This is a genomic window from Aquimarina agarilytica ZC1 (assembly GCF_000255455.1).
Lineage (GTDB): Bacteria > Bacteroidota > Bacteroidia > Flavobacteriales > Flavobacteriaceae > Aquimarina > Aquimarina agarilytica.
In genome coordinates this window covers 1-57,671 of record NZ_JH621261.1, presented here as the reverse complement: position 1 = coordinate 57,671, position 57,671 = coordinate 1, and the positions used below count along the sequence as shown (strand labels likewise).

52 protein-coding genes, 1 tRNA gene and 1 riboswitch (1 of these 54 running past the window's edge) are annotated in these 57,671 nt (G+C 32.0%); of the genes, 33 read left to right on the top strand and 20 right to left on the bottom strand.

Translation table 11 applies throughout. From position 1 onward, the window contains the following. Positions 1–276: the end of a glycoside hydrolase family 2 TIM barrel-domain containing protein gene (locus tag KQA_RS0210335; RefSeq protein ID WP_010180802.1), read on the top strand. Its footprint begins 2,157 nt before the window's first position; only the last 276 of its 2,433 coding nucleotides appear in the window; its start codon lies beyond the left edge, outside the window; the stop codon is at positions 274–276. 27 nt (positions 277–303) lie between these two features. Here KQA_RS0210335 and KQA_RS0210330 read toward each other — a convergent pair whose 3' ends face one another. The 3 genes from KQA_RS0210330 to KQA_RS0210320 all read right to left on the bottom strand — a co-directional run bounded on the left by KQA_RS0210330 (position 304) and on the right by KQA_RS0210320 (position 4,782). After that, positions 304–1,599, bottom strand: coding sequence for a voltage-gated chloride channel family protein (locus KQA_RS0210330; protein ID WP_010180800.1), 1,296 nt, complete (start codon positions 1,597–1,599; stop codon positions 304–306). Between the two features lie 172 nt (positions 1,600–1,771). Next, on the bottom strand, positions 1,772–2,890 hold the full coding sequence (locus tag KQA_RS19575) for a YncE family protein (RefSeq protein WP_010180798.1): 1,119 nt from the start codon (positions 2,888–2,890) through the stop codon (positions 1,772–1,774). A gap of 14 nt (positions 2,891–2,904) precedes the next feature. Further along, positions 2,905–4,782 carry a TonB-dependent receptor plug domain-containing protein gene (locus tag KQA_RS0210320; protein ID WP_081483252.1) on the bottom strand — a complete coding sequence of 626 codons (1,878 nt, stop codon included), beginning with the start codon at positions 4,780–4,782 and terminating at the stop codon, positions 2,905–2,907. A gap of 23 nt (positions 4,783–4,805) precedes the next feature. Continuing rightward, positions 4,806–5,058, bottom strand: a riboswitch (cobalamin riboswitch). A 114-nt stretch (positions 5,059–5,172) separates the two neighbouring features. Here KQA_RS0210320 and KQA_RS0210315 point away from each other — a divergent pair. From KQA_RS0210315 to KQA_RS0210280, 9 genes are all read left to right on the top strand, one after another. Continuing rightward, complete coding sequence (locus tag KQA_RS0210315; RefSeq protein WP_010180794.1) at positions 5,173–5,676, top strand: bifunctional adenosylcobinamide kinase/adenosylcobinamide-phosphate guanylyltransferase; 504 nt, start codon at positions 5,173–5,175, stop codon at positions 5,674–5,676. Between the two features lie 190 nt (positions 5,677–5,866). After that, positions 5,867–6,907, top strand: a complete 1,041-nt coding sequence (gene cobT, locus KQA_RS0210310; RefSeq protein ID WP_010180792.1) for a nicotinate-nucleotide--dimethylbenzimidazole phosphoribosyltransferase — start codon at positions 5,867–5,869, stop codon at positions 6,905–6,907. Between the two features lies 1 nt (position 6,908). Next, positions 6,909–7,583, top strand: coding sequence for a class I SAM-dependent methyltransferase (locus tag KQA_RS0210305; protein ID WP_010180791.1), 675 nt, complete (start codon positions 6,909–6,911; stop codon positions 7,581–7,583). A gap of 68 nt (positions 7,584–7,651) precedes the next feature. Further along, entirely contained in the window at positions 7,652–7,927 is a 276-nt protein-coding gene (locus KQA_RS21010) for a DUF2188 domain-containing protein (protein ID WP_081483253.1), read from the top strand. Positions 7,928–8,068: 141 nt separating this feature from the next. Beyond that, a complete protein-coding gene (locus KQA_RS0210300) occupies positions 8,069–8,830 on the top strand; it encodes an adenosylcobinamide-GDP ribazoletransferase (protein ID WP_010180789.1) in 762 nt (253 codons plus the stop codon). Further along, positions 8,815–9,390: a histidine phosphatase family protein gene (locus tag KQA_RS0210295; protein ID WP_010180787.1), complete on the top strand. Its 576-nt coding sequence runs from the start codon at positions 8,815–8,817 to the stop codon at positions 9,388–9,390. Before KQA_RS0210300 ends, KQA_RS0210295 begins: the two co-directional genes overlap by 16 nt. 12 nt (positions 9,391–9,402) lie before the next feature. Beyond that, positions 9,403–10,545 (top strand): ABC transporter substrate-binding protein, encoded by a 1,143-nt coding sequence (locus tag KQA_RS0210290; RefSeq protein WP_010180786.1) that lies wholly within the window; start codon positions 9,403–9,405, stop codon positions 10,543–10,545. Positions 10,546–10,592: 47 nt separating this feature from the next. After that, positions 10,593–11,579 carry an iron chelate uptake ABC transporter family permease subunit gene (locus KQA_RS0210285; RefSeq protein WP_050858539.1) on the top strand — a complete coding sequence of 329 codons (987 nt, stop codon included), beginning with the start codon at positions 10,593–10,595 and terminating at the stop codon, positions 11,577–11,579. Beyond that, positions 11,579–12,367 (top strand): ABC transporter ATP-binding protein, encoded by a 789-nt coding sequence (locus tag KQA_RS0210280; RefSeq protein WP_010180781.1) that lies wholly within the window; start codon positions 11,579–11,581, stop codon positions 12,365–12,367. Before KQA_RS0210285 ends, KQA_RS0210280 begins: the two co-directional genes overlap by 1 nt. Before the next feature lie 47 nt (positions 12,368–12,414). On the opposite strand, the gene KQA_RS0210275 is transcribed toward KQA_RS0210280, so the two are convergent. After that, the gene (locus KQA_RS0210275) at positions 12,415–12,723 is read right to left on the bottom strand and encodes a hypothetical protein (protein WP_010180779.1); all 309 of its coding nucleotides are present in this window, start codon (positions 12,721–12,723) and stop codon (positions 12,415–12,417) included. Between the two features lie 85 nt (positions 12,724–12,808). Beyond that, positions 12,809–13,258 carry a GNAT family N-acetyltransferase gene (locus tag KQA_RS0210270; protein WP_010180777.1) on the bottom strand — a complete coding sequence of 150 codons (450 nt, stop codon included), beginning with the start codon at positions 13,256–13,258 and terminating at the stop codon, positions 12,809–12,811. A 240-nt stretch (positions 13,259–13,498) separates the two neighbouring features. Between KQA_RS0210270 and KQA_RS19570 the strand changes: the two genes are divergently transcribed. The 5 genes from KQA_RS19570 to KQA_RS0210245 all read left to right on the top strand — a co-directional run bounded on the left by KQA_RS19570 (position 13,499) and on the right by KQA_RS0210245 (position 19,970). Further along, on the top strand, positions 13,499–16,189 hold the full coding sequence (locus KQA_RS19570) for an alpha-amylase family glycosyl hydrolase (RefSeq protein WP_081483251.1): 2,691 nt from the start codon (positions 13,499–13,501) through the stop codon (positions 16,187–16,189). A 153-nt stretch (positions 16,190–16,342) separates the two neighbouring features. Continuing rightward, positions 16,343–17,767, top strand: coding sequence for a DNA recombination protein RmuC (gene rmuC / locus KQA_RS0210260; RefSeq protein WP_010180773.1), 1,425 nt, complete (start codon positions 16,343–16,345; stop codon positions 17,765–17,767). 52 nt (positions 17,768–17,819) lie between these two features. Then, the gene (locus tag KQA_RS0210255) at positions 17,820–18,188 is read left to right on the top strand and encodes a hypothetical protein (RefSeq protein ID WP_010180770.1); all 369 of its coding nucleotides are present in this window, start codon (positions 17,820–17,822) and stop codon (positions 18,186–18,188) included. A gap of 79 nt (positions 18,189–18,267) precedes the next feature. Next, complete coding sequence (locus tag KQA_RS0210250; protein WP_010180769.1) at positions 18,268–18,816, top strand: acyl-CoA thioesterase; 549 nt, start codon at positions 18,268–18,270, stop codon at positions 18,814–18,816. A gap of 179 nt (positions 18,817–18,995) precedes the next feature. After that, positions 18,996–19,970 (top strand): hypothetical protein, encoded by a 975-nt coding sequence (locus KQA_RS0210245; protein WP_010180767.1) that lies wholly within the window; start codon positions 18,996–18,998, stop codon positions 19,968–19,970. Here the strand turns inward: KQA_RS0210245 and KQA_RS0210240 are convergent. Further along, positions 19,967–20,518 (bottom strand): Smr/MutS family protein, encoded by a 552-nt coding sequence (locus tag KQA_RS0210240; protein WP_010180764.1) that lies wholly within the window; start codon positions 20,516–20,518, stop codon positions 19,967–19,969. The two genes, KQA_RS0210245 and KQA_RS0210240, sit on opposite strands and share 4 nt — an antisense overlap. Before the next feature lie 262 nt (positions 20,519–20,780). On the opposite strand from KQA_RS0210240, the gene rlmD reads away from it, so the two are divergent. From rlmD to KQA_RS0210220, 3 genes are read left to right on the top strand one after another with little or no spacing between them, the layout of a single operon-like run. Beyond that, a complete protein-coding gene (rlmD, locus tag KQA_RS0210230; protein WP_010180760.1) occupies positions 20,781–22,190 on the top strand; it encodes a 23S rRNA (uracil(1939)-C(5))-methyltransferase RlmD in 1,410 nt (469 codons plus the stop codon). Between the two features lie 25 nt (positions 22,191–22,215). Beyond that, entirely contained in the window at positions 22,216–22,749 is a 534-nt protein-coding gene (locus KQA_RS0210225; protein WP_010180759.1) for a DUF6452 family protein, read from the top strand. Then, positions 22,712–23,461: a DUF6048 family protein gene (locus tag KQA_RS0210220; protein ID WP_232285881.1), complete on the top strand. Its 750-nt coding sequence runs from the start codon at positions 22,712–22,714 to the stop codon at positions 23,459–23,461. Before KQA_RS0210225 ends, KQA_RS0210220 begins: the two co-directional genes overlap by 38 nt. A gap of 8 nt (positions 23,462–23,469) precedes the next feature. Here KQA_RS0210220 and KQA_RS20760 read toward each other — a convergent pair whose 3' ends face one another. After that, positions 23,470–23,754, bottom strand: coding sequence for an Lrp/AsnC family transcriptional regulator (locus KQA_RS20760; RefSeq protein WP_232285880.1), 285 nt, complete (start codon positions 23,752–23,754; stop codon positions 23,470–23,472). 358 nt (positions 23,755–24,112) lie between these two features. Here KQA_RS20760 and KQA_RS0210210 point away from each other — a divergent pair, with 358 nt between their 5' ends. The 6 genes from KQA_RS0210210 to KQA_RS0210185 are packed head-to-tail and all read left to right on the top strand — an operon-like array spanning position 24,113 to position 31,653. Continuing rightward, positions 24,113–25,372 (top strand): Glu/Leu/Phe/Val dehydrogenase dimerization domain-containing protein, encoded by a 1,260-nt coding sequence (locus KQA_RS0210210; protein WP_010180752.1) that lies wholly within the window; start codon positions 24,113–24,115, stop codon positions 25,370–25,372. 16 nt (positions 25,373–25,388) lie between these two features. Then, complete coding sequence (locus KQA_RS0210205; protein WP_010180750.1) at positions 25,389–26,555, top strand: homogentisate 1,2-dioxygenase; 1,167 nt, start codon at positions 25,389–25,391, stop codon at positions 26,553–26,555. A gap of 19 nt (positions 26,556–26,574) precedes the next feature. Further along, entirely contained in the window at positions 26,575–27,735 is a 1,161-nt protein-coding gene (hppD, locus tag KQA_RS0210200) for a 4-hydroxyphenylpyruvate dioxygenase (RefSeq protein ID WP_010180748.1), read from the top strand. A 16-nt stretch (positions 27,736–27,751) separates the two neighbouring features. Next, on the top strand, positions 27,752–29,515 hold the full coding sequence (locus tag KQA_RS0210195) for an aromatic amino acid hydroxylase (protein WP_010180746.1): 1,764 nt from the start codon (positions 27,752–27,754) through the stop codon (positions 29,513–29,515). Further along, positions 29,512–30,747 (top strand): fumarylacetoacetase, encoded by a 1,236-nt coding sequence (fahA, locus tag KQA_RS0210190; RefSeq protein ID WP_010180744.1) that lies wholly within the window; start codon positions 29,512–29,514, stop codon positions 30,745–30,747. Before KQA_RS0210195 ends, fahA begins: the two co-directional genes overlap by 4 nt. A 12-nt stretch (positions 30,748–30,759) precedes the next feature. Beyond that, on the top strand, positions 30,760–31,653 hold the full coding sequence (locus tag KQA_RS0210185) for a flavin reductase family protein (protein ID WP_010180742.1): 894 nt from the start codon (positions 30,760–30,762) through the stop codon (positions 31,651–31,653). A 214-nt stretch (positions 31,654–31,867) separates the two neighbouring features. Here KQA_RS0210185 and KQA_RS0210180 read toward each other — a convergent pair whose 3' ends face one another. The 4 genes from KQA_RS0210180 to KQA_RS0210165 form a co-directional block, all read right to left on the bottom strand. After that, positions 31,868–34,900, bottom strand: a complete 3,033-nt coding sequence (locus KQA_RS0210180) for an FG-GAP-like repeat-containing protein (RefSeq protein WP_010180739.1) — start codon at positions 34,898–34,900, stop codon at positions 31,868–31,870. 521 nt (positions 34,901–35,421) lie between these two features. Further along, positions 35,422–35,604 (bottom strand): hypothetical protein, encoded by a 183-nt coding sequence (locus KQA_RS0210175; RefSeq protein ID WP_010180737.1) that lies wholly within the window; start codon positions 35,602–35,604, stop codon positions 35,422–35,424. A gap of 738 nt (positions 35,605–36,342) precedes the next feature. Next, a complete protein-coding gene (gene dnaK, locus KQA_RS0210170) occupies positions 36,343–38,250 on the bottom strand; it encodes a molecular chaperone DnaK (protein WP_010180735.1) in 1,908 nt (635 codons plus the stop codon). A gap of 161 nt (positions 38,251–38,411) precedes the next feature. Beyond that, positions 38,412–39,773: a hypothetical protein gene (locus tag KQA_RS0210165; RefSeq protein WP_010180733.1), complete on the bottom strand. Its 1,362-nt coding sequence runs from the start codon at positions 39,771–39,773 to the stop codon at positions 38,412–38,414. Positions 39,774–40,283: 510 nt separating this feature from the next. Between KQA_RS0210165 and KQA_RS0210160 the strand changes: the two genes are divergently transcribed. Further along, positions 40,284–41,102 (top strand): sugar nucleotide-binding protein, encoded by an 819-nt coding sequence (locus tag KQA_RS0210160; protein WP_010180731.1) that lies wholly within the window; start codon positions 40,284–40,286, stop codon positions 41,100–41,102. Between the two features lie 6 nt (positions 41,103–41,108). On the opposite strand, the gene KQA_RS0210155 is transcribed toward KQA_RS0210160, so the two are convergent. Continuing rightward, positions 41,109–41,555 carry a GNAT family N-acetyltransferase gene (locus tag KQA_RS0210155; protein ID WP_010180729.1) on the bottom strand — a complete coding sequence of 149 codons (447 nt, stop codon included), beginning with the start codon at positions 41,553–41,555 and terminating at the stop codon, positions 41,109–41,111. A 74-nt stretch (positions 41,556–41,629) separates the two neighbouring features. Continuing rightward, a complete protein-coding gene (locus KQA_RS0210150; RefSeq protein ID WP_010180727.1) occupies positions 41,630–42,022 on the bottom strand; it encodes a rhodanese-like domain-containing protein in 393 nt (130 codons plus the stop codon). 142 nt (positions 42,023–42,164) lie between these two features. Here KQA_RS0210150 and KQA_RS0210145 point away from each other — a divergent pair, with 142 nt between their 5' ends. Next, a complete protein-coding gene (locus KQA_RS0210145) occupies positions 42,165–43,052 on the top strand; it encodes a LysR family transcriptional regulator (RefSeq protein WP_010180724.1) in 888 nt (295 codons plus the stop codon). 121 nt (positions 43,053–43,173) lie between these two features. On the opposite strand, the gene KQA_RS0210140 is transcribed toward KQA_RS0210145, so the two are convergent. Both KQA_RS0210140 and KQA_RS0210135 read right to left on the bottom strand, forming a co-directional pair. Continuing rightward, positions 43,174–44,421, bottom strand: coding sequence for a M12 family metallopeptidase (locus KQA_RS0210140; RefSeq protein WP_010180722.1), 1,248 nt, complete (start codon positions 44,419–44,421; stop codon positions 43,174–43,176). Positions 44,422–44,735: 314 nt separating this feature from the next. Then, positions 44,736–45,779 (bottom strand): M28 family metallopeptidase, encoded by a 1,044-nt coding sequence (locus tag KQA_RS0210135; RefSeq protein ID WP_010180720.1) that lies wholly within the window; start codon positions 45,777–45,779, stop codon positions 44,736–44,738. A 165-nt stretch (positions 45,780–45,944) separates the two neighbouring features. Between KQA_RS0210135 and KQA_RS0210130 the strand changes: the two genes are divergently transcribed. After that, positions 45,945–46,029 (top strand) — tRNA-Ser (locus tag KQA_RS0210130). Between the two features lie 142 nt (positions 46,030–46,171). Here the strand turns inward: KQA_RS0210130 and KQA_RS18830 are convergent. Beyond that, positions 46,172–46,633: a transposase gene (locus KQA_RS18830; protein WP_010180718.1), complete on the bottom strand. Its 462-nt coding sequence runs from the start codon at positions 46,631–46,633 to the stop codon at positions 46,172–46,174. A 571-nt stretch (positions 46,634–47,204) separates the two neighbouring features. Between KQA_RS18830 and KQA_RS0210120 the strand changes: the two genes are divergently transcribed. The 5 genes from KQA_RS0210120 to KQA_RS0210095 all read left to right on the top strand — a co-directional run bounded on the left by KQA_RS0210120 (position 47,205) and on the right by KQA_RS0210095 (position 54,289). Further along, positions 47,205–47,780, top strand: a complete 576-nt coding sequence (locus KQA_RS0210120) for a TetR/AcrR family transcriptional regulator (RefSeq protein ID WP_010180716.1) — start codon at positions 47,205–47,207, stop codon at positions 47,778–47,780. Further along, on the top strand, positions 47,764–48,198 hold the full coding sequence (locus tag KQA_RS0210115) for a PaaI family thioesterase (RefSeq protein WP_010180714.1): 435 nt from the start codon (positions 47,764–47,766) through the stop codon (positions 48,196–48,198). The genes KQA_RS0210120 and KQA_RS0210115 overlap by 17 nt, the downstream gene beginning before the upstream one ends. Then, positions 48,195–49,439, top strand: a complete 1,245-nt coding sequence (gene fabF, locus KQA_RS0210110) for a beta-ketoacyl-ACP synthase II (RefSeq protein WP_010180713.1) — start codon at positions 48,195–48,197, stop codon at positions 49,437–49,439. The genes KQA_RS0210115 and fabF overlap by 4 nt, the downstream gene beginning before the upstream one ends. 819 nt (positions 49,440–50,258) lie before the next feature. Beyond that, positions 50,259–50,423 carry a hypothetical protein gene (locus KQA_RS20255; protein ID WP_157366649.1) on the top strand — a complete coding sequence of 55 codons (165 nt, stop codon included), beginning with the start codon at positions 50,259–50,261 and terminating at the stop codon, positions 50,421–50,423. Positions 50,424–50,542: 119 nt separating this feature from the next. Beyond that, on the top strand, positions 50,543–54,289 hold the full coding sequence (locus tag KQA_RS0210095) for a sugar-binding protein (RefSeq protein WP_010180706.1): 3,747 nt from the start codon (positions 50,543–50,545) through the stop codon (positions 54,287–54,289). Positions 54,290–54,726: 437 nt separating this feature from the next. Here KQA_RS0210095 and KQA_RS18825 read toward each other — a convergent pair whose 3' ends face one another. Genes KQA_RS18825 through KQA_RS0210075 form a run of 4 tightly spaced genes read right to left on the bottom strand, consistent with a single transcriptional unit; the run spans position 54,727 to position 56,895 of the window. Further along, positions 54,727–55,653 (bottom strand): sensor histidine kinase, encoded by a 927-nt coding sequence (locus KQA_RS18825; RefSeq protein ID WP_198283116.1) that lies wholly within the window; start codon positions 55,651–55,653, stop codon positions 54,727–54,729. Next, the gene (locus KQA_RS21005) at positions 55,599–56,150 is read right to left on the bottom strand and encodes a 7TM diverse intracellular signaling domain-containing protein (protein WP_081483249.1); all 552 of its coding nucleotides are present in this window, start codon (positions 56,148–56,150) and stop codon (positions 55,599–55,601) included. Before KQA_RS21005 ends, KQA_RS18825 begins: the two co-directional genes overlap by 55 nt. A gap of 14 nt (positions 56,151–56,164) precedes the next feature. After that, positions 56,165–56,455 (bottom strand): LytR/AlgR family response regulator transcription factor, encoded by a 291-nt coding sequence (locus KQA_RS21000; RefSeq protein ID WP_394330921.1) that lies wholly within the window; start codon positions 56,453–56,455, stop codon positions 56,165–56,167. A 20-nt stretch (positions 56,456–56,475) separates the two neighbouring features. Beyond that, positions 56,476–56,895 (bottom strand): LytR/AlgR family response regulator transcription factor, encoded by a 420-nt coding sequence (locus KQA_RS0210075; RefSeq protein WP_010180699.1) that lies wholly within the window; start codon positions 56,893–56,895, stop codon positions 56,476–56,478. Between the two features lie 266 nt (positions 56,896–57,161). Here KQA_RS0210075 and KQA_RS0210070 point away from each other — a divergent pair, with 266 nt between their 5' ends. Continuing rightward, a complete protein-coding gene (locus KQA_RS0210070; RefSeq protein ID WP_157366648.1) occupies positions 57,162–57,641 on the top strand; it encodes a hypothetical protein in 480 nt (159 codons plus the stop codon). The last annotated feature ends 30 nt before the right edge of the window (positions 57,642–57,671 follow it).

Genomic DNA, 57,671 nt, shown 5'->3' with positions numbered 1-57,671 from the left:
TCTAATGATATCACTTACGTAGAAGTAATACTAAAAGATAAGAACAATCATTTTGTTCCAACCGCTCAAAGCTTACTCAATTTCGAAACCCAAAACGCAAAAATCATTGGAGTTGGCAATGGTAATAATAAAAGCCACGAACCTTTTGTTGCCAATTACAGAAAAGCTTACCATGGAAAATGTGTCGTAATTTTAGAAAAACTAGATACTAGTAAAAAAGCTATATTAAAAGTAACTTCTAAAGAGTTTAATAAAGTCAATGAAGTAAGCTTCTAAAACTTTAAAACCACTACTCCAAAAAAATTATTTTTTAGGCTGCTTTCTGAACAAAACCACCTCGGAAAGTAGCTTTCCTTTTTCTAAGTCAAAAATTGGATGTTTTGAACTTCCGATAATTTGAGAACTATAAATACCACTATGTCCCGAAAAAAGATAAGCTACAAAACATGCTACAGCCACATATTGACCTGTTTCCATACCAAATAATTCAATTCCCATTAAGGTACACGCAATAGGAGTATTAGTCGCTCCTGCAAAAACAGCCACAAAACCCATAGCCGCCAATAAATCCATGGGTAAAGGTAAAAACCAAACTAAAGCATTCCCCAAAGCTCCTCCAACAAAAAATAATGGAGTTACCTCCCCTCCTTTAAATCCTGCTCCCAATGTAAATGTGGTAAATAGTAGTTTTAACAAAAAGTCATAAGGTGGAATAGCTTCTGTAAAAGATTCCACAATTACTGGAACACCCAAACCTATATACCTGGTAGTTCCCATCAAAAAAACCACTATAGCAATAACAATTCCTCCAATAACTGGGCGTAAAGGCGGATAATTGAACTTTTTAAACTGGCTACTCCAAAAATGTGTCCCTTTTGAAAATAGACGCGCTATTATACCAAAGCATATACCTGCAACACAGGACAACGTAATGTTTAGTAAGGACATATTAGGAATATTATTTACCAAATATTCGGTATGTGTACCTCCAAAATAACGACAAGCTTGATCGGCAATAATCGCTACTAAAATACTAGGCACTAAACTTTCAAAGCGAACACGACCAATTAACAATACTTCCAAAGCAAAAATAGCACCGGCTAATGGGGTCCCAAAAACAGCAGCAAATCCTGCACTAATCCCCATGATTAATAAGATTTTTCGATCTAATGAATTAATGGATATAAATCTTGATAATTGATCTGCTATAGCGCCTCCCATTTGTACTGCTGTTCCTTCACGCCCAGCAGACCCACCAAACAAATGTGTTCCTAAAGTTCCAAATAATACCAAAGGAGCCATTTTAAAAGGAATCATTTTATCTGGTTTATGGTATTCATCCAATAACTGATTATTTCCGCGAACCACACTTTTCCCCCAATAATAATAGGAAGCACCAATTAAAAAACCTGCTACTGGTAATAACCATATTAGTTGAGTATGCGCTTCTCTATAAGTAGTGCACCAGTCTAAACTAATTAAAAAAAACGCTGAAGCGCCACCAACAGCAACACCCACAATTAATGCGATAAGCAACCATTTTAATAAATACGCTAAAATAGCTGGGTATTGTAATCCTTTAATAGTGTTTAATAGCATAGTTCATTTTGTATGGGCACAAATATAATTGTTTCCTTTTATTTAAATTCAAAACTATATAAACCAAAAACTGCCTAAACAAACACTATTGTTTAGACAGTTCATGTTATTTGATCATTTTAATAATCAAATAACGCCCCAAAATATTCCTTGATTAAAAATAGAAAAAAGACTATTCAAAGTAGATTTTTGATGCTCCTAATCCTACAGAACTTGAAAAAATTGCAGATTTTGAAGGAATATCAAATATTTTAAGCTCACTAAATATCGTAAAAGCTGCGCTAACTGTATACAACTTATCTTCTTTAGCATTCATCCCATAAACATTTCCTACGGCTATACCTTCTTTTGAAGCGGATAGATCTGTAGCCTCCGCATCTATTTCGATTACGTCAGTTCCTAATACATAATATAGATTCCCTTTTGTATAGGCCAATAATGCCGAGCCTTTATTCTCGTCAAAAACCCATTGTTTTTTTATTTCATTGGTATCTGTATCAATAAATGAAATCGCTGAAGTAGTACGCTCTAATACTTCGAAAAAAGGAGCTCCTCCAAAAGCAGTCCCCCTACCCTCAGACAATACTACTAAACTACCATCTTCAGTAAATAGCATATCGTCTGGATTATCTTTAACTGTTATTGTAGAAACACTATTATTTGATGATGTATCAATTACCGATACGATATTATTTGATGAAAAAGCTCCTTTATGAGACACAAATAATTTATCATCCTTAGATACAATTTGTTCCACTCCATTTGCTAAAGAAATGGTATTAGTCTCTAATTTATTTGTTGTTAAATCCAATATAGCTACATAATCATCATTTTCATCTGCACCTTCACCCCAATTAGTAATATAACCTTTAGTTCCGATGACAGCCATATATCTTGGATTTTTTAACCCCGAAGTCACTACAGCTTTTCTTTTAAAAGTAACCCTATCAATTATTACCAATGTAGCCGCATCATTTAAAATAACATAAGCATTATCACCGTTATAAGTTATTGATTGAATTAGACCTCCCAATTGAACTCCATTCACCTTATTGTAGATAAAATTAGTCGTCGTACTTAAATCATTAGTTACATATGAAATTGATCCATCTTTCATTCCAAAATTCCCTTCGGCGCTAACAAAGAAACCGCCATCAAATTTTGTGTCTGGTGTAACTTCTATTTCTTTAATTACTTCTATTTCTTTTGTCTTCTCTATAATATTAGTATCATCGCCGCTACATGATATTATCAAAACGCTTATTAAAAGCATTTTAAAAATTGACTTCATAACTCTCATTTTATTCAAAATTTATAATTAATATTTACATTTAAATTTCTTCCAGGCATGGGCCTTAAATTGGTAAAATAATATACTTTATTAAAAATATTATTCACTTTACTACCCAGAACTAAATTGTGATTTTTCTTTTGATACAATAAGATATTTACCCCCATATTCATAACATTAACAACGTCTAACGAGTGAAAATCAATAGTATCCTCTGTTGTATATATCTTACTTTGATATAAACCTTGTGCAAAAAGGTTAAATCTCTTATAATTATAATCAATATTGTAATTGACTAAATTTAAAGGCACAAAAATAAGTGGTTTACCCGTTTTTGTGTTTTCTGCTTGTGTATATACATAATTTGTATTTATCGAAAATTTATGCGCTTTTAAAACTTTAAAATTAAATTTCAACGCAATTTCAAAACCTTTATTTATTACATCATCCAAATTTTTAGGCCTCCACAAATTAGATGTTCCTATGGGTCTCCAAATAATCTTATCCTTAATATTTATAAAAAAATAAGTCCCCGATAAGGTTAAAAGCTTATTAGTAAAATTAAAGCCAAAATCTATCTGTTTTGAACGCTCTGGAGTCAGTTCTGAATTGCCTACAACTGGCCAAAACAATTCATTAAAAGTAGGCACTCTATAGTTTGTAGATAAGCTTGTCTTAAATTTAAACTTATTGAAAATTGATTTTTCACCTGTTAATGTTACTGAAACAGGTACTAAAAAATCAGAATTATATTCTTTTCTAAACCCTAATGTTCCTATGGTTTTCTCATTTGGAGCAAATGTTAAAAGCCCCCCTAAACCTAAAGATTCTCGGCGTCTATTTATGGTATCTGTATTACCTATAGTGTTTTCATAAAGCATAAAATATGTTATATCCCATTGGTTGGATAAACGGTATATTAATGAATAATCTACGACCTGTTTTTTAGACTTACCTAAATCAAAATTTATCGCATCTTTATTACTATAATATCTATATTCCTCTGTTAAATAACCTAACTTTAATGATTGTGTAAAATTTAAAAATTTAGTATCCCATTTTAATAAATTTCTCTGATAAAAATCTTGATTTCGTTCACTTCCCGATGAAGGATTAGGCAATCCCGCAGAAAACAACCTACTACTTCTGTAAACCGTTGTATAAAAAAACAGCTTATTTGTATTTGAAAATTTATATCCTAAACTGGTATTTATACCATAGTTTCTATAATTGGCATTCTCATTTTTTAACAGATTATCATTTTCATCTTTAAAACGTGTGTCTATATATTCATAATCATTGTCTGACCTATTAATAGTGGTAGCAACTTTTAAAGCTAATTTATGGCCCCCTACATTTACTTTAAAAAAATTGGATGATGTATTAAAACTCCCATAACTCGAAAAAAGTTGAAAATTTTGATGTGATTTAAAATGCAAATCATCATTCAATTGAATAACTCCTCCTATAGCACCAGAACCAAATGTAGTACTTGATCCTCCACTAATAATTATAATTTCATCGGTAGTACTGGCTGATAATGCATTAAAATCTGTTTGTCCATTACCTACTGCATTAATACTTAAGCCATTCCATAATACTGCCGTGTTAGTTGCCGAAGTTCCTCTAAACCGAGCTGAACTAGTTCCACCATTACCATAATCTCTAAATGCTATAGGGCTATTATATCGTAATGTTTCCGTAAAGTTAGTTGGGTTTCTAACCACCTGTTCTGTAGAAAGTCTAACTAATTTTTGACCTTGACCTTGTTTCCTTTTATCTTTATTATGATGTACAGTAACCTTTTCCAAACGTTGTATGGAATCATTTTGAGCAACTGATTTTAAATAACAAACCATCCCCAGTATAGAGGCTACATACATTTTCATCATAAATTTCCTTTACTCCCGAAAGAATTTATATTACAAATATGGCAGGTCTCCTGACTTGCGTCTTATTACTACCTTCCCATTTTTATTATATTTCAAGATTAATCTTACGAATAATCCGCAATATGGATAAAAATAGTGGTCTCAGAATGTAATAAGCACCTATTAAGGCTAAGCATACAGTTGCGGGTACAGTTCTTGATTTTAACAAGATTCCCTTTTAATTTTAGCTCCCAAATAAATTTGAATAGCATAAAAACCAAATTCGCTGCAAAAGTACTCCCAATATTTAGATATAAAAAGATATAAGCAGAAAACTTTCGTTTCCAAAATTAACTCACTTAACTTTGTTTCTCAAATGTGCCTAAGTATAAACAGCTATTAAAATCAAAAATGATCCATTACATTACTGGCGGTGAACGCTCTGGAAAAAGTAGTTTTGCACAACAATTAGCTTTAAAACATAGTAATACTCCTGTATATATTGCTACGTCACGGATTTGGGATGCTGATCACCAAAAACGTATTGATCGACACGTATCTGATCGCGATGAACGTTGGACTTCCATTGAAGAAGAAAAACAACTCGCTAATGTGATCACTCCTAATCACACCTATGTTGTTGATTGTATGACTTTATGGCTTACCAATTTTTTTGTAGATCATAATAACAACGTAGATTTAGCTTTAGCAGATGCAAAAAAAGAGTTTGGTAAACTACTAAGCATTGATGCTACTATTATTATCATTTCCAACGAGATCGGTATGGGAGTACATGCTCAAACCGAAATAGGAAGAAAATTCACCGAACTTCAAGGTTGGATGAATCAACATATTGCCAAACATGCCAATAAAGCTACTTTTATGGTTTCGGGATTACCAATGAAGTTAAAATAAAGATATAAAAAGTTGAGCCTTATAAGTTGGGAGTTGAAAGACTAAAGGATAAAAAAGTTAAATTCTTCGTACAAGAAATATACTTTCATCCGTTTTACGTTTATAATTTTTCACTCGCAACTTATATCAACGAATAACCAACAACACACAACTGAAAACTGACAACTCTCAACCAACAACCAATAAAAAAATGACCAATTTCAATATAACTAAAGTAGATACTGCTATAGCAGAAAAAATCCTTCATAAAATTGACAATAAAACAAAACCAATTGGTGCACTTGGTGATTTAGAAGGTTTGGCTTTAAAAATTGGACTAATACAACAATCATTAACCCCACAATTAACACACCCAACGATCTTAGTTTTTGCTGCCGACCATGGTATTGCTAAGGACAATGAAGTTAATGCCTATCCACAAGAAGTAACCGCACAAATGGTGTATAATTTTTTAAGTGGTGGTGCTGCAATTAATGTGTTTAGTAAGCAAAATAATATTAACCTAAAAGTTATTGATGCTGGTGTGAATCATGATTTTGGAGAACTCCCTAACTTAATTGATGCCAAAATTGATTACGGAACCAAAAACGTACTTGAATCCCCTGCAATGAGCATTGATCAATATCATAAAGCCATAGCAAAAGGGGCAGAATTAGTTGAAAATGAATTTAAAAAAGGTTGTAATAGTATTGGTTTTGGCGAAATGGGTATTGGAAACACCTCGGCTGCAGCGCTATTAATGGCTGCGCTTACTAATACTTATATTGAAGAATGCGTTGGTGCTGGAACCGGATTAAACAAAGAAAGGATTATAAAAAAAGGAGAAATTTTAGGTAAAGTTTTAGACACGCATTTCCCATACACACTTCCTGATATTATGGCAACTTTTGGCGGTTTTGAAATTGCTATGATTGCTGGTGGTATTTTAAAAGCTGCCGAATTAAAAATGACCGTACTCATTGATGGTTTTATAGTAACCTCAGCACTACTATTTGCCAATGCCATGAATGAAAATGTAATGGATTATTGTATCATTTGTCACCAGTCTAATGAACAAGGACACGTAAAAATGATTGACTATTTAGAAAAGAAAACAATTCTAAACTTAGGCTTACGATTAGGTGAAGGAACTGGAGTTGCATTAGCCTATCCTTTACTTGAATCAGCTGTTAATTTTTTAAATGAAATGGCTAGTTTTGAAAGTGCTGGAGTGAGTAAAAGTGAATCATAACATGACACAAAAAAATGAATCCAATAAAACCAAAAAACCATGGCCTACCAAAGATGCTATGGAACAGATTTATGAACTAAAACTTTGGGGTGGTGATGAAACTTTTGATTTTTATTCAGGCGATGGTTCTCATCATCCAAACATTATAAACCCTTATATTACTATTGTAAAGTCATTTTTAATGTCGTTTAACAATCCACTTAGTGTATGTGATTTAGGTTGTGGTGATTTTAATATTGGTAAGGAACTCGTTAAATACACTAAAAAATACACTGCCGTAGATATTGTAGCACCACTTATTGAAAGGAACAAGTTAAAATTTACAGCTGAAAATTTAGCATTTATTTGTTTAGATATTGCTACAAATAAACTCCCAAAAGCGGATTGTGTTATACTCCGCCAAGTATTACAACATTTATCAAATAATGAAGTCCACGAAGTTGTTGAAAAATTAGGTAATTATAAATATGTTATACTCACAGAACATATTCCAAAAGGAAACTTTATAGCCAATAAAGATATCATTTCGGGACAGGGCATTCGATTAAAAAAACACAGTGGTTTAAATTTGTTAGCTCCTCCATTTAATTTTAAAGTTAAACAGGCAAAACAACTTTTAAGTATTAATTTAGAAAATAACAAAGGGGCTATTGTAACTACTCTGTATGAAGTCTAATTGTAATTATCATCTTTAAAAAAAACTATAAAATAGTTGTATTTTACAATTAAAATGATGCATATAGAATATTATGTTATAAAAAAGAATTTATACAAAAAAAACTAGGCAATAGCGTTGCTGTTTCTGCTAAGCCGCTAAAATCTAGCAAATATCATGTAATAGTAGGAGGTGAAAGGAAATGGACTTTAGTTGCTGATGGAAATACGCGTGCTACTAAAGTTTTTGGTACTCGATTAAGTGTTATTGAATTTGCGAAACAAACTGCCCATAAAATAAATGGTGAAGTAATTATTCATACAAAAACTGGAGAAATTGAAAACCGAATTTCTTTTGCTGGATAATAACACTATTTTTCATGCCTTTTGAAACTAACGTTTTTATAAATTGTCCTTTTGACAATGATTTTAAAGCTTAAATTTTATAATTACGCTTTATAAATTTATTAAAAGATCTAAGTTTGCAGTATGTAAAACAAACTCCTTTTGAAAAAAGAAATACATATATTTTTTACCGCACTTATGTTTTTTACACGTATTCCGTGTCCTAAATGGGTAAATCATGACCCCACTTATTTACAAAAAAGCAGTAAATATTTTCCTTTAGTTGGTAGTATCGTAGGCGGTATTGGCGCCTTCTTTTTTTATGTAGCGCAACTTATTTTTTCAATCGAAATTTCACTATTAATTAGTATGGCAAGTACTATTTTTATTACTGCTGGATTTCACGAAGACGGTTTTGCCGATGTTTGCGATGGCTTTGGTGGTGGATGGACTAAGGAAAAGATTTTAATGATTATGAAGGATTCTCGTTTGGGGACCTATGGCGTTATCGGACTTATTTTGTTATTGGGTATAAAGTTTACCGCTTTACGCGAAATGAATTCGACACAAATTAGTATCGCTATTATATCTGCCCATGCATTGAGTCGTTTTATGGCGACTACCCTCCTATTTACCCATTCTTATGTTCAGGATATTGAAAAGAGTAAAATCAAACCTTCTGCGCAAAGCATGACCATTACACAACTAAGTATTGCTGGTATATTTGGTATACTTCCATTACTGCTATTTCAAAATGTTTGGGTATTTTTAATAGTAATTCCTGCTTATATTTCTAAAATGTATTTAGGGCAAAAATTCACCAAATGGATTGGTGGGCAAACTGGTGATTGTGCCGGAGCGGTACAACAATTAAGTGAAGTTGTTATTTATTTAAGTTTAGTCGCATTATGGAAATTTATTTAGTTAGGCATACCACACCTAAAATAGACAAAGGAATTTGTTACGGGCAACTCAATTTGGATGTTACCGATAGTTTTGTGGATGAAGTAGCTTTGATCAAAAAACAACTTCCTGTAAAAGAAGCAGAACTATATTCGAGTCCTCTTTTACGTTGTTACAAACTAGCTTGTCAATTAGGTAATCCAATTTCACTACGTAGCGAATTAAAAGAACTTAATTTTGGCACATGGGAAAATATTCCATGGAATGCTATACCTAGCAGTGAAATTGATCCTTGGATGGCTAATTTTGTTACCGAAAAACCGCCTTGTGGCGAATCTTATTTAGAATTAAACAAACGTGTGCTCACTTTTTTTGATAAGTTAACAAAAATACCTACCGAAACCCCTATAATTATTGTAAGTCATGCAGGCCCTATGCGTGCTTTTTTGGCAAGTGTACTGGATATTCCTTTAAAAGACTCTTTTAGTATTAAATTGGATTATGGACAAGTAATTCGATTAACATATATCAATAATAAATTTACTGTAACTGCTGGTCTGGAAACTCCTATTGCCTTTTAATATTTTCTATTTATGAAGCTTATACCTATACTTTTTATTTTTTGCCTAGTTTCTTCTTTAGTTAGTTGTAAAAAACAAACTTCAGCGAAAGCGAAAATAGCATTACACCATAGTGCTGAAAAAATAAGTTATGCTGATGGCTTTGTAATATACAAAAGCGAAAACTATACAAAATTACAAGTTAATAAACCTTGGCCAAATGCAGTGGATACACTCACCTATTACTTTGTGCCAAAAAATAAAGTAATTCCAGAAACCATTAAAAACCAAAAAATAATTCGAACCCCAGTTGAACGAGTTTTAGTGACCTCAACTACCGATATCCCTTTATTGGAAGCTCTTGGCGTGGAGCGTACCTTAGTAGGATTCCCTGAACCTAAATATATTTCTGCCAAAAAAACCAGAAAACGTATTGATGCGGGGCAAATTAAAAATGTAGGGAATCTACTCAATTTAAACACTGAATTGATTCTTGACTTACAACCCGAACTTATTGTTGGTTTTAGTTCTAATGCTAATGTTAAAGCATTTGATTTGTTTGAACGCTCAGGTATTACTACCGTAATGAATGGTTCTTGGTTAGAATCACATCCTTTAGGAAGAGCCGAATGGATTAAAGTATTTGGGTATTTATTTGATAAAGAAAAGGAAGCTATTAGCTATTTTAATAGTATCGAAAAAAATTATTTAGAAGGAAAAAAATTAGCCCAAGCAATTACACAAAAGCCTACTATTTTATCGGGTAACATGTATAAGGATGTTTGGTACGTCCCTGGTGGAAATAGCTACGCTGCAAAATTAATCCATGATGCTGGAGGTGATTATTTATGGAAAACAGATACCAACACAGGGAGTTTAGCTTTAAATTTTGAATCCGTTTATGATAAAGCGCAACATGCAGCTATTTGGATTGGAGGCGGTAATTTTACAAGCACCAAAGCTCTAGGTAATTTTGAAGAAAAATACACCTTATTTGATGCCTACTCTCAACAACAAATATTTTCAAAGGATATAAAAAAAGGGGCTACAGGAGGCATACTTTACTATGAGCAAGGCTCACTTAGAGCTGACTGGGTGTTACTGGATCTTATCAAAATTTTTCACCCTAACTTAGTCCCCAATCACCAATTTCATTTTTATCAAAAACTAGAATAATCATTAGCAAGCCTACAATTTCATATAGCACTACTTTTGTAGCACTAATCATAGGATTAGTCTTTACTTGGTTACTTAACCTTAGTTTGGGTTCGGTGGCTATTCCTTTTAGCAAAATAATCCATAGTATTACAGGTACCGGAACTATAAAAGAAAGTTGGGAACACATTCTTTGGATATATCGTTTACCCAAATCCATAACCGCTATTTTGGTCGGTAGTGGCTTAGGAGTTGCAGGCCTACTCATGCAAACTTTATTCCGAAATCCTTTAGCTGGTCCTTATGTACTGGGCCTAAGTTCTGGTGCTAGTTTGGGCGTAGCTTTATGCATTATGGGCGCTAGTTTATTTGGTGGACTTGAATTTATTTTTTCGCAAAAATGGAGTTATGCTATTGCTGCTAGTCTAGGGAGTTTTTTAGTTTTATTATGTGTTTTATTATTATCTACTAGAGTAAAAGATCACATGGCCATACTTATTATCGGACTTATGTTTGCCAGTATTACCGCTGGTATAGTGAGTGTCCTTTCTTTTTTCGCTTCTGCGGAAGCTTTACAACAATATATATTTTGGGGGTTTGGAAGTTTAGGAAACCTATCATGGCATGAACTTTATTGGTTTTTGGGTTTTTATAGCATGGGAATCCTTGTTAGTTTAACCGCTATTAAAGCTTTAAATAGTTTACAATTAGGAGAAGCTTATGCCAAAAGTATGGGGCAAAATATTCAACAAAGTCGTTTTTTAATTATTCTAGGGACTAGCTTATTATGTGGGGTGATCACTGCCTTTGCTGGCCCCATTGCTTTTATTGGCTTAGCCATTCCACATTTAACACGACAATTGTTTAAAACCTCTAATCATAAAATACTATTGCCTGCTGTTATCCTTTTGGGAAGTATATTAATGCTTATTTGCGATACCATTTCGCAACTACCTAGTAGCGAATTAATGTTACCCATTAATGCCATTACCGCACTTATTGGTGCTCCAGTGATTATTACTTTGTTAATTCGTAATCGAAAAATAGTGTTTTAATGAAAAGGGATAAAAGTATATTTGTTGAACACCTAAGCATTGGGTATTTCCAAGGAAAAAAACATGAGGAAATTCTAACCGATATTTCATTTGCCATTCCCAAAGGAAATTTAGTGAGTATTATTGGTGCTAATGGAACAGGGAAATCTACTTTATTACGTACCCTGGCACACCAGCAACCCAAAATTTCGGGAAACATACGTATTGGTAACATGCCTATAGAAAGCTACGCTATAAACCAATGGGCTAAACAAGTAAGTTGGGTGCATACCGAAACGATGATTCCAAGTAGTTTAAGTGTACATGAACTAGTAAGCCTGGGAAGACAACCCTATACCAATTGGCTAGATACTCTTACTAATATTGATCGTAATGAAATTGAAAAGGCTTTACAACTTACCGATTTAGATCATTTAAAGTATAAAAAATGTAATACCCTTAGTGATGGACAATTACAACGTGTTTTTATTGCCAGAGCTATTGCTCAAAATACACCACTCATTTTTTTAGATGAACCTACCACACATTTAGATTTACACCATAAAGTGGAAACACTTACTTTGTTACAACGTTTATGCAAGCAGTTTAATAAAACCATTGTGTATTCATCGCACGAAATTGAGCTTTCACTCCAAGTTTGTGATCAAGTACTTAGTATTTCTAGTAAAAAAGTAGCATTACACACACCAAAAGAGCTTGTTGAAAGTAACTTATTAAATGAACTTTTTAAAAATTCAAAAGTTCATTTTGATAAACAATTGGGTAAGTTTTTGTTTAAAAAAAATTAAACAAAAAAATCGAATAGTTGTATCTACTCGATTTTTTTGTTTTTTCGTTATTTAGTACAATTTCTAATTAAAATAAGTCCATATTCTGTTTCTTCTTTTTGCGTAAACGAGTCATTAATAAATTTGGATAAAGGAGCAAATTTAGCGGATTCTTTTGCTACACAATCGCAATCCAATTCAACATCAATTCCTTCTTCTTCATTGATAGTCTCTTCTACTTCTTCGGAATTACATGCTAACGCAAACTGTTCAACCAATTGATCATTCCATCCTTCTTGGAATCCGTTACTATCATCATCATCACTGCAGGAAAATAAAAATAAACTTGATACTAAAATAGTTGGTAATAATTTCATAAAATATGTATGTATAATTTTTTGCAATTATACATACATATTAATGGTATTACAAAACTATTATCCTAAAAATTAGGTATTAAAATCACAACCACTTCCCAAAACAAAGACTATTTTCAACACCTACATATTGTCCATAATTAGGAATCAATTGATAGCCATTTTTTTCATACAACCGAATAGCTTCTGGTTGTCGTTTTCCTGTTTCCAATACACATTGATCATATGATAATTCTTTTGCCCATTGTTCCAGTTCGAGTAATACTCTTGTAGCTATTCCTTTTCCTCTGTATTCTGGTAGCGTATACATCCGCTTTACTTCCATACTACCATTACCAACTTGCTTTATGGCACCACAACTAATGGGTTGATCATTCTCATAAGCAACCACCACATACTGTAAAGCGTTAATTTTATTAAACTGCGCATAAAAATCATGCTCATCTCCATCAATTTTAGCTAAATAAGCATCAAGATGTTTTACTAGTTTACTAAAATCAGAATTACTAGAATTCGTTCTTATTAATTTGATCATGCAATACACATTTAATGCTATTAAATCCACCCAATAAATTGAAAAAAATAATTCCTTCGGCAGGTGAACTATAAGGCTAATTGATCTTGTAAAATTCTAATATACAAAAACTTATCAACACGAAAACGTTTGCATTTTCACCCTATTCAACTTAATATCAAATAATTATATATCATTGCTTTAAATACAAATTTCTCAAAAAAACAAAAGGTTTTTTGAAATTAACTCAACTCAATAGCGATGAAAAAAAATAAAGTTAAATTACTCGTACATGCAAATCTCTTATTTTTCCTATACTTAGTCCCGCTTATGGGAGTAGCCCAAGTAGATTTTAGAGAAGAAACTATCTATTTCCTATTAACCTCCCGATTTAACGATGGAGATCCTACCAATAATGCTCCTACAGAATGGTCATCATACAATGTAGATCCCGAAATTAATCCTAGTATTACTGATCCTAATGATGTTACATGGAGGGGAGATTTCAAAGGACTTATTGAAAGATTGGACTACATTAAGGATTTAGGGTTTACCGCAATTTGGATAACACCAATTGTTCATAATAGAAGTCCTTTGGATTACCATGGCTACCATGCATGGGATTTTACAAAAGTAGATCCTAGATTAGAATCTCCTGGTGCTACTTTTCAAGATTTGATTAACGAAGTCCACGCCAAAGGAATGAAAATTGTCCTTGATGTGGTAACGAATCATTCTGGAAGATATGGTATTAAAGATGTAGCCGAAATAAAATACAACACAGATCCTACCAAACCTTGGTTTGCTATTGATAATCCCAATTGGGAATATGATGGGATTACTCCAAACCCAGATGATGGCTTACTATGGAGTAGAGCCAATTTAGCTAAAATGCCCGCTCCTTTTAATCAAAACCTAGCGAATTACAACTTTCCTAGTAAACAAAACTATGTAGACACTACAGATCCCGAATGGTATCATCATTCAGGTAATGGTTTTGCACAAGGTTTTGATGATACCGAAAATTTACAAAATAGAGCTTTAGCCGGTGATACTCCAGACTTAAACACTAGCAGCTCTAAAGTAAGAGAGTATTTAGTTAGTGCTTACGCTAAATATATAAATATGGGGGTTGATGCCTTTAGGTGGGATACCATTAAACATATGAGTAAAGAAGATGTTATCTATTTTTTTGATGCCTTTAAAGCTATAAACCCAGATTTATTCATTTTTGGTGAGGTAGCACAAAAGCGACATGAATTACACCCTGTCGAAGAAACCAACCCTCATTATTACACTTGGCGAGGAGCCGTAAATAACTCTGCTCCTTTGGATATGGCTGTCATTGATTTTTATGCCGAGGCTACATTTCATGGAACTTTTGAAGAGGGACAATCATTTCCAACCGTAAAAGCTGCTGCCAGATATGATTACCTGTATAGTGACCCATCTACATTAGTAACTTGGCTCGATAATCATGACTTTGGCCCCAATAACGATTGGAATAGACGCTATGGAGGAACCGATGAAAACTTAGCTGCTTGTATGAATTTTATGTTTACATGGCGTGGGATTCCTAGTGTATATTATGGAACCGAAATGAGGTTTAAAGCTGGTGAATTTGCCGACATTCATGATGCTTCAGGCATTCGACAATCCATTGACAAAACTGGTCGTGCTTACTATGGTAACAGCATGCTTCAAGCACCGGAAAATAAAATATACCAACATATCAAAAAACTAAATGCAATTAGAAAAGCTGTTCCTGCCTTACAAAAAGGAACTTGGACATGGAAAGATGCCCCTGGTAATGCAGTTGCATATAAAAGAATATTTCAAAATAGTGAAGTTGCTGTTGGGTTAGCTAAAGATGGAGGCGCTTCATTTTCAATTAATGGAATGTCAAATGGAATTTACAGAGATGCCGTAACTGGCAGAGAAATAAATGTCACCAATGGGACACTTAATTTTAATGTAACCTCCGGTTCCGCTGGAATTTATGTGCGTAATGGTCCAGGAATGATTGGAAACTGTAATGCAGGCTTTTTTGAACCTTGTGATGGCTCATCAAGCCCAGTAGTGATTACACCTCCCACAAAGCCAACCGGTAATGGTTTGCATGTTTATTTTAAAAAACCATCCAATTGGACACAAGTAAATGTATATTATTGGAATCCTTCGCCTAGTGGATTACCTGCTGTAAATTGGCCCGGACCATTAATGTATGATACACAAGAAAATGATATTTTCGAATATATTTTTGATGGAACAACTGCCACAAACCTTATTTTTAGTGATGCTGGAGCTAATAAAACAGTAGATCTTTTTAGAAATCAAGATGGCTGGTACATTGATGATATTTGGTATGATGAATATCCAACTCAAAACAACGATACATCGAATTCAATGACTATTCATTATAAGGGTACTTTAGCTACTCCTAGCTTATATTATTGGAATACAGAGCCCACTACATTAACTACAAATTGGCCAGGAATTCCAATGGAAAGTGAAGCTAATGATTGGTATAAAATCACCCTAGAGGGAGTTACTTGTACTAATTTGATTTTTAGTACTAACGGCAATAATCAAACCGAAGATTTATTTAGATGTAATGATAGCTGGTACTACAACGGAGTTTGGTTTGATTTTGATCCCGAACAAAATTCGGCAAAAAAATTAAATACAACTCTAAAAAAAGAAGTTGCTATTTACCCTAATCCATGGTCCATAGATGCTGTAATTGCATGGAATACCGACAACGAAAAAAATGATATTGAAATATCTATTATAGATATCAATGGAAAAACACTAAAAACGTATAATACAACCGAGAATCGTAATTCAAATTCTCATCATCTTAATTATTTAAAATATAGGGACAGCGGAATCTATTTTATTAAAGTAAACATCGGACAAAAGGAATATCTAAAAAAAATAGTAAAACCATAATTCATACATTATATGAGCATTAAAAACAGCTATTCAACAATGAGTAGCTGTTCTTTTATCTATCTACTAAAATAATTACTCAGGAAAACATTCACACTTTAAGGAATTAAAAACGCAAAAATGTATCTTTGACTTTCTAATTCTTTATACTAAATGCAACAAGAAATCATTTTACTTATTGGTATTTTTTTAGCGCTAATTGTGGGCTTTTTTATTGGTAAATACACAAGTGGCTTACGCCAGAAAAATTGGCAATCAGCATCCGAAAATCAATTAAAAATAATACAGCAACAATTAGCATCAGAGCAGTTACTTCTAGCGGAAGCGGAAAAAAAACACACTAACGCCATAGCTGATTTAGAAGAAAAACATACGCATATATTACACAGTTTAGATGAAAAATTTAATACTGAAAAACGTGAACTTATTGAAGAACGCGAAGCTATTAGAAGACAAAAAGAATTCCTGAATACCGAATTAACACGTAAAAATGCTGAATTTGATAATTTAGCTCTTAGAAACCAAGAACAAAAAAAGGAAACAGAACAACTTCAAGAAAAATTTACTAAAGAATTTGAAAACCTTGCTAATAAAATTTTAGACGAAAAGTCCAGTAAATTTACAGAGCAAAACAAAGAAAATATAAAAAATATCCTAACGCCCTTACAAGAGCGTATTACTACTTTTGAAAAAAAGGTTGAAGAAACTCACAAAGAAAATATTATCACAAATGCTTCATTAAAAGAACAAATTTTAGGACTAAAAGATTTAAATGCCCAAATGAGTAAGGAGGCCACTAACCTTACCAAAGCCTTAAAAGGAGATAATAAAGTGCAAGGAAATTGGGGGGAACTAGTTTTGGAACGTGTCCTAGAAAAATCCGGATTAGAAAAAGATCGAGAATACTTTGTACAACAAAACTTTACGCGCGAAGATGGGACTAGAGCCTTACCCGATGTGATCATTTTATTACCCGATGGCAAACGAATTATTATAGATTCAAAAGTTACCTTGATTGCCTATGAGCGCTTTATAAACGAAGATGAGCAAGAGCTTAAAGAGGTGTACTTAAAAGAGCATATTAATTCGCTTAAAAAACATGTGGATCAATTATCTGCTAAAAATTACCAAGACTTATATGATATTGAATCTTTAGATTTTGTGTTATTATTTGTACCTATCGAAACTGCTTTTTCGGTGGCTATAAACAAAGAAAACTCTTTGTACAATCAGGCTTTTGAAAAAAACATTGTGATTGTTACCCCTTCCACTTTATTAGCTACATTACGTACTATTGATACCATGTGGAGTAATGAAAAGCAACAACGAAATGCTTTAGATATTGCCAAACAAGCTGGATCACTTTATGATAAGTTTGAAGGCTTAATAAAGGATTTAACAGGAATTGGTAAAAAAATTGACGATACCAAAAGAGATTATAGTGCGGCTATGAATAAATTAGTAACTGGTCGTGGTAATTTAATTACAAGTGTTGAAAAACTTAAAAAAATGGGGGCAAAAGCTAAAAAGGCGCTTCCCGAAAATATTATTGCGCGTGCAAATGATGAGGATATTTAATAGTTCTTATGACTTAAAAAATCATTAATTTTGAATCTCAAATTTTACAAAAATGAAAAAGATATTATTCCTGATCATAGCTGGTATTAGTTTAATTTATGCGGGCTACTTTGCTGTTGTATATTTTGCATCATATAGTGAAGGTACCCGTAGTGGTGAATTAATTAAATTCAGTAAAAAAGGAGTACTTTTTAAAACCTACGAAGGTGAGATTAGTCAAGGGATATCTGGAGCACAAATTTTCAGTTTTTCTGTCGAAGATAAAAACACCGAAGTCATTGATAAATTGGATGCTTACCAAGGAAAATATGTAAAGTTAACTTATAAAGAACGTTTTGGAACCTTTGCTTGGTTGGGTGATACAAAGTATTTTATTATAAATGCAGAGCTTGAAAGTTCCCCACACTTTAACAAAAACTAGATTGACCAATTTTGGAAATTAGTTTTTGGTTCTACAAAACAGATAACTCCCAACGAACAACCCTCAATTAATACAAATAATGTCCCAATTTAAACATAGCGAAGAATCGCATATTACAATTTCAGAATTAATGCTTCCCTCCCACTCAAATTTTAGTGGAAAAATACATGGAGGTTATATTTTATCGTTAATGGATCAAATTGCATTTGCTTGTGCTGCCAAATACTCTGGTTATTATGCCGTAACTGCAAGTGTTGATAAAGTTGATTTTTTACAACCTGTTGAAGTTGGTGAATTAGTTACCATGAAAGCTTCTGTAAACTTTGTTGGACGTTCATCAATGGTTGTAGGTGTTCGTGTCGAAGCCGAAAACATTACTACTGGCGAAAAAAAGCATTGTAATTCTTCTTATTTTACCATGGTTGCAAGAGATACAAATGGTAAATCTGTTGCAGTCCCTGGACTTATTTTAAATAGTGTTTCTGCGGTACGTCGTTTTGTACGTAGTGCACACAGACAAGAGGAAGGCAAGCTTAGAAGAGCTAAATTTAAATCCTCGAGTTTTAAAGTGGAAGAACATTTGGAAAAATTAACTAATTACAACGTTAAACTAGAATTAGACAAATAGAATTGACTACTATAAATTCATAACTAACAAGTCCTATTCTCATACCAAAAGACGCTTCCTTAAAAAAAGAAGCGTCTTTTTTTTAAAAACAAAATAGTATGCAACTTATATATATTACATAGCGTTTGTATTGTAGAACCTATTATTTTTTCAGAAATTAGCCATCAAAATTGTTTTCCATGAAATTCCTAAAATATATTAGTCTTTTTACTTCGTTATCGCTATTATTTTCATGTGATGATGGAGATATTGTAATTAATAATTTTGAATTTCAGGACAACCAATTAACCTTTTGTAATACCACGAACAGAACTGTTTTATATAACATAAACAGTTCTAATGAAGTGATATCTATAGAACTTAACGAAGTTTTTACAGGGCTAACCGAGACAGATGAAAATGGTAGACGTATTCAAATTGGTAGTGCTGCTCAAGTAGTATACCGAAAATTTTCGGATAGATTAAATGGATCTGATTACTTTTGTTCTCCAGTACCCGATAATACCAATACTATAGTTAATGAATTAATTGGCGACAACCAGGGACAAATTATTATTAGAACGGCTATTGTAGCCGATGACGATATTGACAAGGATGGTATTCCTAATACGGAAGAAGGTTTTATAGCTGATATGAACGATGAAGATTTAAGAGATTCCGATAATGATGGTATTCCCGATTACAGAGACATTGATGATGATAATGATAATGTAAGAACATTAGATGAATTAGCTCTAGTTGACGATCCCGATAAAAATGATAACTCTATGATAAGAGTAGCAAGGGATACCGATGGAGATTCCATTAATGACCACCTTGATCCAGATGATGATAATGATAGTATTTTAACTCGAAATGAAGTGGTTATAAAAAATAGAAATCCTGCTATTGTTAATGGTGTGAATGGGATAGCTAAATATTTAGACCCCGAAGATACATCCAGTAATACTGAGGCGGATGAATTACTTGATAATGTAATTACCAACGTTTACCGAACAACTATTGTATCCGAAAATTTAGGACTATCTGATCCAAATGGAGACACCACCATAATTAGAGATAATTTTGTTTTTGGGGTTTTTACTAGATCTGGACAAATGACTAATGTAGTACCTATAAATACTCCAGTAACACCTGTTACTACGACTCCCTAATTTCGTGAGTTTTGAAGAATATAAATTTCCATAGCTCCCAATCCATATTTCCGATAATCACCCTCACTAATTCGTACATTTTCATAGCGCTGAAACATATATTCTAATTCTGCTTTTAAAACCCCGGCTCCTACTCCATGTATAAATACAACTCTAGGAATACGTTTGTTTATTGCAAAATCTAATTGACGTTTGGCCGTATCCAATTGAATCGTCATCATATCATAATTAGTCATCCCTTTTGTATTAGGCACCAACTTATGAATATGTAAATCAACTTCCATTGGAGGTTGCTGCTTTTCTTTCTTTTTTTGGATAGTCGTTTTAGGACGCTTTTTAAACGAACTATTTTCATTAGCCAAAGCTGTAAAATTTCTACTAAAATCTAAGGCTTCTTGCTTACTCTTATCAAGTACTAATTCATTGGAAACATAAGCTACCTCAAAACCATCAGTAGTAAGCACCATATAGTGATCACTTTCCTTGCGTACTATTTGACCATATACATCATCATCTATAGCCATTACATAATCCCCAACTGCAAACATGGTTAAAACTTTAAATTATCTTGTTCATTTTCTTCTTGTTTTTCCGGCAATGATTTGGATAATTTATACAACGAAAACATCCCCAAACACAATCCCACAACTTGACAATACACTGTGTACTCTTTTACTCCTGTGTTAAAAAACAATAAAAAAGCTGCAAAAATCAAGCTTATAAAAGGCCAATACTTATTCATGCTTCAAAAATAGTACAAATGAATAAATTCATGATTAATTTTGCTATCAAAAAGCCTATTTTTGCAAGATGGGAAGAAAGAAAACAAAACCTTTTTTTGAGGACATTGAAGTGATAGACGCTGGAGCTAAAGGAAAAAGTATTGCCAAAGCGCCTGATGGAAAAGTTATTTTTTTAACAAATGCTATTCCTGGTGATGTTGTTGACATACAAGTATTCAAAAAACGAAAAGCTTATTACGAAGGTAATGCGACAAATTTCAAGTCTCTTTCAGACAAACGTACAACACCTGTTTGTGAGCATTTTGGCACCTGTGGTGGTTGCAAATGGCAACATATGAGTTATGTGCACCAACTGTTTTTTAAAGAACAGGAAGTTGTTAATAACCTGCAACGAATTGGTAAAGTAGACCTACCAGAAATTACACCTATTTTAGGTTCAGAAAAAAAATACTTTTACCGAAATAAAATGGAGTTCTCATTTAGTGATAGTCGTTGGTTATCATTAGACGAAATAAAAAGTGATCAGCAAATTAATGATCGTAATGCCCTTGGTTTTCACATCCCGGGCATGTGGGATAAAATTCTAGATTTAAATAAGTGTCATTTACAAGCAGATCCTAGTAACGCTATTAGAACAAAGGTTAAAGAATTTGCTACTAAAAACGAGCTTCCTTTTTTTAATGCACGTAACCAACAAGGACTTTTACGCTCATTAATGATTCGTACAACTTCTACCAATCAAATTATGGTATTGGTACAATTTTTTTATGAAGATGTAGAAAAACGAACGTTATTACTTAACTATATTAAAGAACAATTTCCTGAAATTACTTCATTACAATATGTAGTAAACACAAAAGGAAATGATACCATATATGATCAAGAAGTAATTTGCTTCCATGGTAAAGATTTCATTGAAGAAGAAATGGAAGGTTTGCGCTTTAAAATTAACGCTAAATCATTTTACCAAACCAATTCCGAACAAGCCTTTGAACTCTATAAAATTACTAGAGATTTTGCCGGTTTAACCGGAAATGAATTAGTCTATGATTTATACACAGGTACTGGTACTATTGCTCAATTTGTTTCCAAAAAAGCAAAACATGTCATAGGTGTTGAGTCTGTCCCCGAAGCCATTGCCGACGCTAAAATAAACGCCGAACATAACAAAATTGATAATGTAGAGTTTTATGTAGGTGATATGAAAAAAGTATTTACTGCTGGTTTTGTGGATCAACATGGAATGCCCGACGTAATTATTACTGATCCTCCACGAGATGGAATGCATAAAGATGTCGTTGCTCAAATTTTGAGTATAGCTCCTAAAAAAATTGTATATGTAAGTTGTAATAGTGCCACACAAGCACGAGATTTAGCGTTATTAGATGAAAGTTATAAAGTAAGTAAAACTCAAGCCGTTGATATGTTTCCACAAACACATCACGTAGAAAATGTAGTTTTATTAGAATTACGCTAAAAAATAGTAGAGACCAAACTCACTTATGAAAATAATTAAAAATAATTTCTTTTATACATTACTTGCCTTAGTAAGTTTGGTTACTATAGTATCTGTCAGCTGTGAAAGAGATGATATTTGTGATACAGAAAATACGCCTATTACACCCCAGCTTATTATAACATTTAGAAACTCTGAAGAACAAGCACTTACTAAACAAGCCCCTGGCTTGGAAATAAGTTTAACTTCCGATAGTGAAAGAATTGTTCCAGGTATTGATCGTTTTGATTCTATTACTATACCTTTAAACATTAATGAAGATAAAGTTGAATACGAGTTTAAAATTAATGCCCGATCTACAGACCCAACTATTATCCGATCGGATATTATTGAAATTACCTATAACCGAAAAAATGAATATGTAAGCAAAGCCTGCGGTTTTAAAACTATTTTTAGTAATCTAGAAATAAAAAGTAAAACCGCTATGTTTGATGATAACACCAATTGGATTCAATCTATTTTAATTGAAAACAACACCATAAATGACGAAGACAATGCGCACGTTCGTATTTTTCATTAGCCTTTTTTGTATAGGGCAACTTTTAGCTCAGGATACGGATACTACAGCTACTAAAAAATTAAAACTCAACAATTCTTACGGACTAAGAATAGGTACAGATCTTAACAAAATTATCCGTACCATAACTTCCGATGAATACAATGGTTTTGAAATAAATGGTGATTATCGATTGACTAAAAAATATTATGCTGCTGCAGAAATTGGAACCGAAAAAATTGAACTAAATGAAACCAGCATTAGTACCACAACAAGTGGAGGTTACTTAAAGGCTGGTGTTGACTATAATGCCCATAAAAACTTAATAGGCATGCGTAACCTTATTTTTGTTGGTTTGCGTTATGGAGTGGCTACATTTAATCAAGAATTAGATAATTTTAGCATTGCCACCCGAAATTCTTTCTTTGAAAACCCTCAACTATCTAATGATTTTTCCAATGATGGCTTAACAGCACATTGGGTTGAGTTTTTAGCTGGACTTAAAGCTGAAATTTTTAATAATCTCTTCCTTGGCTTTAATGTATCACTAAGATTTATGATTTCCGAAGATAAACCTGATGGTTTTGACAATACATTCATTCCTGGTTTTGGAAAAACTAGTGACTTCAGCGACGTTGGTACTGGATTCAACTATTATATTAGTTATTATATACCGCTTTACAAAAAGAAACAAAAAATCAAAAAGAAGGAGCAAGAAAAAGAGACGGACAACTAATTATTCCGTTACTTAAAAATACTTAAATCTATTTTAGTAGAATTTTTAGTTTCAGAAAGTGCTATGTGGCTTTGTACATTTCCTAAATTAGGCAATAAAGAAAGTTTTGTTAAAATAAAATTTTCATAAGCTTCAATATCCTTGACCAATACTTTTATTAAAAAATCAAAATTACCTGCAATCCGATAACACTCGGTTACCTCTGTAAATTTTTCTACTTCCTTCACAAATTTATCCAAATAGCTTCTCCTATGTTCTTTTAAAGTCAAGCTAATAAAAACAGTCTGTTTCACTCCTATTTTTCGCTCATCCAATAAGGCTACATAATCTTTTATTATACCCGATTTTTCTAACTTTTTTAGCCTTTCAAATACTGGTGTTGTTGATAAACCCAGTATTTCAGATATTTTTTTATGGTAATACGCCCGTTTTCTTGTAGTAAATCTAAAATACGAATATCTATTTCATTCAGTTTAACACTCATTTTATTCTATTTAATTATTACAAAACAATCAAAAATAGAATAAAATTATTTAATATGTAATAAAATAGAATAATATGCTATTATAAGGAATAAAAAACAGCATATTATGATATTATTGATTTTATCATATAACTTTAATATCATATTAATAGTTATACGCTGTTCCTATGTCAAGTTTAATTAGTGTTTTTGAAAAAAAATCTCCAGAAATTGTTTTTGAATGGACCGATAAAGAGTCCGAAGCTAAGGGATGGTTAGTCATAAACTCGTTAAGAGGTGGAGCTGCAGGTGGTGGCACTCGAATGCGTAAAGGCTTAAATCGTTCCGAGGTGGAATCCTTAGCAAAAACTATGGAAATAAAATTTACCATATCTGGTCCACAAATTGGTGGTGCTAAATCTGGAATTAATTTTGATCCGCAAGACCCCAGAAAAAAAGAAGTCTTAAAACGATGGTATAAAGCTATTATGCCATTGCTAAAAAATTATTATGGCACAGGAGGTGATCTTAATATAGATGAGTTATACGAGGTTATTCCAATTATAGAAAGCCATGGGTTAACACATCCGCAAGAAGGAGTTGTAAATGGGTATTTTAATATTGATAAAGCTAAGAATAGAAAAAAAATAGAACGCTTACAATATGGTGTTTCTAAACTAGTCACTAATGATAAGTACATGCCAACTGGTAGTACAACATACAAAATAGCGGACCTAATAACAGGCTATGGTGTTGCCGAAGCCGTTAAACACTATTACACTATTTGGGGAGGTGATATAAAAGGCAAAAAAGCTATTATTCAAGGATGGGGTAATGTAGGTGCAGCTGCTGGAGTTACTTTGGCCAGTTATGGTGTTAAAATTATTGGAATTATAAATTACAACGGAGGCTTAATAAATACCAAAGGCTATACGTTGGAAGAAGTAAAACAGTTGTTCGCAAAAAAAGCGAATTTAGATAAACAACATGCTTTCCTTTCTTATCATGATGTCATGGAAAAAGTATGGAATGCGGGCGCTCAAATTTTTATTCCTGCCGCTGGATCCAGAATGGTTGAAAAATCACATATGGATCAAATGTTAAAAAATGGCTTAGAAGTCGTTAGTTGTGGTGCAAATGTCCCTTTTAACGACAATAAAATCTTTATGGGACCTTTGTTATCCGAAATAGATAGCAAAATAGCTATTATTCCCGATTTTATTGCCAATTGCGGTATGGCTAGAGTTTTTGCTTTCTTGATGGAGAATGAAGGTGAAATTACAGACTCCATACTTTTTGATGATACATCAAACATTATAAAAAACGCCTTATTAGAAACTTACCAATTATGTCCAAATGGCCTGAATTTAACAAAGAATTCCTTGGATATAGCTATACAAAAATTACAACAAAAAGATGAAAAAGAGATAGTACCAATTTTACTGTAAATTAAAATTTATTGTTATGCCTTTCTATCACAAATTAGGGAAAATACCGCTTAAAAGACATACTGTTTTTAAAAGCGATGAGGGTGATTTTTACCACGAAGAACTTTTTGGTACTATCGGTTTTGATGGTATGTCATCACTTTTATATCATACACAACGACCAACACAAGTTAAAGAAATTATACGATCTTATGATGTTTCCCCTAAAATTGCCGTAGAAAAAAATATGAAGGCACTAAATTTAAAAGGTTTTCAAGTGCCAGCAACAGCTGATTTTTTAGAAAGCAGAAAAACAGTACTGGCTAATAACGACTGTTATATTGTTTTAGCTGCTCCTAGAAAATCATTACTAAATTATTTTTATAAAAACACCGATTCCGATGAAATACTCTTTATTCATCAAGGTACTGGTAAGTTAAGAACACAACTTGGTAATATCACTTTTAAATACGGTGATTATATAGTGATTCCTCGAGGAATTATTTATCAAATAGATTTTGATACAGAACACAATAGACTATTTATTATAGAATCTAAAAATCCCATATACACCCCAAAAAAATATCGCAATTGGTTTGGTCAGCTTCTAGAACATGCCCCTTATTGTGAACGGGATATGCATGCCCCATCAGAATTAGAAACTTATACTAAAAAAGGCAATTTTATTATTAAAGTTAAAAAACAAAATATGATTCATGAATACGTGTATGCAGCACACCCTTTTAGTGTTATAGGTTGGGATGGTTACAATTTTCCTTATAAATTATCCATACATGATTTTGAACCTATTACCGGTAGAATTCACCAACCACCTCCCGTACATCAAACTTTTGAAACCAATGCATTTGTGATATGCAGTTTTGTACCCCGCCTATATGATTATCATCCAAATGCAGTTCCTGCTCCTTACAACCATAGCAATATAGATTCTGATGAAGTTTTGTATTACGTGGATGGTGATTTTATGAGTAGAAACAATGTTAAAAAAGGACAAATAACACTACACCCGGCGGGAATACCCCATGGACCTCACCCAGGAACTATGGAGAAAAGTATTGGCAAAAAAGAAACAAAAGAATTAGCCGTCATGGTAGATACTTTTAACCCCTTAATGGTGACAGAGGAAGCCTTAAAAATTGCCGATGAAACCTATTACCAATCTTGGTTAGATGAAATTAAATAAGTCATAAATATTTTAGACAATGGCAACTATTAAAAAAATAAACGATTTACAAAGTACTGAATATGAGCTAAAAAAAATATTTGCAGATGCAGAAGATTTTTTACCTTTATTAGGAACAGATTACGTAGAGTTTTATGTAGGCAATGCCAAGCAAAGTGCTCATTTTTACAAAACAGCCTTTGGTTTTCAATCATTTGCCTATGCCGGATTAGAAACTGGGTTAAAAGACCGTGTTTCTTATGTATTAAAACAAGGTAAAATTCGATTGGTTTTAACTAGCCCTTTAGAAAAGAATGGGGAGATTAATGCACATATTAATACACATGGCGATGGTGTTAAAGTGATGGCTTTATGGGTCGATGACGCTACTAAATCTTTTGAAGAAACCATAAAAAGAGGTGCCAAACCTTTTATGGAACCCACAAAAGAAGTAGATGAAAATGGTTATGTAATTAGATCTGGAATACATACTTATGGCGATGTAGTACATATTTTTGTAGAACGAAAAAATTACACTGGCCCTTTTTTACCTGGATATAAAAAATGGGAGTCTCATTATAATCCAGCTCCAGTTGGTTTAAAATATATAGACCATATAGTAGGTAATGTGGGTTGGAAAGAAATGAATACTTGGTGTAATTTTTATGCAGATGTGATGGGATTTACTCAAATTATTTCGTTTACCGATGATGATATTTCGACCGAATACACGGCACTAATGAGCAAAGTAATGAGTAATGGAAATGGTAGAATTAAATTCCCCATAAATGAACCAGCAAAAGGAAATAAAAAATCACAAATTGAAGAATATTTAGATTTTTATGGCAGTCCCGGGGTACAACATATTGCTGTAGCTACAGATGATATCATAACCACCGTTGCTGCAATGAGAGACCGTGGAATAGCGTTTTTATATGTGCCAGATACGTATTATGATGATTTAATTGAACGCGTTGGAGAAATTGATGAAGATGTTGCTGTTCTTAAACAACATGGCATATTAATAGACCGAGATGAAGAAGGTTATTTACTGCAATTATTTACCAAACCTGTTGTAGACAGACCTACCCTATTTTTTGAAGTCATACAAAGAAAAGGAGCGCAATCTTTTGGTGTAGGAAACTTTAAATCATTATTCGAAGCAATAGAAAGAGAACAAGCAAACAGAGGTACTTTATAATTTTTAAAACTTTAAAATGAATACTACCCATCAATTTAATTTAAACAGTGTCACCAAAAAGCTGCCCAAACACTTACATAAATTTATTGTTAGGCAACCTTATGAAGAATATACAGCTCAAAACCAAGCCGTGTGGCGTTATGTAATGCGTTTAAATACCAATTATTTGCCAAAAGTAGCTCATAGTTATTATCTCGACGGGATTAAAAAAACAGGTATTTCTATAGATCATATTCCAAAAATGGAAGGTATGAATAGGATTTTAAAAGAAATTGGATGGGCAGCTGTATCCGTAGATGGTTTTATTCCTCCAAACGCTTTTATGGAATTTCAAGCCTATAATGTTTTGGTTATCGCATCAGATATGAGAACCATAGACCACATCGCCTACACTCCTGCCCCAGACATTATTCATGAAGCAGCCGGACATGCACCTTTTATTGCTAATCCCGAATATGCCGAATATTTAAGACGATTTGGGGAAATTGGCAGTAAAGCAATTTCATCGTCCAGAGATTATGATTTATATGAAGCCGTTAGAAAAGTATCTATTTTAAAAGAAGATCCAAATACAGAACAAGCTACTTTGGATAAAGCTATGGAAAACCTAAATGAGGTTCAAGCAACTATGGGTGAACTATCTGAAATGGCACAACTAAGAAATTTGCATTGGTGGACTGTTGAATATGGATTAATTGGTACTATTAATAACCCAAAAATTTATGGAGCCGGCTTACTATCTTCCATAGGTGAAAGTAAATTATGCTTGAATGAAAGTGTTAAAAAAATCCCTTACACCATTGATGCCTCAAATGTAAGTTTTGATATTACCAAGCAACAACCGCAACTGTTTGTTACCCCCAATTTTGCTCATTTAAGTTATGTTTTGGAAAAATTTGCTCATACGATGGCTTTAAGAACTGGGGGACTTTCTGGAATAGAAAAACTAATTCAGTCCAAAAATATAGGAACCGTAGAATTAAGTACTGGTATCCAAATTTCTGGAATTTTCACCAATGTATTATCCCATAATAATATCCCCATATACATACAAACCACTGGTAAAACTGCTTTAGCTTTTAGAGATAAAGAATTAATTGGCCATGGAGTAGCCTATCATGCCGAAGGCTTTGGAAGTCCGTTAGGAAAATTAGAGGGCATTAATTTAGCTATAGAAGATATGTCACCTCAAGATTTAAAAGTATATGGTATTTACGAAGGTAAACGTACCACACTTACATTTGAAGGAGGGATTAAAGTTGAGGGCAAAATAATCACTGGTAAACGTAATTTAAAAGGTAAAATCATTCTTATTTCATTTGAAGACTGTACAGTTACGCACCAAAAAAAGATCTTATTTAAGCCTGAATGGGGTATCTATGATATGGCTATAGGAAAAGATATTGTATCTGCTTATGCCGGACCTGCATCACCAAAATCTTTTAAAGATTTACATAAGGTTTCCACAGTTAAAACCCATAAAATAACTTATTCACAAGCTGCATTAACTTTGCATCAATTCTATAATAAAGTAAGGGAAATACGAGAGAGTAATGAGCTTGATTTTGATATGCTTTCTCAAATTATGGAATCGGTAAAGGAAAACTATCCAAATGATTGGCTTTTAGCATTAGAAATTTATGAATTAGTTTATGATTCTAAACATACATTAGAATCTTTTGTATTGACTTATTTAGAAAATTTAGTTCAAAATAAAAGCTACAAAAAACTCATTTTATCTGGCTTAGAATTAATCACTAAAAAAGAATTAGTCCTATGAAAACCTGGATACACATACCAAAGCAATCAGACTTTTCCATTTACAATATTCCTTTTGGGATTTTTTCTTCTAAAAAAAGAAAACCAAGGGTAGGTATTGCTATTGGCAATCAAGTTCTAGACGTATTTGCAGCTTACAAGCTTGGCATTTTTAAAAAGATAAAAATCAAAAAAAGAGTACTTAAAAATAATTTCTTAAATGATTTTATTGCTTTAGGAAAAGAAAAAACTACCAAAATACGGGAAATTATCCAGCAAGAATTATGCAACGAAAATTCCATTTTAAAAGAAAACAACGCTGTCTTTTTGCCTCAAAATGAAGTCCAAATGCATCTTCCAATCGTAATTGGGGACTACACCGATTTTTATTCGAGTATGGAACATGCCACTAATGTAGGTATGATGTTTAGAGATCCCGAAAATGCACTACTTCCCAATTGGAAACATTTACCTGTGGGATACCACGGTAGGACCTCTTCAATTATTATAAGTGGAAAACCTATCCACAGACCCAAAGGACAGGTACTACCACCAAACGAAAAACATCCCATTTTTAAAGCTTCGAATCGTGTAGATTTTGAGCTAGAAATGGGATTTATTATTGGCAAGAGTACAACTATTGGAAATCACATTACTACGCATAAAGCTGAGGAATATATTTTTGGAAAAGTGCTATTTAATGATTGGTCTGCCAGAGATATTCAAAAATGGGAATATGTTCCTCTTGGACCGTTTTTAGGAAAAAGCTTTGCATCATCCATATCTCCTTGGGTAGTTACCTTAGAAGCATTAGAGCCCTTTAAAGTTAAAGGTCCCATTCAGGAACCAGAGGTACTCCCCTATTTAACATATGAAGGTTTCAAAAACTACGATATTAATTTAGAAGTATCCATCCAACCAAAAAATAAAGACGCAACTGTTGTTAGCCACTCCAATTTTAAATATATGTATTGGAATATGGTGCAGCAATTAGCACATCATACCATAAACGGATGTAATATAAAAGTTGGTGATCTAATGGCTTCCGGAACTATTAGTGGAAAATCAACTACTTCTTATGGCTCCATGTTAGAACTCTCTTGGGGAGGAAAAAAACCATTAAAATTAGCTGATGGAGAAGAAAGAACTTTTATTGAAGATTATGATACTATTACCATGAAAGGCTATTGTATAAAAAACGATATTAGAGTCGGGTTTGGTGAAGTAAGCGCTCAAATTTTACCTACTTTATAAGATATAATTCCAATGAAAAACACCACTACTATAGATCCAAATTCAATTTCTACCGCAGCGTTACACCAAATATTGTTAACCGCTGTAGCACCCAGGCCCATTGCTTTAGCCTCTACTATAGATAAAAATGGCAATATAAATTTAAGCCCATTTAGTTTTTTTAATGTTTTTAGCGCAAATCCTCCAATATTAATTTTTTCACCTGCCAGAAGAGGTCGCGATAATACCACAAAACATACCTATGAAAATGTAAAAGAGGTTAATGAAACTGTAATTAATATTGTTAACTATGCTATGGTAGAACAAATGTCTCTCACCAGTACCGAATATGACAAAGGGGTAAATGAGTTTGCAAAAGCAGGATTTACTCCAATTCCTTCAGAAAAAATAAAACCACCACGAGTGGCCGAAGCACCCATATCTTTTGAATGTGTTGTAGATAATATTATTGAACTAGGAACAAAAGGTGGTGCAGGTAATTTAATTATTTCTCGTGTGGTTACTATTCATATTAAGGATGAATATAAAGGGGTTAACGGAAAATTAGACACAAAAAAACTTGACCTAGTAGCTCGTATGGGAGCAAACTGGTATACAAGAGCTAATGAAAATGCTCTTTTCGAAATTCCAAAGCCCACACTTACTAAAGGAATAGGCGTAGATAAGTTGCCACTACATGTTATAAATAGTGAAATTCTAAGCGGTAATGATTTAGGAAGGCTCGGAAATATAGCTCAAAAACCTAACGCAATAAGCATTAATAAATGGAAATCCGAAAAAAAAATTCAAAGCATCTTAAAAATTTTAGATTCAAAAATTAAGCATAAAAAAATACATCTAATTGCAAAAAAACAATTGAAAAATAATAATCTCGAAGAGGCATTAAGTATTTTGTTCTGTGTGTAATCTGAATTATATGTTAAAATTAGATCTAAAGAATATTCAAAACAATAGGGCTTCTTAAAACTAAAAAACCACTCCTAATTTAATAGAAGTGGTTGTATTTATTCGTTATTGGCACTCGTCATAGATGAAGCGCTAGCCTATCATTCAGAAGAACTCCATCGGGTAATTAAAACTGTGATTTAACCTTATTCAAAAATACAAGGAGTTGAGTTTGTTAATTTTTAATAATTGGGAATATTTTTATTATTTCATTATTTAAAGTTATTTTCATATAATAAATGCCGGTAGAAAGACTATTAGCATTATCTAATTTTATTTGATAAATATTCTCAGAATGCATTTTGTTACTGATAGTTTTAATTTTTTTTCCTTTTATATCATAGATAGAGATCTTGAATGAAGATATTGTTGAGCTTAAAGTGTATTTTAAATTTACTTTATCTTTGAAAGGGTTAGGATAAATAGTTGTATGGAAATTATTATTTGATATTATTGAATTCTTGTGTGCTATTTTTTTACTTGAAACCAATGTTTTATCCTTGAAATTACCTGAATTAATAAAATGAATAGAATCTGCATTCCAATCATTATTTAAATACGACCAATTATAAATAATTTGACCTTCATTTTTTGATTTATTTGTGACTAAATGAATATTAGCTCCATATTTGTATGATATGTCTTTTTTATTTTCATTGGGGTGTTTATAAAATAGGGCTATGTCTTCTTTACGATCATTGTTGAAATCACCTGTAGATATATTGATTATATCATCTAAATTCCATTCTTTCTCATATGTTTCAGGGGCCCAATTTAGAATTATTTCATTTTTATTTGAATCACTTTTAATTAAATGAATTTGAAAGCCAAAATAATCCTTATTTTTTGATAATGGGAATTGATATCTGTATATAACAGCAATGTCTGTATTACCATCATTGTTGAAATCTCCGGAAACTACTTTCTTTACATCACTCAAATTCCATTCTTTTTCATATGTTTCAGGGACCCAATTTATTATTGTTTTACTTCCACCTTTTCCGTCAGAAGTTATTAAGTGGATTTGACATCCAAAATAATCTTTATTTTGTGAAGGAGGAAATTGGTATTTATAGAAAATAGCAATATCATCGTTTCCGTCATTATTAAAATCACCTGATACAGCATGTTCTATATTGTTTGAATTCCATCCATTTTCATATATTTCAGGAACCCAATTTGATATTGTTTTTCCTTTTTTATCGCCTTCAGAAGTTATTAAGTGGACTTGACATCCAAAATAATCTTTATTTTGCGAAGGAGGAAATTGGTATTTATAGAAAACAGCAATATCATCGTTTCCGTCATTATTAAAGTCTCCAGATAAGGTATAAAGTATGCTCTCGGAATTCCATGAATTTATAATATTTTCACACCAATGTAATTTAGTTTCCATAGTATTATTGTTGGGGTTCGAAGATATTAAATGTAGAGAGGTAGGAATACCATCAAATTCGCTAGAATTATTATTGGGATATTTATAAAAAACAGCAATATCATCATTATTATCATTATTAAAATCAGCGCTAATGGTATGTGTTATTGAATCGGCATTCCATTGATTCAATAATGTAACCCAATTGTGCGTGTATTTTTTAGTTGATGATTCATGAGAATTAATAAGATGTATATTTGGAGTACTATTGAACTCATCTGTTTTATAATTATAAAAAACTGCAATATCTTTTCCTTTTATATAGGGAACTAATTCCATAGAAATGATGTTAGTACCATATCCTGAAAGATTTGTTGAAAAAGTTTTTTTATCTGGAGCAATTTTTCCTAAGGTATTTGGATTCCTGTAGTCTTTTTCAATTGATGTAGTTCCGTTAAGTCCCGGCATTTTGTATTTGCCAATAGATTGCATCGGAATCTTGTCATTAATTATTAAGTTTTCAGGTATCTTTATATTTGCTGTTATGTTTTTGTTTGTTGAGTTAATAATAAAAAAATAATATTTATTAGAGTTTTTTGCTTTTTTAAAAGTATATCTTACGGCTTCTTCTTTAACATATGAACCTTTTAGGTTGTCTTCCAATAAAATATTGTCATAGTTTTCTTGTAATTCTTGTAGTTCTTTAGTTTGATAAAGTGTAGCTTTCCAAAGAGAGTTGTCAATATCTTGTGTTAAAAAATCGTATTCACTGATGCCACTACTAAGTAAAAAAGACGCTCTTTGATGTCCCCAAAAAGAAATACCATCAGCTCCGCCAATAATAGCATCAAAAGTTAATTGACGTATGATTTTGTCGTAATTAATTATTTTATTAGTTAAAGTGTTTTGTGTAAAATCACACGTATTTTGATTGAATTCATATTTTTCTTCAGGAAAAAACCAAGAGGTTTGAATAACTGCCCATATGGGTTTTTCTGGATATTCATTTTTTAATAAATGAGTAAATTCACCGACAGATGTTTTTTCTGAGGGGTAGCAATGCATTTTAGTTGATATTTGACCGTTTGGTTTAAAAGGGTAGTAATCAAAAGAAATAATATCAGAATATTTAACTACTTCATTGTAAGATAAATTTGTATTAGTTCTGTTTCTAAATTGAAGTGTACTTTCAAATGGGTTGTTGTTATAAGAATCGTTTGTTTTTCTATGATAATAAGGAGCAACTGAGAAATTTACATAACTTAACTTTTTGCCTTTCAAAAAATTATTTGCTTGCCATAAATTTCTTATTTGCTTAAATCTTTCAATATTATTTAAATATGTAATGGGTTCATCTGGAAATGAATATATACTGGCTCTATCATTTACAAGATGCCTATCGCTTCTTGAAATTCCAATTTTTTTATGAGAATTACAATTTTTTATAAAAAAGTCATAATTATTATTATCATGTCTGTGTTCATTTTCTGTAAAAACCATATTGAATCCCCAATTAGAGGATTCATACCAAAAATTATTGTTGTTTATTGATAAATTTCTGGCCTCAGAACTATTTATAAAATGTCGAATGCCGTCTTGGTTAATAACAGATGTACTACCAGTCAAGGGATCTGTTGTATTATTATCATTAAACCCATAAAGCATTACAGGAAATATACTTTTTTTTTGTCCATCAGACTCATCAGTATAAACAATATTTTTGTTTTCATCTATTGATAGTTCAGGCTGATCCTTCCAAGCTTGTTGGGAGGTAGAAATTATTGGAACCATTAAAAAAACAATATAGAGTAGAACGTAGTTTTTAGTATTCATTTTATTTTTTTTGTACGTAGACAAGAGTTGAGTGAAAATAATCTAAATGTTTTATTTGTTTTTTTGCCAATTTATATATTATTTTTTCATTAGTATCCGATAAAAATTAGAATAAAGACTTTCCTTTTTTGAATAATCATCATCTTTTGTATTTGATTTATCCGTTTTACAGGTATTTATAGATATTACAAATACCAGTACTAAGAATTTAATTGTGTTATTTCTCATTGCCTAATTTGTTTTTAATACCGTGATCAAATAAGTTGATAAAAACATAACACGTGAAATATACTATATTTTCGGCTTAGCACTAAGCATTTTGATTTATTTTTTCCCATAAAGCCAAAACAAAAGATTTAACTACAACTCCAAACAAACCCAAGCTTTTCAAACTAACACAAAACTGCCCTATATGCTATATATAGTTTACCTGTTACACCAGTGCTTTCGAAAAATACAATTATTTCGTGTTATAGATTTACAAAGCAATAGAATTATCAAGAGATGTTATTTATTAGTTTTCAATCTTTTTTATCTTTCTGTTCTATGCGATATTGATTTTCATTAGCCATTCTATCTTCATCACACATAGCATTTGACATTCCAATCATAAATGCAGTTGTAATTAAAATAAGTTTTCTTTTTATCCAATGACCTATATGTATGGATTTCTCCAAATACTGTTTTTTAGTTTGATTATACATTTTAGTAATGATAAATGGTTAAACATTTTTTTATCATTTATGCAACAAAGTGCATATCCACATAAAATGAGAATTTATGCTATGCTATGTATAAACTTGGATATTGGTTACTAGACAGGAGTTTTTTACTCAAGAAAACGTATCTAGCTATTATAGAACTTATTTTTTGATACTGTTTATTTTGTAAATTTAAAATTCTTGTACTTTGAAAAGTATATGTATCTCGAAGCTTAAGGTATGAAATCAGTGCAACAACTATTATTTCTTTTATTAATCGTCGTCCATAAATATATAATCCAGAATACTTATAGCTACTTTCTTTTCGATTATTAATCCCTAAAGCCTGATAATAGCTTGATGATTTTTTTTGTGAATATATAGAACAACCATTAACATTCAGACCAAAAATCAGAAGGAAAGAAATCAGATATTTTATATACTTTTTCAATTTATTATTTTCAGATTATAAATCTTGCCCTAAGTTACATAATTATAACTTTTATTTTAGTGGCAGTCATAGAAAATAGTTAGTACACAAGTACTTCATAAAAGTATGATTATTTGAATAATGAATTATTTGATAATAAAAATCTCATAAAATAATATCTAAAGGAAAAGATGGAATACTAAAGGTGACCTTTTAATAGAATCTAATAATGTTAAAAAACAAAAGACCGTCTAACAAAAATTAGACGGTCTTTCTATTTCCCGATATGGGAATATTCTTTTTAAAGAAACTTACTTCACTTCTTCAAAATCTACATCTTCAACATCGTTAGATGATGCATCTCCAGCAGCGTCTGCTTGAGGCTCACCCGTTGGTGCTCCTTGTCCTCCTGCTTCAGCTTGTGCCTTATACATTTCCTCACTAGCTGCTTTCCAGGCTTCGTTAATTTTATCTAAAGCTGGTGTTATTACCGCTAAATCTTTAGATTCATAAGCTTTTTTCAATTCTTCTAAAGCTGCTTCAATTGGTGCTTTTTTATCGTCAGATAATTTTTCACCAAACTCTTTCAATTGCTTTTCCGTTTGAAAAATCATTCCATCGGCTTCATTCAATTTATCTGCAGTTTCTTTAGCTTGCTTATCTGCTTCCGCATTTGCTTCTGCTTCTTGCTTCATTTTAGCAATTTCATCTTCAGTTAAACCAGAAGAAGCTTCGATACGAATATCTTGTGATTTACCAGTTGCTTTATCCGTTGCCGAAACCTTGATGATACCATTTGCATCAATATCAAAAGTTACTTCAATTTGTGGTGTACCTCTTTGTGCTGGTGGAATACCATCTAAATGGAAACGACCAATTGTTTTGTTATCTTGAGCCATTGGACGCTCTCCTTGCAACACATGAATTTCAACACTTGGTTGGTTATCGGCTGCCGTAGAGAATACCTGAGACTTTTTAGTAGGAATCGTAGTGTTCGCTTCAATAAGCTTAGTCATTACGTTACCCATTGTTTCAATTCCTAACGAAAGAGGTGTTACATCTAAAAGTAATACATCCTTTACATCACCCGTTAAAACTCCCCCTTGAATTGCTGCTCCAATAGCAACCACCTCATCTGGGTTTACTCCTTTGCTTGGTGATTTCCCAAAGAATTTTTCAACAGCTTCTTGCACTGCTGGGATACGTGTTGATCCACCTACTAAAATAATTTCATCAATATCACTAGTAGATAATCCTGCATTTTTAAGTGCCGTTTGACATGGCTCAATAGTACGTTTTACTAAATCGTCAATCAATTGATCAAATTTAGCTTTAGTTAAACTACGTACTAAGTGCTTTGGTCCCGCTGCAGTTGCAGTAATATATGGCAAGTTAATTTCAGTTGAAGCCGAAGATGATAATTCAATTTTAGCTTTTTCTGCTGCTTCTTTTAAACGTTGTAAAGCCATAGGATCTTTACGTAAGTCCATGCTTTCTTCTGCTTCAAATTCTGCGGCTAACCAATCAATAATTTTTTGATCCACATCATCACCTCCTAAGTGTGTATCACCATCAGTAGCTAGTACTTCAAAAACACCATCACCTAATTCCAAAATAGAAACATCATGTGTTCCTCCTCCAAAATCAAATACTACTATTTTTTGATCTGTTTCTTTTTTATCTAATCCGTAAGCCAAAGCTGCCGCTGTTGGCTCATTAATAATACGCTCTACAGTTAAACCTGCAATTTCACCAGCCTCTTTAGTTGCTTGACGCTGCGCATCATTAAAATAAGCAGGAACAGTAATTACTGCTCTACTTACATCCTGTCCTAAATAATCTTCAGCAGTTTTCTTCATTTTTTGAAGTGTCATTGCTGAAAGCTCTTGCGGAGAATATAAACGACCATCGATATCTACACGTGGCGTATTATTATCTCCTTTTACTACTTTGTATGCTGAACGCTCTGCCTCTTTACTAGATTCAGAGTATTTGTTCCCCATAAATCTTTTTATAGAAGAAATGGTTTTAGTTGGGTTGGTTACCGCCTGACGCTTTGCAGGGTCACCTACCTTAATCTCTCCACCTTCAACAAAAGCAATTACCGATGGGGTTGTTCTTTTTCCTTCTGCATTAGGTATAACCACTGGCTCATTCCCTTCCATTACAGATACACAAGAGTTTGTAGTTCCTAAATCAATTCCAATAATTTTAGACATAAACTATGTATTTTATTATTTACTTATTTGTTTCAATTTTACGTTTGTTCTTAAGTCAATCATTATGCCACGGAAAAATTACTGACATGATGTCACAAAAAAATGTCCACAAGTTTACACTCATGGACATTTTATTCCCAAAATTAATTTTTGTATACCTATTATGGCATTGGCTCTCCAACTATTGTACCAATAGCTGACTCAACTGGCTGAGTAATAACTGGACAATTAATTAATGCTCTTGTTGGCATTAAACCTGCGATAAATGGATTTACAGGTCCGTTATTTCCTCTAAAATTACCTAATCGACCATTTGCAATTTCTTTTTCGATTTGTGCAATACTTCTTAAAATTGGTCTTTCGTTTTCTGGTACCGAAGCTGCCCATTCGCAAATATGCGCATCCCACATTGGAGAAAATCTATCATCTGAAGGATCTATTGGAAATGTATTTGTTGGATCCTGATTTTGATCTTCACTATCAATAGCTACATTAAGCCCTTGAATATTCCCTTCTGCATCTCTTTCTGGGTTTCCATTAGCACAAGGTGAGAAACCTAAAAACGCACCTCCTGGAAATTCACCAAAAGCAGGAATGTTATTTAACTTAGGTGCAAATACTCCTTTTTCGATTGCTGCTGGTCCTGGATCTGATGTATCGGTAACGATATGAAAGTAATAATCTCTTCCATCATGCCACCCATCTAATAACTGTAATACCACTGATGCAGTTTCTTTACTTAAAAATGGACTATTAAAATCATCTTGCCCATCAATACTAGTATCTAATGCTGGTATTCTATCATGGATTCCTGTATCATTTGCTACTAATTGAGCATTAATAACTAAACCACTAGGTAATACAACATAAGAGGACCAATTATCATCGGCAATGGCTCCTGCATTAGCTTCCGCTGGAGGGAATGATAATAATCCTCCTCCTGGAACTCCAGCTACTAAAGAACGTTTTGGAGAAAAATCTACACTTCCTTCAAACACCAATCTTCCATTACGAGTAAACTTCCCTAATTGTACTCCATCTGAACCACGGGCATTAGCCATACGAGGTGCAAAAGCAACTCCTAATAATTTAGATATAAATCTATTTGAAGTTTCTGTTATTACATAATGCCCTTTCCTTCTACCTGTTTCCGTTGTTTCCCAACCTGTAAACATTGGTAATCTTACCGTAGGTCCTTGAGGGACTACATTTCTATCAATTCTAAAATCTATTCCTATGGCAGACGGTACAAAAACGTTTTGGTCACGTGTATATCGTACTGCAGGTCTTTTAACGTTAAATGGCTCACCACCATCTAACTTTATTGACTTCAATAAAGTTAAAGCTTCTTTTTTAGCTGCAAAAAAGTTAAATGACCTTGGATTAGATAAATCTACTTTTCGAAATCTAAGTTCTGCCTCAGTTAATTCACCTGTGTTGTCTACATCGGTTATCTCATCTGTTGAACAGCTTACTGCCATTCCTAAGCAAACTGCGGATGTTATTAAAAATTTAATTTTCATAATGTTTTCTTTAAGTTAGAATTAATTTGTAGTTGCTCACTATTCACATTAAAAAAATGATAACATGTAAGTTTACAACTAGTTAGTGTTAAAATTCTGAATCTTATTTTTGGCCAAAAAAACGATTGAGTATTAAACTGTATTTTCAATTATTTGGTACTCGATCTTATTTTTAGCTTACATTTTTTTTCATTTTTTTTTATAAAAAAAACAAACTATCAATAAAATCAATAGTTTACAGAGTTTTTAGATTAAAAATTTATTTTAAATAAATTTGGTTTTAAAAAACTGAATGTTAGCAATCTAACCAAAAACAAAAAACACTTGTAGGAAACGACTTTCTTAATAAATTGCGTATAGGTAAAGAATCTACTCTTGGTTCGTGTTTCTTGAAACAAAATGATCCTAAATCTTTATCAAACACTAAATGATTATTTAAATAGAATTTTAATCAATATTTAAACTTCTAAAAGGAATAAAAATTAAATTAGCAAGATAACCCCTGATCGCATGTCAAAAAAAATATTAATTTTTGGTGGAAGTGGCTTTTTAGGAAATGCCCTTTATAAAGAACTCAATTCCTATTTTGATACTTATGCTACATTTAATACTCACAATAGTTTTTTTGAGAAGAATCAAAAGTTTTATGCCTTTAACTTTGAAACCGAACCTGTAGCTATTCTTTTAAGCAGCCTTAAGCCCGATATTATTATATCATGTGTACGTGGCAACTTTAATTCCCAAGTACAGTTTCATTTAGCGTTAATAGATTGGATTAAAACAAATAAGTGCAAATTCATTTTTTTAAGTAGCTCTAATGTATTTGACAGCTTTCATCATTATCCTTCATATGAATATGATAAAACATTTAGTGAAAGCTCGTACGGTAGATTTAAAATAAAAATTGAAAATGCCCTACTCCGATTACCTACCCACAAATATGTAATTGCACGTTTGCCCATGATTTTTGGACATGGCTCTCCTAGAATTCAAGAATTAAAACAACTACAACACTTAAAAGCCCCTATTGAAGTTTTTCCAAATGTTATTCTTAATGCAACCACGGTTTCAAAATTTACACAACAATTACATTATATTATAAATCGAAATAGAAAAGGAGTTTTTCATTTAGGAAGTAAAGACTTAATACATCATTATGATTTAATTAAAGAAATTACAGAAGAACTCGGTTTAAAACAATGCATATTCAAACAAGTATACAATTCAAATAATGACCGCTACCTAGCTGTGTTGCCTAAAGATAATTTACTTCCAAAATATTTACAATTTACTATTAATGATGTTGTGAAAGGTAGCCTTAAAATTTAACTTGGATTATGGAACAGGCCAAAAAAATCGTTCTTTAGTTTTTGATTGCGCTCCTAACTTTTTATAAAAAGTAATGGCTCTTTTATTAAAATCTGGTGTTTGCCATTGTATTTCAGTACAATTTTGAGAAACGGCATGGTCTTTTATCTTTTGCATTAGTAATGCCCCTAGTCCTTTTCCTCGTACATTTTCCTTTAAAAACAAACAATCCAGATACATATAAAAATTTGCATCCCATGTTGAAAATTGCTTCATAAAAGTAGCATATCCTACAATTTCTTTATCTACTTCAACAACTAAACAGTTTACATAACTTTCTTTATTAAAAAAATGTGTAGATAATAATGTGCTCTTATTCCTGGCGCTATATATCGTTTTTTCAAAAGCAGCATGCAACTCACATAATTTAACAACTTCGGTTACATCTTGTTCTTTTACAAATCTTACAATCATGACATTAAATTAACACAAATTAATTACAGCTTGATGTATGCATGCTACTTTTGTTTTTCAACTTTAATTAAAAACTAACAATAACACTTAAATTGCATTCCTTGTTTTGAATGAGTTCCTGCTGTAGCATAGCCATCTAATTTCCACCATTCAATTCCACCAATTAACTCTTTTACTTTAAAGCCCAATTTAGTCATTTTTAAAGCTCCTTTTGTGGATGCATTACAACCAATTCCATCACAATAACATACATAGATTTTTGCTTTATCTAAATGGACTGTACTTGCCTCTGTCATTTCTCTGTGCGGAATGTTAATCGCTGTTGGGATATGCTCTTTATCAAAACCAACTTTCTGTCGGGTATCAAGAGCTACAAATGTGGTATTGCTTTCAAAAGCTTCATACAAATCGGACGGATCCATTTCATATGCTAATTTATTCTCATAAAATTCAATTTGTTTTCTCATAATTATACTTTTTAATTTTTCATAAAACTAAAAATACTATGGCCTCATTTAAAATATTAAAATTGAATAATTTTAATATTAAGTTGATTATTTTTCACACATCAATAACTCTTTTTTGTTACAACTTATGTAACTTTTTTTTATGGAAATCAAATACTTTAAATTAATTAAAACTATAGCTGAACAAGGTAGCATTGCTAATGCAACAAGCAAATTATTCCTAACTCAATCAGCTTTAAGCCACCAGTTAAAAGATCTTGAAAATCAGCTTGGGTTTAAAGTCTTTTACCGTACACGAGCTCAATGGAAACTTACAGATGAAGGTCATGAATTATATCTTTTAGGAAATAAAATTTTAGAAAATATAGATGCCAGTTTCAAAAATATTCAGCAAATACGACAAGGATCAATCGGGAATATAAAAGTAAGTACCGAATGCTACTCCTTTTATCAAGGTTTACCCAAATTTATTCAAAAAATGGGATTATTATATCCAGAAATTAATGTTGATTTAATACTTGAAGCTACTCATAAACCAATTTCAAAAATTTTATCAAAGGACATAGATATTGCAATTGTTACCTCCAAACCAAAAAATGATTTGCTTTTAAGTATTGATCTTTTTGATGATGAAATTTATGCTGTTATGCATAAAGAAAACAAATTAAACACACTAGATTATATTAGTGCAAATCATTTTTCCAATACACATTTAATTATTCATTCTTTTCCTTTGGAAACAGTTTCCATTTATGAACACTTTTTAAAACCAAACAATATTACTCCTCGCAAAATTTCGGCTATTCCACTTACCGAAGTTGCATTGGAATTAATAGAAGCGAATTTCGGATTGTTATGCATGCCTAAATGGGCCTTAAAATCATTTAAAACCTTAGATCATCTCGTTTTTAAAAAAATTGGCAAAAAAGGCTTGAAGAGACGCCACTTTTTAGTTATCCGTAAAACAGATGAACAAAAGAAATACATAAAGGACTTTATTTCAAACTTTGTTTCTGAATTTTCTATATAAAAAAAAGAGCTGCTTAAAAAAGCAGCTCTCCCCCAATTTAACTATTAAAAAAACTATTTGTATTCATTATAGTAGTCTTACTAGTTTTACTTAAAATACTATTCTAAGTTTTTAGCAGTGATTATCTACCACATTGACCTTCTCTTATCCAACCTCCTTGAACACGAGTATATAAATATCCTCTGAAAACTACTTGATCCCCTACATTATATCTTCCTCCATTGTATCTATCAATTCCGGCACAAATGTCTTTTTCAACGGTAACTCCACATTTTTTTATGAAACTCCAATTTGAAAAATCTCTTTCAAATAAATAACCTTTGTATGTTACTCTGTCACCAACACTATAGGTTCCATTACGCTTCCATTCCGCTACTCCACTACAAACATCTTTTGGATCTTTCACATCATCGTCTTCGTCTTCATCCTCATCTGTAGTATCATCATCTTCATCTTCGTCCTCATCAGTAGTGTCATCATCTTCGTCTTCGTCCTCATCTGTAGTATCATCACCACCTGTAGAATTACCTGGGTAAGCTTTATTTGTTCCTTTGATATCACCTTCAGATAAACGCCCTGTTTTTCTGTATGTATTCCCGTTTAAATCAACAATTGTTGGCTGACGATTTGCCGAAAATGTATACGATCCATACATCATTATTGATTGCAAATCTAACTTGTCCGTTAAATTTATAGAATTATCGCTTTTGTAAAATTGATCTTCAGCTCCTCTTGATATGTTTTGAAAATTAATTTTCACATAAGCATCTCTATCAGATCTATTTTGCTCGTGTAAAAATCCTAAAGTGTGACCAATTTCGTGCATTACAACAGATAAAGGAGCTCTAGTTCCTACGGCTAAAACACCTCTATTCCTTGCTTGTCCTAAAGTTGCATATCCACAAAAACAATCATCACCAGTTGATTTAACAGTAACAAAATCAGCTTCATTTGTACGCTCCTTAAAACGAACATTAGTTTTATTTTTCCACTCATCCATAGCCTGTTGGAAAGTGCTTCTCATTTGTGAAGTCATACTGTTGTCATACCTAAAAACTACAGTATTATTTGGCCATTTACGCACATAACCATTACCTAAAGTTAATGCTCCTTTTTCAGGAGTTTGTGGCTCTAATATATCTGGAGCATTGGGATCGTCAAAATTTGACTCTTCTAAAATAACATCACCATGTAAAAAACTGCCATCTGGCTGTTTAACAACGGGGAAGTTTTTTATCCCCATTAAACTTCTAATTTCTGTCTGACCTTGAAGTGTGGTATCATCATTATTCACATTTGTATCTTCTGTTTGGCAAGACCAAAGTGAAAGTACTGCTGCTGTAATAGTAGCTAATTTTGTTAATTTCATACCTAAAAAATTATTTATTAGTGTTTAGGTATATAAACCAGTAAAATGATTTATTTAGTATTACCTAGAAGTTTTTCTTACGGATATTTTATCCAAACTGTAGTTAATCTGTTAAAATTTGTTAATCAACTAACTTTTTAATGAATTTCATCAAACAAAATGTAAGTTAGACTTAAAATAATCAGCTCAAATAAAATAAAAAATTGCTTATAAACTTAATAATGTGTCTTTTTTCGTTCCTATTTCATACAAATTAAAATATAGTGCCTATAAAAATGAAACGCTACAATTATTAGATATATTCATTACTACAATCAATGCTCATTAAGTAAAATTCTCTCTTTTCTATTTGCAATTTCCCAAGCAGTGAAAAAAATAAGCTTAGATCGTTTGGTTAGTAATTCATAGTTGATACTAGTAGGCACATCAGATACTTCATGATAATCATTATGAACGCCATTAAAATAAAAGATTATTGGAATGTTATTTTTAGCAAAATTATAGTGATCACTCCTGTAATAAAAACGATTTGGATCAGATTTCTTATTGTATTTGTAATCTAAATTAAACAAAGTATACTTTTCATTCACAGCTTCATTTATTAAATGTAACTCATTACTTAAACGATCACTACCTATTATATATATATAATTAGGGGCATTTTCATGAGCTGCATCAACCCTCCCAATCATATCAACATTAAGGTTACACACTGTATTTTTTAATGGATATAAAGGATTTTCTGTGTAATAACGTGACCCATACAAACCTTTCTCTTCCCCAGTAACATGTAAAAATAAAATGCTCCTTTTAGGACCCACCCCCTCTTTTTTTGCTTTTACAAAAGCTTCTGCTATTTGTAATATACTCATAGTTCCCGACCCGTTATCATCAGCTCCATTATAAATTTCACCTCTCGAGTTTACTCCCAAATGATCATAATGGGCAGAAAGTACTATAATCTCTTCTGGGTATGTAGTTCCCTCAAGAAAGGCAACAACATTTTCAGATTTTTTAATTGATCCACTAAAAAATTCTTTAGGTATATTTTGATAATAATTAATGGTATCCGGACTAGGTATGCCTATTTTTTTGTAATGAGCCTTTAAATAAGCTGCTGCCTTTTTTTGACCTAATTCCCCAGTTTCTCTACCCTCCATTGCATCATCTGCAAATTCATAAAGAGTTTCTTTAAGTTCATTTTCCGTAATGGTATTTGCATAAGAAGTTGGGTCAACTGCTTCTAATTTTATGTTAGATATTAAATCTACTATTTTTTCTTCCTTATTATCAGTACTTAAGGTTTTACAACCCACCACTAAAAGGAGGAAGACTCCTCTAAAAAATGCATTCTTCATTGATTTAATTTATTTTACCACATAACCTACTGAAAGTAAGTGCACTAAATTCCTTCTAAAAATATATTTTAATTAAATGTGAATTTAATGAAAATAATGTTTGTCAAACTAAAAAAGCTTCTTATATTTGCACTCGCATTTAGGGAATACCTTATGAGACACACTGGAGAATTGGCAGAGTGGTCGAATGCGGCAGTCTTGAAAACTGTTGAGGGTCACACCTCCGGGGGTTCGAATCCCTCATTCTCCGCAAGAAAAGCTTCTTGATTTTTCAAGAAGCTTTTTGCTTTTATACAACTTTTGTAGAGTTCAAAAAAAAATGGATCAAGACTAAAAGGGATCAAGTAATATTATTGGGGAGTAGCCAAAATTAAGCATATAATTTAGTTAGCCTATATATAGAGGAAGAATTTTACATCTCTTACGCCTCTAAATTGATTTCTAAACTCCTTTATTTTCGCATTGAAAGATTCAGCTGAAGCATTTGTACTTCTGTTATTAAAATAGTTCAATATATTTTCATAATGGTTTTGTATAGTTCTAGCTATAGTGTTAAATGATTTAAAACCTTCTTTTTCAACTTGGTTGTACCATTTGGCTAACTTAAGTCTAGCTACATTTTTATCATTATTATTCTCATATATGTATTTTAGTTTTTGAGCTAAATTGTATGCCTTTTCTATTTTGGGATAGAGTTTGAATAATATTGTGGCTCTGTTTTGTTGTGATGTTGTCCATTTGTTTTGATTTTGAATAATTAGTAATTCTGGTAACAGAACTTTTAGTAAGTCAATATATGGATCCGATTGCTGTTTTTTTGCTAAGATCAGATTCTTATTTAAATCTACACACAACTTTTGAGAATGATCCTAAATTCTTTTCATTATAATCATGTAAGCCTATATCATTATGTACCATAAAAGACTCCTTGTTTTCGCAAGAAACCAATATTAAAGTCACAAAAAATAACCTTATCATTAATCTAGCTTTCTTATACATTCGATCGTTATTTTAAATTATTATTTGTGTGAAATAAAGTATTTTTAGCTTTAGTTTTTTCATTTTTCTTGCAGACTGTTGCATTTTAACCATCAAATGACACATAATCCAAATAAATGGTAGCGCAAAACAATACCCAACTATCCAAAACTGAAAACAAGAAACTTCCTCCGCGGCAAACCATTAAGTACTAAACCATATTCATCCTTTCCGTTATTCCAAAAACAAAAGTTTTTAGATCAACTCTTCAGAAAACACCTTAACCTTTATCTTAATATTAAAGGCATTAAAAATCAAGGCGAAAGAACCAATAAATAAGGAATTAAAAATTTAATCATTTTTGAATAATTAAAAAAAATAAGTATTTTTACCTATCTATTAGTAGATAAGTTTATATTTATACAAAATTTATTCGCAACATATGATATGTCTAAAAAAAATGAAATAATTCTCCTTGCCGATAGTCTAATAAGACAAAGAGGCTACAACTCATTTAGTTTTTATGATATTTCGGAAAAAGTAGGGATCAAAACCTCTTCTATACATTATCACTTCCCTAGCAAGTCGGATTTAGGTATTGCGGTTATCGATAATCATATAAACAATTTGAAAGATCTAATCAAAAAAGTTGAACAAGAAACCCCTTTAGACAAACTAGATCAATTTCTTGCCATTTATCAGATTATAAGACAGAAGAATAAAATATGCTTAATTGGTTCTCTTGCCAGTGACCTCAATACTTTAGATCCAAGAGTTCAAGATAAACTTAAAGTATTCTCTAACTTAATGCTTGTTTGGGTAAGCAATTTTCTTGAAGAAGGAAAAAAAAATAAAACATTCAATTTTTATGGTTCATCTAGAACTAAAGCATTAATGATCATAACCAATATGCTCGCAAGCCTTCAAATTTCAAGGCTAACCGGCACTAATGATTTTGATATCGTTAAATCTACTATTAAACAAGAATTATTAAACGAAAAGAAAAATGAACAACGCAATTGAATTTTTAAAAACTCAAGTAGGAAAAGATGCAACTAATTCTCCCTCGCCTTTAATGCAATGGCTAAATCCTATTTTAATTTCTGTGAAAGAAGATAATTTAATATTTGAATATGAAATACGAAAAGAATGGCTCAACCCTTCAGGCAGTTTGCACGGTGGTATAACAGCAGCGATTGTAGATGATACCATAGGAGCGACTGTTTTTTCTTTCGGAGAACCTTCTGCATACACCACTATAAATAACGTGGTTGATTATTTTTCTACCGCACATGAAGGACAAACTATAATTGCAGAAACCCAAACAATCAAGAAAGGAAAAAAAATTATAAATGTACAATGTGAAATATGGAATAATTCTAAGGCTCGACTTATCGCCAAAGGATACTCCAATCTCTTAAGAATAGAAAAACAGATATGAAAAGAGTTGTAATAACAGGCACTGGGGCTCTAACCCCTATCGGAAACAACACAAATGACTTTTGGGAATCGTTAATTACAGGAAAAAGTGGATCATCTTTGATTACGAAATTTGACACGGAAAAATTTAAGACAAAATTTGCCTGCGAACTCAAAAATTTTGATCCTATCGATTTTATTCCAAAATCTGAAGCTCGTAAATATGATTTATTTACACAATATGCTTTAATAGCTGTAGATGAAGCCATAAGAAACAGTGATATTGATTTTGACAAACTAAACAAAAACCGTATTGGAGTTATTTGGGGATCTGGTAATGGAGGTATTAACACTTTCCAACAACAAATAACTGAGTTTGCTAAAGGTGATGGTACTCCAAGATTTAACCCTTATTTTATTCCAAAAATGATAGTAGATATTGCTTCTGGCGTTATTTCAATAAAATATGGATTAAGAGGGATAAATTTTACTACAGTTTCAGCTTGTGCAACATCTAATACCTCCATCATCGATGCTTTTAACTATATAAGATGGGGAAAAGCGGACATGATAATCACCGGTGGCTCAGAAGCTCCTATAAACGAAAGCAGTATAGGTGGTTTTAATGCTTCAAGAGCACTATCAACAAATAACAAAAATCCAAAATCGGCCTCTAAACCTTTTGATATGGAACGAGATGGTTTTGTAATGGGAGAAGGTGCTGGAGCTATTATTTTGGAAGAATTAGAATATGCTAAAAAAAGAGGCGCCACGATCATCGCAGAAATTGTCGGAGGCGGAATGGCAGCAGACGCGTATCATCTAACAGGAACACACCCGGATGGGGAAGGTGCATTTTTAGGCATGAAAAGCGCCATGGAAGACGCAAATATCTCACCGGAAAATATAGATTATCTCAATGCTCATGCTACTTCTACACCATTAGGCGACATCAGTGAATTAAAAGCAATTGAACGAGTCTTTGGCAAAAAAAATCAATTAAATATCAGTGCAACAAAGTCCATGACTGGTCATTTATTAGGTGCAGCTGGTGCCATAGAAGCCATAGCTTGTATTTCCGCAATTCAAAAGGATACCATCCCCCCAACTATTAATAGCAAAAATATTGAACCCTATTTTAACGACATGTTTGATTTAACGCTACAAAGTGCTAAAGAAAAAACTATAAATTTTGCTATGAGCAATACATTTGGATTTGGTGGACATATCGCGACCACCATTTTTAAGAAATATTCTGAATAACTTTACTTTTTATACATTTTACTACACTTTTACGTATGGTTAACTATCGAATTTTTTATTATTAACTACCAACCGTTAAGTCTGCAAAAAAAACTCTAATCGCCAAAAGCAAAGTTGAAACACTACCTTATGAACGCCCACCTACCCTTTCTTATTCCAATTAATAAACTGGATGTGTTTGAACAAATAAAAAACATCTCAGTTAAATAAAAGTAAACCTACCTCCTTGAAAAGAATGAACTCTGTTATTAAATGTCAACAGTAACCCAATATAAACCATTTGTGAATTTATTTATTACAACTATAAAAAAACAAATTTAGGAACACATAGGTTAACTTAATTTTGATCAGAAATTATTACTAATCTTTTAAAACCATTTAAACATGAAAAAAACAAGTTCTTTTCTGATCCTATTTTCTCTAATTTTAATAACTTCTTGTTCTAAGGACAACGTTGAAAACGATCACGAATCTTTGAGTAATACTGAGGTTAGGTTTAAAGAACTACAAGCAGAGTCGAAGTTTCAGGAATTTGAAATCCTACAAGATGAGTTAGTAAATGAAATAGCGAATATTTTGGAATAAGAAAACATCTCTGGTGGACAATTATATCAACTATACCAAAATAAAGATGAAGAAACCATAAATACACTGCTCAAAATACCTGAAATAATCAAAATTCAAGAAAATCTTAACTTGATAGCGAATGAGCTAAAGACGAGTTATCCAGATTTACTTCCTTCGATTTCCGAAACAGAACAAAATAAAGTTATAGCGATTGGAATGAAAAATATTAAAGAAATTAATAATTATTCATTTATGAAAAAGAGGAAAAAGTGTAACTGGAGATATCCCTTATGCGTAGCTGCTGCTGCTACGGCATATACCGCTTGTGGTGCTGGAACAGGAGGATTTGCTCTCTTAGCTTGCACTGCTGCTTATGCATACTGCATGACTCAATGTTATGATAGACATTGTAAATAATATAATTCATTAATAGCTTTTAAAGTTTGAGTTTGCAATGAAGTACTGGTAACTATAAAATTACCGGGACCTCTTATTTGCTCCCCCTTTCAAAACACTTAACATTCACACAATTTATCATGAAATATTTTTTAATAGACAATACAAAAATAAAACCATTATTTGAGTTGTTATTTTTCGTTTTTTTTTTGTTAAACTCTGGTTTCGCCCAAGAAAATCAATGGAAGAAAATAAGATTAGGAGCAGGTGGTTGGTTAACTGGTCTTTCTATTCACCCCAGTGGATCACTAATATTAGCCAAGTCAGATGTTAGTAATGCCTGGAAATGGAACGAAAACAATAAAGAATGGACCCCTCTAATCACCGCATCAAGCATGCCTGCAGATCGAGTAAATTTATACAAGTATAGAGGTGTACTCAGTATAAATTCAGCTCCCTCCGACAAAAATCTAATTTACATGGCTTTTGACAATACTATTTTTAAAAGTGTTGACCAAGGTGATACTTGGGTTACTACTAATTTTCCTAACATTAGAATGTCAGCAAATAGAGATGAGTCCAAATTACATGGAGAAAGACTATCCATCGACCCTAATAACAAAAATGTTGTTTACTTTGGTAGTATTAATAATGGGTTATACAAAACTACAAATGGAGGTGATTCTTGGCAAGTTGTATCTAATATACTTAAAGGTACAGAAAAAAGAGGGATTCGTGAAATAATTTTTGACCCCAACAGTGGTACAACAAATGGTAGAACCAATACAATCTACCTTAATATTGACGGGGTTGGAGTATATAAAAGTACTGATGCAGGAACAAGTTGGATTAATATTACAGCTGGCTCTGGTTTTAGTAATTCCGTAGAATTTACTGATATGGAAATTGCTGGAAACGGACATTTATACGTTTCTACTCGCCAATTTGGTTGCAGAAAATATAATAAAAACACATGGCAAAATATTACACCAAACAATGAAACTAATATTGCTGATGTTGCCGTGGATCCGTTTAATAACAACAGAGTAATTGTTAAAGCTAGAGGAGACAAGCCTTTTTACAGAACAACTAATGCCAATTCGTCTTCTCCTAGTTGGACAAAATTAACCTGGAGTACTGCCGATTCTGACATCCCTTGGTTCAAAACCTTGGGAGATGGAGGATGGATGTCCGTAGGAGAAATTACGTTTGACCCTATTATTGAAGGAAAACTATGGAGAGCGGGAGGAATTGGCACTTGGGTATCCACTGACACAAATGATTCTGACATATCGTGGACCGGACTTTCATATGGGCAAGAACATATGGTAAACAACGACATTGTAGCCCTTAAAAACGGGAATGTTATTGCAGGGTTATGGGATAGAGCTATGTTTGTAAAGAAACCTACTAATTTTGAAGAATATGCAGATAGGTACTATCCTAATACCCGTTTTAACTCTACCTGGGATATTGACGTATCTCCTTCTAATCCCAATTTCGTTGTTACTATAACCGAAGACCACAGGTTTTGCTGCTATGATGATGAACACCGAAATTCGGGATATTCAATGGATGGAGGACTCACTTGGACAAAATTTGAAAGCATGCCAGAACCAAATGAAGTTAATTCGATTTTTGGTAATATCGCTGTTTCCGCAAATGACATAAACAATATAGTTTGGCTTCCAGTTGGTAATAAACCTGCGTACTATACAAAAGATAGAGGTAAAACCTGGAAAAAAATTAACATGCCTTGTAATTCAGGTAACTGTTGTATTCATGCATTTTACTTAGAGAAAAAAGTGCTCGTAGCGGATAGAGTGCTCCCAAACACTTTTTATATATATGATTGGGGTAATGGTAAAATATTTAAATCCGAAGATGGAGGGGTTAATTGGAGTACACAAGGTAGTGTTCCGCCAAACGCTTGGCATGCTAAACTAATTTCAGTGGATGGTAAAGCTGGACATCTTTTATATTCTCATGGCCCAAATGGTGTTGCAGAAGATGGTGTCCACGGAGTGTATTTATCTACCGACGGAGGTGCTACCTGGAATGAAATCTCTAATACAGACAAAGTAAATAATATTGCCGTTGGTAAAGCAGCACCCAATTCAAATTATCCGACTATTTTTATTCAAGGTGAAGTAAATGGAGATTTTGGGTATCATATGAGTATAGACCGAGGTTCAAGTTGGAAGAAAATAGGAACTTATATTCAAGGAAACTTTAATCAAGCAAAAGTAATGCAAGGTGATCCATTTATCTATGGAAGATTATATGTAGGACCTGGCTCTGATGGCATTTATTATTATGATATAAATGACGTAAACTGTCCTTCTTCTGGTACCCCTTGTGATGATGGAGATCCAAATACAGAGAATGATGTAGAGGACGGAAACTGTAATTGTGCGGGAACACCTATTAATCAACCAGAAAAAGAAATTTGTAGTTTAAATACACAACTTACAATTGATGGTTCTGATGCAGATTGGTCCCAAAACTCATATCCTCTTTCTAATAAAATTCTTGGCAATGTAACATCTGACAATGATTTATCGGCTAAATTCCAAGCACAATGGGACTCAGAGTATCTTTATATATTAGTAGATGTAACAGATGACGACTTGTCAAATGATTCTGAACAGCCCTACCAAGATGATAGCGTAGAAATTTATATAGATGGAGGAAATGAAAAAAGCTCTTCTTATGACAATAATGATCATCAATTAGTTTTCCAATATAATAGTGGAACAGTATATCATTATCCAGCAAATCAACAAAACCCTAGTGGTGTTAATTTTGCACAAACCTCAAAGAATTCTGGTTATACATTAGAAACTAGAATAGCTTGGTCATTTATAGGCATAAATCCGGAAATAGATAAACCTTTTGGCCTTGATATCCACGTTAATGATGATGATAATGGAGGTAACAGAGATAAAAAGATAACCTGGAACGCTTCAAGCGATATTGCTTGGCAAAATACTGCTGTTTTTGGAACTGTTTCGCCTAAAGAATGTCTTCCTGTAAATACAGGTGCAGATAAAATTTGTTTAGAAAATAACAATACTCCAATTATTGATGGTCGTAATAACGATTGGCCTTTAAACTCTTTATCTATAGAAAATCAAATAGTAGGAACAAGCTCTAACCAAAAATCACAATTTCAAACAAAATGGGATTCAGAATATCTTTACATTTTAGTAGATGTAGTAGATGATATATTACAAAATGATTCTGAAAAACCTTATCAAGATGATAGTGTAGAAATTTATATAGACGGTGATAATAGCAAGAGCTCATCTTATGATCAAAATGATCATCAACTAATATTTGAGTACAATAACCAAAACGTATATCACTATCCGGCAAATCAACAAAATCCTACTGGAGTCACTTTTGCTCAAACCAAAACAAATTCTGGTTATATGATAGAAGCCAAAATTGCGTGGTCTTTTATTGGTTTAAACCCAAACACAGGCAATAGACTTGGGTTAGACATACACATTAATGATGATGATGATGGCGGAGATAGAGATAGAAAAACAGCTTGGAACGCTAATCAGGATATTGCATGGAAAGATACCTCAGTTTTTGGTTCCCTACAACTAGATGATTGTAAAAAGGCAAAAATAACCTCCAAAACTGCTTTAAATTTTTTTCCAAATCCAACAAAAGATAATCTTCATATCGTTTTTCCTTCTGAATTGAAGGAGGAATATGTACTGAAAATATACAATATAAGTGGAACGGTAATAGAAACTAAATTCATCAAAGAGAAGAACTATATCTTAGATACAAGTGAACTCCATAGCAACTTATATTTTATTTCCATTACCGGAAAAAAATATTCTTATAAAGCTAAATTCCTTAAAGAGTAAACACAAACTCTCTATGTAATTATTAATTAGCTCACAAACCAAGAGAACTAAAACCTCTCTTGGTTTAAAACCAGGAGAACTAAAACCCCTCCTGGTTTTTTATTGTTTTTTAAAAGTAGTAAAGTTAAGCCTCCCTCCTTCACGATTGTTCTATCTGTTCTATTTTTCTCTTCATAACATGAAATATGCAAGAAAATTTGGTAATCACTTAGGAATAATGGGACATTTTGTGTTTTTTATTAATGAAAAATATTTTTTGATTATTCACAATCTGATATCGATAAAGAAACAAATACTGTATTGATTATTAATTCTGATTTACTTCCACTCCTTATTTTTGACTAAAAGATCGCCAACTACGAAAACCAGAGGTACTACGAAAAGATTAATTAGAATTCAAACAACTAAACTACTCACAATATCAACATATTTAAACTTCATAAATTCGGTAAACCATGAATAATTATTGATACTTTTGTACCTAAAACGATACTCGGGTTATTACTTGAATATATATCTTTAATTTCCACCAAAGAATTAGGATAGATCATTTTTATTCTTTCTTTTGTAATCTTAGTTCCAAAAGATTTTTTAACTTCAAGATTCAATTTTGAAGATGCTTCTCTTCCTATTCCATTATCTTTGACGATTATATTAAGTGTATTTTCAAGCTTCGAACTAATACTTATCTCTATCTTCTTATCCTCCGCTTCTTTGGAATACAGCCCGTGCCATATCGCATTTTCCACATAAGGCTGTAGACTAAGTGGAGGTATTTCTATTTGATTTAGATCCAAATTTTGATTATTGTTTATTATCAAATCAAAGCCATCTTCAATCCTTAATTGTTCCAGATTAACATAGGTTCTAATTGTATCTAGTTCTTCTTTAAGACTTACCGTAGACTGAGATGAATTCTTTAAGGTAACACGAATTAACTTTGCGAATTTAGTTAGATAATCGGAAGCTAATTCTTTTTCATTTTTTAATATAAAATTATTGATAGAATTTAATACATTAAATATAAAATGAGGATTCATTTGTGCTTTTAAAGCAGTTACTTTTAACTCAGAGGCTTCTACTGATTTATTAAGCAATTGTATTTGAGCTAACCTTTTCTTACGCTCAATGTCATTAAATTTGTAACCGACTATTAATGCGAAAATTAACCCTTCAATTATAGCTCCAATTTGCATAAAAATGATTGGATTATATTTTGGTACAATATTGTAGAATACTATACGAACACTTATAATCAAACTAACATTTGCAAGAACAAGATAAACCACAGATCCTGTAATCAAAAGTTTTACTGGCATTCCAGCAAAACGATAAAATATAAAGTAATTAACCGTTGCAAACAAAGTAACCAAATAAAACAATAAAACAATAAAACCACGAGAGTAAAAATCTCAATGGTGCTAAGAAAAAGACTAGAAATTGATACGATCACAATAAAAATAAGTAATATCTTTTTGGCTAGTTGTAGAATAGTGTCCCATTCAGGGATTAAAACTTTGGTATTTAAAACCTCTCTAACATAACAGATATAAAAAAAATAGGCCAAAAATTGAATCCCATAAAATAATGTCACAGAAACATATGAAATATCCGGAACATAAAACATTTTAGGAACATAATGAGCAAAATATACCAAAAGACAAAACACAAATGCACTGTAATAAAGAAACATTCGATTTTTGTTTTGAAAGAAAAAAAGGAAATGATAAAGAAAAAGAACAGATAAAACCCCTTGAACCCAAGCCTGAAAACCAAAAAGCTCATAATATTTTAAAGAATTCAATTCTATCTGCAGAAATAAATTATTTATAAAAGAAAAAACTGAAAATAATAAAATCATTAGAAATTAAACTCTTAAAGAATTTTTTTTAGTATTTCAGTTTTTTTATGTCTACTAATATTTACACTTTCATTATTACTCATTATCAATGTCCCTCCTTGATGTTTATAATACTTTGAAATATGATTGAGATTAATATAATAAGAGTTATGAACTCTAAAAAAAACTTCATTCTCTGGAAAAAGAGAAATAGTTTCTTTCAAATTTTTTGATATCATCTCCATTCTGTTATTAGTTAAAAAGATTCTAGTATAACTTCCTTCAGCTTTTATAAAAACAATCTCGTTTAATTCATAAAAACTAATTAAACCTTTGGCTTGAATGCCTATTTTTTTTCAACACTAACATTTTGAATGTGATTTTTTTCACAAAGAACACTTTTCGTTACAAGATCCTTTTGTAGCTTTTTAGTTAAAGATATTAAATCACATTTATCTACTGGCTTTAAAAGGTAGTCAAAAACAGAAGCTTTAATTGCTCGTAGTGCGTATTCCTCATAAGCTGTCACTAATACTACATAAGATTGAATATCATTTAAACTATCCAGAAGGTCAAATCCTGATATCTTTGGCATATTTACATCTAAAAATATACAATCTGGTCTGTTTTTTACAATAGAGTCTATTGCCATTCTGGAATCTATAATTTTATCTATTACTTTAATGATAGGGCAATAGTTTTGAATTTTCCATTCTAGGGTATCCAATGAAGCTTTTTCATCATCTATAAGCACAGAAGTAATCATTATTTAGAGTTTTAGAATTAGCATTCATACAAATAAAAACGGTTTCGTTATAAATTTATTATTTCTGAACAATTCAATATTCGCTTTATAAACCTAGAGTAAATTATCCATTAATTTTTAAACTAATATACCCAAAACCAAACAACTCATATTCATTTTTAAACAAAACACAAGTTTAATCCTACCATCCACAAAATAACTACCAATACATTAAATTTTATAACTGACATTTGTAATAAAATAACTTAATTTAAACTTTCATCTCAATGAATCGCAATCATTTTATTAACTATTTTTTTATCTTATGCATGCTATCTATTTCTAGCTGTATAAAGGAGTCTTTTGATGAAGAAGTTTCCACATCAAATGATGAGATTAATCGTGAACTCCATAATGACGATCCTTATGGAGAGATCATTGAATTTTCTGATCAATTTGAAAATTCCAAATTTTTCATTGGAAAATCTACCAAAATAAATCCGACAAACATCTTTCAAGGAGTAGAAATAATTTTATCTACTAAATCTGATCTACAATCAATAGAATATCAAATTCAATCCATAGATGGCAAATGGTTCGAATGGAAACCAATTCTATACGAAGGAATACAAGAAGGGTATTATTCTATTCATCTTAATATTGACAACACTAAATATTATAAAAATTTAAGATTCAAGAACTTAAAAAACATTCAATACGCGAAATTTTTATTTACAGGTATCCCCCCGAGCAAGTACATCTTTTGAGATATTCTTTGCTGTATTATTTTTGTAAAA

Bases quoted from the DNA above. Each gene is read 5' to 3' on its own strand.
- KQA_RS0210150 (WP_010180727.1), bottom strand. From the start codon at position 42,022: ATGAGAAAACAAATTGAATTTTATGAGAATAAATTAGCATATGAAATG.
- KQA_RS0210165 (WP_010180733.1), bottom strand. From the start codon at position 39,773: ATGAAAATTAAATTTTTAATAACATCCGCAGTTTGCTTAGGAATGGCA.
- KQA_RS0210280 (WP_010180781.1), top strand. From the start codon at position 11,579: ATGAAAAGGGATAAAAGTATATTTGTTGAACACCTAAGCATTGGGTAT.
- KQA_RS0210135 (WP_010180720.1), bottom strand. From the start codon at position 45,779: ATGAAGAATGCATTTTTTAGAGGAGTCTTCCTCCTTTTAGTGGTGGGT.
- dnaK (WP_010180735.1), bottom strand. From the start codon at position 38,250: ATGTCTAAAATTATTGGAATTGATTTAGGAACTACAAACTCTTGTGTA.
- KQA_RS0210225 (WP_010180759.1), top strand. From the start codon at position 22,216: ATGAAAATAATTAAAAATAATTTCTTTTATACATTACTTGCCTTAGTA.
- rlmD (WP_010180760.1), top strand. From the start codon at position 20,781: ATGGGAAGAAAGAAAACAAAACCTTTTTTTGAGGACATTGAAGTGATA.
- KQA_RS0210120 (WP_010180716.1), top strand. From the start codon at position 47,205: ATGTCTAAAAAAAATGAAATAATTCTCCTTGCCGATAGTCTAATAAGA.
- KQA_RS0210245 (WP_010180767.1), top strand. From the start codon at position 18,996: ATGAAATTCCTAAAATATATTAGTCTTTTTACTTCGTTATCGCTATTA.
- KQA_RS0210115 (WP_010180714.1), top strand. From the start codon at position 47,764: ATGAACAACGCAATTGAATTTTTAAAAACTCAAGTAGGAAAAGATGCA.
- KQA_RS0210160 (WP_010180731.1), top strand. From the start codon at position 40,284: ATGTCAAAAAAAATATTAATTTTTGGTGGAAGTGGCTTTTTAGGAAAT.
- KQA_RS0210210 (WP_010180752.1), top strand. From the start codon at position 24,113: ATGTCAAGTTTAATTAGTGTTTTTGAAAAAAAATCTCCAGAAATTGTT.
- KQA_RS0210315 (WP_010180794.1), top strand. From the start codon at position 5,173: ATGATCCATTACATTACTGGCGGTGAACGCTCTGGAAAAAGTAGTTTT.
- rmuC (WP_010180773.1), top strand. From the start codon at position 16,343: ATGCAACAAGAAATCATTTTACTTATTGGTATTTTTTTAGCGCTAATT.
- KQA_RS0210320 (WP_081483252.1), bottom strand. From the start codon at position 4,782: ATGATGAAAATGTATGTAGCCTCTATACTGGGGATGGTTTGTTATTTA.
- KQA_RS0210155 (WP_010180729.1), bottom strand. From the start codon at position 41,555: ATGATTGTAAGATTTGTAAAAGAACAAGATGTAACCGAAGTTGTTAAA.
- KQA_RS19575 (WP_010180798.1), bottom strand. From the start codon at position 2,890: ATGAAGTCAATTTTTAAAATGCTTTTAATAAGCGTTTTGATAATATCA.
- cobT (WP_010180792.1), top strand. From the start codon at position 5,867: ATGACCAATTTCAATATAACTAAAGTAGATACTGCTATAGCAGAAAAA.
- KQA_RS0210185 (WP_010180742.1), top strand. From the start codon at position 30,760: ATGAAAAACACCACTACTATAGATCCAAATTCAATTTCTACCGCAGCG.
- KQA_RS0210295 (WP_010180787.1), top strand. From the start codon at position 8,815: ATGGAAATTTATTTAGTTAGGCATACCACACCTAAAATAGACAAAGGA.
- KQA_RS0210305 (WP_010180791.1), top strand. From the start codon at position 6,909: ATGACACAAAAAAATGAATCCAATAAAACCAAAAAACCATGGCCTACC.
- KQA_RS0210145 (WP_010180724.1), top strand. From the start codon at position 42,165: ATGGAAATCAAATACTTTAAATTAATTAAAACTATAGCTGAACAAGGT.
- KQA_RS0210140 (WP_010180722.1), bottom strand. From the start codon at position 44,421: ATGAAATTAACAAAATTAGCTACTATTACAGCAGCAGTACTTTCACTT.
- KQA_RS0210075 (WP_010180699.1), bottom strand. From the start codon at position 56,895: ATGATTACTTCTGTGCTTATAGATGATGAAAAAGCTTCATTGGATACC.
- KQA_RS0210240 (WP_010180764.1), bottom strand. From the start codon at position 20,518: ATGTTTGCAGTTGGGGATTATGTAATGGCTATAGATGATGATGTATAT.
- KQA_RS0210330 (WP_010180800.1), bottom strand. From the start codon at position 1,599: ATGCTATTAAACACTATTAAAGGATTACAATACCCAGCTATTTTAGCG.
- KQA_RS0210205 (WP_010180750.1), top strand. From the start codon at position 25,389: ATGCCTTTCTATCACAAATTAGGGAAAATACCGCTTAAAAGACATACT.
- KQA_RS0210195 (WP_010180746.1), top strand. From the start codon at position 27,752: ATGAATACTACCCATCAATTTAATTTAAACAGTGTCACCAAAAAGCTG.
- KQA_RS0210275 (WP_010180779.1), bottom strand. From the start codon at position 12,723: ATGAAATTATTACCAACTATTTTAGTATCAAGTTTATTTTTATTTTCC.
- KQA_RS20255 (WP_157366649.1), top strand. From the start codon at position 50,259: ATGAAAAAGAGGAAAAAGTGTAACTGGAGATATCCCTTATGCGTAGCT.
- KQA_RS0210095 (WP_010180706.1), top strand. From the start codon at position 50,543: ATGAAATATTTTTTAATAGACAATACAAAAATAAAACCATTATTTGAG.
- KQA_RS0210070 (WP_157366648.1), top strand. From the start codon at position 57,162: ATGAATCGCAATCATTTTATTAACTATTTTTTTATCTTATGCATGCTA.
- KQA_RS0210175 (WP_010180737.1), bottom strand. From the start codon at position 35,604: ATGTATAATCAAACTAAAAAACAGTATTTGGAGAAATCCATACATATA.
- KQA_RS19570 (WP_081483251.1), top strand. From the start codon at position 13,499: ATGAAAAAAAATAAAGTTAAATTACTCGTACATGCAAATCTCTTATTT.
- KQA_RS0210250 (WP_010180769.1), top strand. From the start codon at position 18,268: ATGTCCCAATTTAAACATAGCGAAGAATCGCATATTACAATTTCAGAA.
- KQA_RS0210290 (WP_010180786.1), top strand. From the start codon at position 9,403: ATGAAGCTTATACCTATACTTTTTATTTTTTGCCTAGTTTCTTCTTTA.
- fahA (WP_010180744.1), top strand. From the start codon at position 29,512: ATGAAAACCTGGATACACATACCAAAGCAATCAGACTTTTCCATTTAC.
- KQA_RS0210180 (WP_010180739.1), bottom strand. From the start codon at position 34,900: ATGAATACTAAAAACTACGTTCTACTCTATATTGTTTTTTTAATGGTT.
- KQA_RS0210270 (WP_010180777.1), bottom strand. From the start codon at position 13,258: ATGATCAAATTAATAAGAACGAATTCTAGTAATTCTGATTTTAGTAAA.
- hppD (WP_010180748.1), top strand. From the start codon at position 26,575: ATGGCAACTATTAAAAAAATAAACGATTTACAAAGTACTGAATATGAG.
- KQA_RS21005 (WP_081483249.1), bottom strand. From the start codon at position 56,150: ATGATTTTATTATTTTCAGTTTTTTCTTTTATAAATAATTTATTTCTG.
- KQA_RS0210220 (WP_232285881.1), top strand. From the start codon at position 22,712: ATGACGAAGACAATGCGCACGTTCGTATTTTTCATTAGCCTTTTTTGT.
- fabF (WP_010180713.1), top strand. From the start codon at position 48,195: ATGAAAAGAGTTGTAATAACAGGCACTGGGGCTCTAACCCCTATCGGA.
- KQA_RS0210255 (WP_010180770.1), top strand. From the start codon at position 17,820: ATGAAAAAGATATTATTCCTGATCATAGCTGGTATTAGTTTAATTTAT.